Source organism: Blautia pseudococcoides (assembly GCF_001689125.2).
Classification (GTDB): Bacteria; Bacillota; Clostridia; order Lachnospirales; family Lachnospiraceae; genus Blautia; species Blautia pseudococcoides.
In genome coordinates this window covers 2,911,713-2,969,383 of record NZ_CP015405.2, presented here as the reverse complement: position 1 = coordinate 2,969,383, position 57,671 = coordinate 2,911,713, and the positions used below count along the sequence as shown (strand labels likewise).

General features: G+C 47.6%; 54 protein-coding genes and 1 pseudogene (2 of these 55 cut by a window edge). 40 read left to right on the top strand and 15 right to left on the bottom strand.

Going from position 1 to position 57,671, the window contains the following annotated elements:
* The 3 genes in view from A4V09_RS14165 to A4V09_RS14155 are tightly spaced (at most 21 nt apart) and all read right to left on the bottom strand, a layout consistent with a single transcriptional unit that may run on beyond the window.
* Nucleotides 1-107 carry the beginning of a nickel pincer cofactor-dependent isomerase, group 22 gene (locus tag A4V09_RS14165; protein ID WP_065542930.1) on the bottom strand. Its footprint begins 1,177 nt before the window's first position, so only the first 107 of its 1,284 coding nucleotides appear in the window; its start codon is at nt 105-107; its stop codon lies off the left edge, out of view.
* A 21-nt stretch (nt 108-128) separates the two neighbouring features.
* Complete coding sequence (locus A4V09_RS14160) at nt 129-1,493, bottom strand: GntP family permease (RefSeq protein WP_065542929.1); 1,365 nt, start codon at nt 1,491-1,493, stop codon at nt 129-131.
* Nucleotides 1,494-1,514: 21 nt separating this feature from the next.
* Entirely contained in the window at nt 1,515-2,534 is a 1,020-nt protein-coding gene (locus A4V09_RS14155; RefSeq protein ID WP_065542928.1) for a zinc-binding alcohol dehydrogenase family protein, read from the bottom strand.
* Nucleotides 2,535-2,905: 371 nt separating this feature from the next.
* Between A4V09_RS14155 and A4V09_RS14150 the strand changes: the two genes are divergently transcribed.
* The 3 genes from A4V09_RS14150 to A4V09_RS14140 all read left to right on the top strand — a co-directional run bounded on the left by A4V09_RS14150 (nt 2,906) and on the right by A4V09_RS14140 (nt 6,584).
* Nucleotides 2,906-3,562, top strand: coding sequence for a GntR family transcriptional regulator (locus A4V09_RS14150; RefSeq protein ID WP_065542927.1), 657 nt, complete (start codon nt 2,906-2,908; stop codon nt 3,560-3,562).
* Between the two features lie 189 nt (nt 3,563-3,751).
* Entirely contained in the window at nt 3,752-5,089 is a 1,338-nt protein-coding gene (locus A4V09_RS14145; protein ID WP_065542926.1) for a tagaturonate reductase, read from the top strand.
* A gap of 10 nt (nt 5,090-5,099) precedes the next feature.
* Nucleotides 5,100-6,584, top strand: coding sequence for a UxaA family hydrolase (locus A4V09_RS14140; RefSeq protein ID WP_065542925.1), 1,485 nt, complete (start codon nt 5,100-5,102; stop codon nt 6,582-6,584).
* Nucleotides 6,585-6,791: 207 nt separating this feature from the next.
* Here the strand turns inward: A4V09_RS14140 and A4V09_RS14135 are convergent, their stop codons facing one another.
* The gene (locus tag A4V09_RS14135) at nt 6,792-9,278 is read right to left on the bottom strand and encodes a vWA domain-containing protein (protein WP_065542924.1); all 2,487 of its coding nucleotides are present in this window, start codon (nt 9,276-9,278) and stop codon (nt 6,792-6,794) included.
* A 157-nt stretch (nt 9,279-9,435) separates the two neighbouring features.
* On the opposite strand from A4V09_RS14135, the gene A4V09_RS14130 reads away from it, so the two are divergent.
* The 3 genes from A4V09_RS14130 to A4V09_RS14120 all read left to right on the top strand — a co-directional run bounded on the left by A4V09_RS14130 (nt 9,436) and on the right by A4V09_RS14120 (nt 13,270).
* Nucleotides 9,436-11,706 carry an adenosylcobalamin-dependent ribonucleoside-diphosphate reductase gene (locus tag A4V09_RS14130; protein WP_065542923.1) on the top strand — a complete coding sequence of 757 codons (2,271 nt, stop codon included), beginning with the start codon at nt 9,436-9,438 and terminating at the stop codon, nt 11,704-11,706.
* 88 nt (nt 11,707-11,794) lie between these two features.
* On the top strand, nt 11,795-12,562 hold the full coding sequence (locus A4V09_RS14125; RefSeq protein WP_065542922.1) for an EFR1 family ferrodoxin: 768 nt from the start codon (nt 11,795-11,797) through the stop codon (nt 12,560-12,562).
* Nucleotides 12,563-12,601: 39 nt separating this feature from the next.
* Complete coding sequence (locus A4V09_RS14120) at nt 12,602-13,270, top strand: HAD family hydrolase (RefSeq protein ID WP_065542921.1); 669 nt, start codon at nt 12,602-12,604, stop codon at nt 13,268-13,270.
* A 24-nt stretch (nt 13,271-13,294) separates the two neighbouring features.
* Here the strand turns inward: A4V09_RS14120 and A4V09_RS14115 are convergent, their stop codons facing one another.
* A complete protein-coding gene (locus A4V09_RS14115; RefSeq protein ID WP_065542920.1) occupies nt 13,295-14,380 on the bottom strand; it encodes a CdaR family transcriptional regulator in 1,086 nt (361 codons plus the stop codon).
* A gap of 222 nt (nt 14,381-14,602) precedes the next feature.
* Between A4V09_RS14115 and A4V09_RS14110 the strand changes: the two genes are divergently transcribed.
* From A4V09_RS14110 to A4V09_RS25430, 3 genes and pseudogenes are all read left to right on the top strand, one after another.
* Nucleotides 14,603-15,763 carry a glycerate kinase family protein gene (locus A4V09_RS14110; protein ID WP_065542919.1) on the top strand — a complete coding sequence of 387 codons (1,161 nt, stop codon included), beginning with the start codon at nt 14,603-14,605 and terminating at the stop codon, nt 15,761-15,763.
* Nucleotides 15,764-15,853: 90 nt separating this feature from the next.
* Nucleotides 15,854-15,976, top strand: a complete 123-nt coding sequence (locus A4V09_RS25775) for a hypothetical protein (protein WP_274537173.1) — start codon at nt 15,854-15,856, stop codon at nt 15,974-15,976.
* Nucleotides 15,977-15,988: 12 nt separating this feature from the next.
* Nucleotides 15,989-16,890 (top strand): annotated as a pseudogene (locus A4V09_RS25430) (FadR/GntR family transcriptional regulator); the annotation flags it as partial.
* A gap of 67 nt (nt 16,891-16,957) precedes the next feature.
* On the opposite strand, the gene A4V09_RS14100 reads toward A4V09_RS25430, so the two are convergent.
* Nucleotides 16,958-17,557: a DUF1062 domain-containing protein gene (locus A4V09_RS14100; RefSeq protein ID WP_065542917.1), complete on the bottom strand. Its 600-nt coding sequence runs from the start codon at nt 17,555-17,557 to the stop codon at nt 16,958-16,960.
* Nucleotides 17,558-17,752: 195 nt separating this feature from the next.
* Between A4V09_RS14100 and A4V09_RS14095 the strand changes: the two genes are divergently transcribed.
* Nucleotides 17,753-17,983, top strand: coding sequence for a hypothetical protein (locus tag A4V09_RS14095; protein ID WP_157766956.1), 231 nt, complete (start codon nt 17,753-17,755; stop codon nt 17,981-17,983).
* Nucleotides 17,984-18,059: 76 nt separating this feature from the next.
* Here A4V09_RS14095 and A4V09_RS14090 read toward each other — a convergent pair whose 3' ends face one another.
* Nucleotides 18,060-18,332 (bottom strand): CD3324 family protein, encoded by a 273-nt coding sequence (locus A4V09_RS14090; protein WP_065542915.1) that lies wholly within the window; start codon nt 18,330-18,332, stop codon nt 18,060-18,062.
* A 297-nt stretch (nt 18,333-18,629) separates the two neighbouring features.
* Between A4V09_RS14090 and A4V09_RS14085 the strand changes: the two genes are divergently transcribed.
* From A4V09_RS14085 to A4V09_RS14020, 14 genes are all read left to right on the top strand, one after another.
* Entirely contained in the window at nt 18,630-18,899 is a 270-nt protein-coding gene (locus tag A4V09_RS14085) for a hypothetical protein (RefSeq protein ID WP_065542914.1), read from the top strand.
* Nucleotides 18,900-19,101: 202 nt separating this feature from the next.
* Nucleotides 19,102-19,776, top strand: a complete 675-nt coding sequence (gene hypB, locus A4V09_RS14080; RefSeq protein ID WP_065542913.1) for a hydrogenase nickel incorporation protein HypB — start codon at nt 19,102-19,104, stop codon at nt 19,774-19,776.
* Between the two features lie 55 nt (nt 19,777-19,831).
* Complete coding sequence (locus tag A4V09_RS14075; protein ID WP_065542912.1) at nt 19,832-22,519, top strand: FAD-dependent oxidoreductase; 2,688 nt, start codon at nt 19,832-19,834, stop codon at nt 22,517-22,519.
* Between the two features lie 4 nt (nt 22,520-22,523).
* A complete protein-coding gene (locus tag A4V09_RS14070; RefSeq protein WP_065542911.1) occupies nt 22,524-22,865 on the top strand; it encodes a hydrogenase maturation nickel metallochaperone HypA in 342 nt (113 codons plus the stop codon).
* Between the two features lie 11 nt (nt 22,866-22,876).
* Nucleotides 22,877-23,932, top strand: coding sequence for a DUF5692 family protein (locus A4V09_RS14065; protein WP_065542910.1), 1,056 nt, complete (start codon nt 22,877-22,879; stop codon nt 23,930-23,932).
* A gap of 280 nt (nt 23,933-24,212) precedes the next feature.
* On the top strand, nt 24,213-24,923 hold the full coding sequence (locus A4V09_RS14060) for an SGNH/GDSL hydrolase family protein (RefSeq protein WP_065542909.1): 711 nt from the start codon (nt 24,213-24,215) through the stop codon (nt 24,921-24,923).
* Nucleotides 24,924-24,958: 35 nt separating this feature from the next.
* Nucleotides 24,959-25,411: a NanQ anomerase/TabA/YiaL family protein gene (locus tag A4V09_RS14055; protein WP_065542908.1), complete on the top strand. Its 453-nt coding sequence runs from the start codon at nt 24,959-24,961 to the stop codon at nt 25,409-25,411.
* Nucleotides 25,412-25,581: 170 nt separating this feature from the next.
* Nucleotides 25,582-26,439: an AraC family transcriptional regulator gene (locus A4V09_RS14050; protein ID WP_065542907.1), complete on the top strand. Its 858-nt coding sequence runs from the start codon at nt 25,582-25,584 to the stop codon at nt 26,437-26,439.
* 137 nt (nt 26,440-26,576) lie between these two features.
* Nucleotides 26,577-27,917 carry an ABC transporter substrate-binding protein gene (locus A4V09_RS14045; RefSeq protein ID WP_065542906.1) on the top strand — a complete coding sequence of 447 codons (1,341 nt, stop codon included), beginning with the start codon at nt 26,577-26,579 and terminating at the stop codon, nt 27,915-27,917.
* Between the two features lie 84 nt (nt 27,918-28,001).
* Nucleotides 28,002-28,889 (top strand): carbohydrate ABC transporter permease, encoded by an 888-nt coding sequence (locus tag A4V09_RS14040; protein ID WP_065542905.1) that lies wholly within the window; start codon nt 28,002-28,004, stop codon nt 28,887-28,889.
* Nucleotides 28,889-29,722 (top strand): carbohydrate ABC transporter permease, encoded by an 834-nt coding sequence (locus tag A4V09_RS14035; protein ID WP_065542904.1) that lies wholly within the window; start codon nt 28,889-28,891, stop codon nt 29,720-29,722. The genes A4V09_RS14040 and A4V09_RS14035 overlap by 1 nt, the downstream gene beginning before the upstream one ends.
* A gap of 25 nt (nt 29,723-29,747) precedes the next feature.
* Complete coding sequence (locus A4V09_RS14030) at nt 29,748-30,860, top strand: Gfo/Idh/MocA family protein (RefSeq protein WP_065542903.1); 1,113 nt, start codon at nt 29,748-29,750, stop codon at nt 30,858-30,860.
* Nucleotides 30,861-30,864: 4 nt separating this feature from the next.
* Nucleotides 30,865-33,183 (top strand): sialidase family protein, encoded by a 2,319-nt coding sequence (locus A4V09_RS14025; protein ID WP_242963839.1) that lies wholly within the window; start codon nt 30,865-30,867, stop codon nt 33,181-33,183.
* 259 nt (nt 33,184-33,442) lie between these two features.
* Nucleotides 33,443-34,795, top strand: a complete 1,353-nt coding sequence (locus A4V09_RS14020) for an MATE family efflux transporter (RefSeq protein WP_065542902.1) — start codon at nt 33,443-33,445, stop codon at nt 34,793-34,795.
* 169 nt (nt 34,796-34,964) lie between these two features.
* Here A4V09_RS14020 and A4V09_RS14015 read toward each other — a convergent pair whose 3' ends face one another.
* A complete protein-coding gene (locus tag A4V09_RS14015) occupies nt 34,965-36,008 on the bottom strand; it encodes a LacI family DNA-binding transcriptional regulator (protein WP_242963838.1) in 1,044 nt (347 codons plus the stop codon).
* Between the two features lie 507 nt (nt 36,009-36,515).
* On the opposite strand from A4V09_RS14015, the gene iolG reads away from it, so the two are divergent.
* The 3 genes from iolG to A4V09_RS14000 are packed head-to-tail and all read left to right on the top strand — an operon-like array spanning nt 36,516 to nt 39,723.
* Nucleotides 36,516-37,526: an inositol 2-dehydrogenase gene (gene iolG / locus A4V09_RS14010; RefSeq protein WP_065542901.1), complete on the top strand. Its 1,011-nt coding sequence runs from the start codon at nt 36,516-36,518 to the stop codon at nt 37,524-37,526.
* Nucleotides 37,527-37,528: 2 nt separating this feature from the next.
* Entirely contained in the window at nt 37,529-38,317 is a 789-nt protein-coding gene (locus A4V09_RS14005) for a TIM barrel protein (protein WP_065542900.1), read from the top strand.
* A 47-nt stretch (nt 38,318-38,364) separates the two neighbouring features.
* Nucleotides 38,365-39,723 carry an MFS transporter gene (locus A4V09_RS14000; protein ID WP_065542899.1) on the top strand — a complete coding sequence of 453 codons (1,359 nt, stop codon included), beginning with the start codon at nt 38,365-38,367 and terminating at the stop codon, nt 39,721-39,723.
* A gap of 36 nt (nt 39,724-39,759) precedes the next feature.
* On the opposite strand, the gene A4V09_RS13995 is transcribed toward A4V09_RS14000, so the two are convergent.
* Nucleotides 39,760-40,182 carry a MerR family transcriptional regulator gene (locus A4V09_RS13995; RefSeq protein ID WP_065542898.1) on the bottom strand — a complete coding sequence of 141 codons (423 nt, stop codon included), beginning with the start codon at nt 40,180-40,182 and terminating at the stop codon, nt 39,760-39,762.
* Nucleotides 40,183-40,449: 267 nt separating this feature from the next.
* Between A4V09_RS13995 and A4V09_RS13990 the strand changes: the two genes are divergently transcribed.
* Nucleotides 40,450-41,169 (top strand): class I SAM-dependent methyltransferase, encoded by a 720-nt coding sequence (locus tag A4V09_RS13990; protein WP_084043597.1) that lies wholly within the window; start codon nt 40,450-40,452, stop codon nt 41,167-41,169.
* 72 nt (nt 41,170-41,241) lie between these two features.
* A complete protein-coding gene (locus A4V09_RS26840) occupies nt 41,242-41,439 on the top strand; it encodes a DUF6783 domain-containing protein (RefSeq protein ID WP_369858293.1) in 198 nt (65 codons plus the stop codon).
* Here A4V09_RS26840 and A4V09_RS13985 read toward each other — a convergent pair.
* Entirely contained in the window at nt 41,372-41,983 is a 612-nt protein-coding gene (locus tag A4V09_RS13985) for a TetR/AcrR family transcriptional regulator (protein WP_065542897.1), read from the bottom strand. The two genes, A4V09_RS26840 and A4V09_RS13985, sit on opposite strands and share 68 nt — an antisense overlap.
* A 147-nt stretch (nt 41,984-42,130) precedes the next feature.
* On the opposite strand from A4V09_RS13985, the gene A4V09_RS13980 reads away from it, so the two are divergent.
* The 5 genes from A4V09_RS13980 to A4V09_RS13960 all read left to right on the top strand — a co-directional run bounded on the left by A4V09_RS13980 (nt 42,131) and on the right by A4V09_RS13960 (nt 46,946).
* Nucleotides 42,131-42,655: an SCP2 sterol-binding domain-containing protein gene (locus A4V09_RS13980; RefSeq protein WP_065542896.1), complete on the top strand. Its 525-nt coding sequence runs from the start codon at nt 42,131-42,133 to the stop codon at nt 42,653-42,655.
* A 66-nt stretch (nt 42,656-42,721) separates the two neighbouring features.
* Nucleotides 42,722-43,747 (top strand): alpha/beta hydrolase, encoded by a 1,026-nt coding sequence (locus tag A4V09_RS13975; RefSeq protein ID WP_084043797.1) that lies wholly within the window; start codon nt 42,722-42,724, stop codon nt 43,745-43,747.
* A 20-nt stretch (nt 43,748-43,767) separates the two neighbouring features.
* A complete protein-coding gene (locus A4V09_RS13970; protein ID WP_065542894.1) occupies nt 43,768-45,168 on the top strand; it encodes a condensation domain-containing protein in 1,401 nt (466 codons plus the stop codon).
* A gap of 20 nt (nt 45,169-45,188) precedes the next feature.
* The gene (locus A4V09_RS13965) at nt 45,189-45,416 is read left to right on the top strand and encodes an acyl carrier protein (protein WP_065542893.1); all 228 of its coding nucleotides are present in this window, start codon (nt 45,189-45,191) and stop codon (nt 45,414-45,416) included.
* Nucleotides 45,417-45,431: 15 nt separating this feature from the next.
* On the top strand, nt 45,432-46,946 hold the full coding sequence (locus A4V09_RS13960) for an AMP-dependent synthetase/ligase (RefSeq protein WP_065542892.1): 1,515 nt from the start codon (nt 45,432-45,434) through the stop codon (nt 46,944-46,946).
* Here A4V09_RS13960 and A4V09_RS13955 read toward each other — a convergent pair.
* A complete protein-coding gene (locus A4V09_RS13955; protein WP_065542891.1) occupies nt 46,943-47,803 on the bottom strand; it encodes an AraC family transcriptional regulator in 861 nt (286 codons plus the stop codon). The genes A4V09_RS13960 and A4V09_RS13955 overlap by 4 nt on opposite strands.
* A 280-nt stretch (nt 47,804-48,083) precedes the next feature.
* On the opposite strand from A4V09_RS13955, the gene A4V09_RS13950 reads away from it, so the two are divergent.
* The 4 genes from A4V09_RS13950 (at nt 48,084) to A4V09_RS13935 (ending at nt 52,675) form a co-directional block, all read left to right on the top strand.
* Complete coding sequence (locus tag A4V09_RS13950; RefSeq protein ID WP_065542890.1) at nt 48,084-49,877, top strand: L-fucose isomerase; 1,794 nt, start codon at nt 48,084-48,086, stop codon at nt 49,875-49,877.
* Between the two features lie 91 nt (nt 49,878-49,968).
* Nucleotides 49,969-51,465: a rhamnulokinase gene (locus A4V09_RS13945; RefSeq protein ID WP_065542889.1), complete on the top strand. Its 1,497-nt coding sequence runs from the start codon at nt 49,969-49,971 to the stop codon at nt 51,463-51,465.
* Nucleotides 51,466-51,502: 37 nt separating this feature from the next.
* Complete coding sequence (locus A4V09_RS13940) at nt 51,503-52,186, top strand: class II aldolase/adducin family protein (RefSeq protein ID WP_065544783.1); 684 nt, start codon at nt 51,503-51,505, stop codon at nt 52,184-52,186.
* A gap of 54 nt (nt 52,187-52,240) precedes the next feature.
* On the top strand, nt 52,241-52,675 hold the full coding sequence (locus A4V09_RS13935) for an RbsD/FucU family protein (RefSeq protein WP_065542888.1): 435 nt from the start codon (nt 52,241-52,243) through the stop codon (nt 52,673-52,675).
* A 144-nt stretch (nt 52,676-52,819) separates the two neighbouring features.
* Here A4V09_RS13935 and A4V09_RS13930 read toward each other — a convergent pair whose 3' ends face one another.
* Genes A4V09_RS13930 through A4V09_RS13915 form a run of 4 tightly spaced genes read right to left on the bottom strand, consistent with a single transcriptional unit; the run spans nt 52,820 to nt 55,484 of the window.
* Nucleotides 52,820-53,296 carry an SAM-dependent methyltransferase gene (locus A4V09_RS13930; RefSeq protein ID WP_065542887.1) on the bottom strand — a complete coding sequence of 159 codons (477 nt, stop codon included), beginning with the start codon at nt 53,294-53,296 and terminating at the stop codon, nt 52,820-52,822.
* Nucleotides 53,297-53,322: 26 nt separating this feature from the next.
* Nucleotides 53,323-54,186, bottom strand: a complete 864-nt coding sequence (locus tag A4V09_RS13925) for a MerR family transcriptional regulator (RefSeq protein WP_065542886.1) — start codon at nt 54,184-54,186, stop codon at nt 53,323-53,325.
* A 15-nt stretch (nt 54,187-54,201) separates the two neighbouring features.
* Nucleotides 54,202-55,008 (bottom strand): MBL fold metallo-hydrolase, encoded by an 807-nt coding sequence (locus A4V09_RS13920; protein WP_065542885.1) that lies wholly within the window; start codon nt 55,006-55,008, stop codon nt 54,202-54,204.
* A 50-nt stretch (nt 55,009-55,058) separates the two neighbouring features.
* Nucleotides 55,059-55,484, bottom strand: coding sequence for an FtsX-like permease family protein (locus A4V09_RS13915; RefSeq protein WP_065542884.1), 426 nt, complete (start codon nt 55,482-55,484; stop codon nt 55,059-55,061).
* A 459-nt stretch (nt 55,485-55,943) separates the two neighbouring features.
* Here A4V09_RS13915 and A4V09_RS13905 point away from each other — a divergent pair, with 459 nt between their 5' ends.
* Complete coding sequence (locus A4V09_RS13905; RefSeq protein WP_065544782.1) at nt 55,944-56,738, top strand: EcsC family protein; 795 nt, start codon at nt 55,944-55,946, stop codon at nt 56,736-56,738.
* Between the two features lie 117 nt (nt 56,739-56,855).
* Nucleotides 56,856-57,671, top strand: the start of a protein-coding gene (locus tag A4V09_RS13900; RefSeq protein ID WP_065542883.1) for an EAL domain-containing protein. 1,887 nt of this gene lie beyond the right edge of the window; only the first 816 of its 2,703 coding nucleotides appear in the window; the start codon lies at nt 56,856-56,858; its stop codon lies beyond the right edge, outside the window.

Sequence of the window (57,671 nt, the reverse complement as noted above, 5' to 3'; positions counted from 1 at the left end):
ATTTCTTCCGGCTGGATTTTGGGCCGGGGAAATACCTGTTTTACTTTAAACATTTTAGGTATTGTTTGGTCACTGACCAGGTTTGCTACAAAGGGCCTTTCTCTCATGATTGGAACCTCCTGTTGTCATTAAAATATTATCATATATCCGCCGGCAGCGATCAATAGCAAAATAAGGAAGAAAACGGATTCTAACATTTCCGATACGGTATATGTCTTTATCCCCCCTTTGATAGACAGTCCGCTGATATTTGTTACGATCCAGAAACCGCTGTCGTTTACCGTTGCTCCGAAAAGGGTTCCGGATAAACAGGCCATTGCCACAAACACAGGCGGCAGTGCAATAGAGGCAGCTACGCCGGACATAATGGTCATACTGGTAAGGGCAGATACCGTGCCGGAACCGGTCACCTGTTTGATCAGCAGACCAACCAGATAGGACAAGATCAGAACAATAAATACATTATGTGCAAATCCGCTTACAATATCGGCAATGGCATCGCTGACACCTGTAATTGTAATAATGTTAGAGAAGGCACCGCCTGCACCTGTGATCAGGAATACAATTCCCGCAGAAGAAAGCGAGTCTGTGGCAGCCTTTTCCGCCTTTTCTTTGCCCATGCACTTTACACCGATCAGATAAGCGGCAATAGCGCCTGCTAACAGGGCAACTGTTTTATCGCCTAAGAAGAGAAAAATACTTGGCTGTGCGTCGCCCATGGCGCTGTTTGTAACCGTGTTTAAAAGAATCAAAATAATGGGTACAAAAATAGGCAGCAAAGCAAAGCCAAAAGACGGCGGTGTGATGGAACTGTCTTCCTGGGCGTCAATATGGACACCTGCGGAAGATTCATCGGTTTCAGGATTCCAGAAGGCGGTCTTTGTATCTAAAAATTTTGTATAGATAAATATAACAAGGAATACGCCGATCAATCCGAAAACCGTGCCAAATGCGATCATGATACCGGTATCAAATCCAAAAATTTCACCGGCAGCTAAAGGGGCTGGTGTAGGAGGCACCATGGTGTGGGCCGCAGCCGCCCCGATCGTGATAGCACCCACAATATGTGCAATGGATTTATTGATCTCTTTCATCAGGGCAATGCCAATGGGAATCAGAATCACAAATGTTACATCGAAATATACCGGTATGGCTAAAATAAAAGCAGCCAGACCAATGGCATATATGGCTTTTGTTTTTGGAAATGCTTTAACGATTTTAGATGCAATAATCTGAGCGCCGCCAGACCTGCTCACAAGCTCACCCAGAATAATGCCGAAACCGATAGGAAGTCCCATGCCTTTCAGCATATTGCCAAAGCCCACGTTTATACCGTCTATGGTCTCAACCAGGGAGATGCCGGATAAAGCGCCCATTAAAATACTTCCCAATACTAATGAAATGGCTGCGTTCAATTTAACCTTTAGAATTAAAAATAAAATAACGATCATGGAAATGATCAAAGACATAAATAACCATGCGGAATGTGACATAACAAATACCTCCGTTTGTTTTTAGAATTCAAAAATGACTTTTAACATAGAAGCCGCATGTTGATCAAAATCTGCAAAAGCAGCGGCTGCATCATCAAATTTGTATGTATTGGTAACAATTTTATCAAGGTCAACCCTTCCCTCTTTAACAAGGTCGATCAACTGTAAGAAATCTTTTTTCAGGGCATTTCTGGAACCCAAAATGTTAAGCTCTTTTTTCTGGATCAAAGTAAAGTTGAAATCCAGATTTTGTTTCCCCACACCGATCAAGACAACACGCCCGCCAAAGGCAGCGGCATCAATACAGTTCTGGAACGTAGATGGAAGACCAACCGCTTCAATTGCCACGTCAAATCCATTTCCATCTGTGGCTTCCCTGATCTTGTCCATAAAAGTATCCGGATCATCGTTTAATAAAATGTGGTCAATGCCGAAAGTCTCCTGTGCGTATGCGAGTTTTTTTGGGGCCACGTCACAGATGGTAACCTCAGCGCCCAGGGACTTTGCCGCCACGGCCGCCAGAACGCCGATCGTGCCGGCTCCGATAATGAGAACCTTATCGCCCGTTGCTGTATTTGCTCTCGTCACGCCATGGTAACTGATGCAGAAAGGTTCGATCAGCGCCAGTGTTTTAGGAGAAAGGCCTTTGCCATCATATATTCTTTCAATTGGCATTGTAATATATTCTGCGAAAGCACCTTCTCTCTGAACGCCCATAGTCTGGTTCGTGGTGCAGCAGTTCACCAGGCCTCTTTGACAGGAGTAGCATTGGGTACAGTTGAAATATGGGTTACAGGTTACTGTCATTCCCTTTTCCAGACCTCTGTCATTAGGCTCAATTTCTATGATCTCAGCAGAAAATTCGTGGCCTGGGGTTCTTGGGTAAGAAAAATAGGCAAATGTACCGCGGTAAGAACCTAAATCGCTGCCGCATATGCCTCCGTATAATACTTTTAACAGGGCTTCGCCCCTTTTGGGCACCGGCATAGGTAGTTCTTTAATAGAGACTTGTCCGGGGTTGTCAATAAACATTGCTTTCATAATTGTTGTTCCTCCAAAAATGTTATAGGAAATTGCTTGTTGTATACAAGAGATAATAGGGTAAGGCGGGAGAAATGTCAATAGAAAAAAGATAAAAATGCAGTATAAATCAATGAATTGTCAACTATATACAAATAAATATATGATAAAATGTGCAATATGTACAAAGCCGGATAGTGTTCTTGGATTAATGAAATTAATAATGTATACAACGATGAGAAAACTCAGAAGGGAGAGGCTTTTCAATCTCGCCCGAATGTGGTAAAATATGTTACAGGTTATGAATTGGGAGAGTGTAAAACCTGCAGCACTTAAGAAACCCATCCGCTGCAAAAGCGATCATACGGAAATAATATCAGAAAGGCGGCAATATGCAAAAAGAGAGTTTAAAACAACAGGCATATAATGCCATAAAAGCAAAAATATTAAATTGTGAATATGCACCGAATACTTTTATCAATGAAGAATTGCTGCGGGAGGAGGTGTCGGCCAGCAGGACGCCGGTGCGGGATGCCATCAGCAGACTGGAGCAGGAAGGCCTGGTGAAAATACTTCCCAAAAAAGGGATCATGGTTTCTGACTTGTCCCTGAGCCAGATCAATATGATATATGAGACAAGGCTTATGCTGGAGCCATATGCCATCTCCCACTATGGAAACCGGATAGAGCAGGATATCTATATGAATTATTATCAGGATTATCAGGCATATTTAAAAGGCAGGGATCTCCCTTATTCCTATGATGATATGGATGACCTTTTTCATCAGATGTTTATGGACGCTACCTCCAATGTTTATTTTTTGAAAACCTATGAGCTGATCAACAGCCAGATAAAACGAATGCGGATCATGAGCGGAGAATGTTCCGAAAAGCGCCGCGAAGAAACCATTCAGGAACATTTAAAGATCACAAAATGTGCGCTGAAACAGGATTGGGACGGCGCGGCTGACGCCATGAAAGAGCATCTGCATTATTCTAAGAATGCCATATTTGATTTATTGTTTAAAGGAAATGACTGGTCTTTATAAATAGGAAGACCGGTCATTTCCTTTTTATGAAATCCGCACAAAAAGAAAAAACATTTTTTATGGAAAGGCACGAAAGTAAAAAAATATAAAATATGTTGTATACAACACGGGATATATGAAGTATAATAGGGGAAACCGAAAAGGAATTTGTTTGTTGTAAATAAGATAAGACCGAAAGGGGATTCTGTTATGCGTACACAGAGGAAAGAAACAGTAATACAGTTTGGAGAAGGAGGATTTCTCCGGGGATTCGTAGATTATTTCTTTCAGAAATTAAAAGAAAAAGATATGTTTGACGGTTCCGTCGTGGTGGTACAGCCAATTGAAAAAGGTATGATTGAAGAATTGAAGAAACAAAACTGCAAGTATCATCTCTTTTTAAGAGGAATTGATAAGGGAAGAGTCGTGGATGAGCACACTCATATTGATATTATATCAAGATGTATCAACCCTTATACAGAACACCAGGCGTATGAGGCGTTGGCCCAAAACCCTGACTTCCGATTTATTGTATCGAATACAACGGAGGCAGGCATTGAGTTTGTCCCGGACAACAGACTGGATGACAAGCCGGCCAAATCTTTTCCGGGCAAGCTGACCCAGTTATTGTACAGACGTTTTTTACTGGGATTAAAAGGGTTTATCATTTTATCCTGTGAACTGATCGACCATAACGGGGAAGAATTAAAACAATGCTGTATGCAGTATGCGGATTTGTGGGGGCTTGGAGAAGATTTTAAGAACTGGATGGAGAAAGAGAATGATTTCTGTTCCACATTAGTTGACCGTATCGTGACAGGCTTTCCGAGGGAAGAGCATAAGGCTTTGTGTGAAAGGATCAAAGAGCAGGACAATATGATGGATACGGCGGAGATTTTTCATCTGTGGGTTATCCAGGGAAACCACGAGGACGAGCTGCCGCTGGTGAAGGCCGGTTATAATGTCATCTGGACAGACAATGTAGATCCCTATAAAAAGAGAAAGGTCAGAATTTTAAATGGTGCCCATACATCTATGGTGCTGGGAGCACATCTCTATGGTCTGGAGACAGTAGGGGAATGTCTAAAAGATGAAAAAGTATCTGCACTTCTCAAAAAATGTATTTTTGAAGAGATTATTCCTACTATCGGGGATTCACAGGACAACAGAAACTTCGGACAGGCAGTTTTAGAGCGTTTTGCAAATCCGTTTATCAGGCATCTGCTTTTATCCATTGCCTTAAATTCTGTGTCCAAGTTTAGGGCAAGAGTCCTGCCCACGATCCTGGAATATAAAGAGAAATACGGAACCTACCCCCAGGGGCTTACCTTTTCATTGGCTGCCCTCATAGCGTTTTACCACACAGATGCAGCAAACGACGGGGAAGAAATCCTGGCATTTATGAAAGAGGCTTCTGTTGCTGACGTTTTAAAGAAGGAAGAATATTGGGGACAGGATTTAAGTCCAATGCTGGATGTGGTTCAGAAATGGTATGACTGTATTGAGACAGAGGGAATGGAGAACGCTTACAGCGCTGTACTGGGGTAAAGGAGAGAGTATGCAGGATTTTATTAAGATCAACAGGGAAGACATGGCAGCAGTTGCCTTAAAGCCACTGGAGAAAGGAACATCCATAACAGTGGACAATAGGGAGATCACACTTCTTGAAGATATTCCCCAGGGGCATAAATTTGCCCTCTGTGATATTGTAAAGGGAACACCTGTGGTAAAATATGGCGCCACCATAGGTTACGCAAAAGAAGATATTTTGAAGGGGAATTGGATTCATGTCCACAATCTGAAAACTTCACTGGGTGAGGTGCTGGAGTACCGATACGAACCGGTTTCGTTCAAAGGGCTGGCGGGCAAAAAAGCTTCTTTTATGGGATACAGGCGGGCCGACGGCACCGTGGGGGTACGGAATGAACTTTGGATCCTTCCTACAGTGGGATGTGTCTCGTCTGTGGCAAAGGCCATAGAGCAGGAAGCCAAAAAGCGGTTCCCTCTTGGAAATGTGGAGGAAATTGTGGCGTTTGCCCATCCTTACGGCTGTTCCCAGATGGGGGATGATCAGGAAAATACAAGAAGAGTTCTGGCTGATATGATCCATCATCCAAATGCCGGAGGGGTTCTTGTACTGGGGCTTGGCTGTGAGAACTGTAACATTCCTGTCTTGAAAGAATATATCGGCGGGTATGATGAGGACCGGGTGAAATTTTTACAATGCCAGGATACGGAGGATGAGATAGAGGAAGCACTGGCTTTGCTTGGAGATCTCTACAAAAATGCAGATAAATGTGTCAGAGAAGAATGCGATGCAGGGGAATTGATCATCGGCATGAAATGCGGCGGTTCAGACGGCCTGTCAGGTATCACGGCAAATCCGGTGGTGGGAGCTTTTTCCGACCTTCTCATCTCAAAAGGGGGAACAACCATACTCACGGAGGTTCCGGAGATGTTCGGGGCGGAAACCATTCTTATGAACCGATGCGAAAACAGAGAAGTATTTGAAAAGACCGTTCATCTCATCAATGATTTCAAGGACTATTTCACAAGCCATAACCAGACGATCTATGAAAATCCATCCCCCGGAAATAAAAAAGGAGGAATTTCCACACTGGAAGACAAGTCTCTTGGCTGCACCCAGAAATCAGGTTCTGCACCTGTGACGGATGTGTTAAAATACACTGAGCGGGTCAGGAAAAAAGGGCTGAACCTTTTGTCGGCACCGGGAAATGATCTGGTTGCTTCCACCGCATTGGCGGTTTCCGGAGCGCAGATCGTATTGTTCACAACCGGAAGGGGAACACCGTTTGCATCTCTTGTTCCCACTGTAAAGATCTCTTCTAATTCCGGATTATCTTCTTACAAAACAAACTGGATTGATTTTAATGCGGGCAGGATGGTGGAGGATAAGACGAAAGAGGAACTGGCAGAAGAATTATTCCGTTATATTATCCGGGTGGCATCCGGGGAAAAAGTCAAGGCGGAAACAGCCGGGTATCATGACATTGCAATCTTCAAACAGGGTGTGACTCTGTAATAAGAATATCCATGTATGCAGAACAAAGATTCTTTGGTTATGAGGATCAATTACACAGATTAGAGTCCTGTTTTGACAAAGAGATACGGGATCAGCCTGAAAAATTACAGGGCATCCCCGTCCACCTTTCCAACGGCCAAGGATGACTGTGTAGAATAAGAAGACAAGACTGCGCATAAACAAACGTTTATGCGCAGTTCTTTTCGTCTATCTGTGTACATAGTATAGTTTCAAAACATGGTCACCTTTGCATAAATCAAGGCAGCAGGCAGAGGCGCCCACAAATCTCCAGCAGGGGATACGCCGGATGCACCGGCATACAGGGATTTTTGTACATGCACTGACATTTTCCACCAGTTTGTCAGGGCAGATGCGTCTGCCTGTACGGCGGTCCAGATACTGGATCACATAACTTGCAAAACCGTCTTGTACTTTAATGGAAGCATTGTCATAGAGAAGACCGCTTGGGGTTTCCAGAACGGCAAAATCAGGAATGATGTGGTCACAGCAGTCTGTTTTATACCGGAAAGTAAATTCCCGGACGCTGTTGGCTGGGACGGTCAGGTTTTCCGCCAGAATCCGCCGGTCTGTGCTGTGTATGGCTTCTTCCAAGGTGGCCGCACCTGACGCCTCGTAGAGCAGAGGGAAGGCGGCCTCAGAATCTGTGTGGTTTCCCACTGCAACGCGATAGAATGCTGTTTGGCAGGCAGGGATTTCCAGAGATTTATATTTGGTATTTTCCGGGGAAATGCCCACAAATTTTTCCACTGTATAGGCAGGGCGGCAGAACACTACAGGGGTCTGGAAATAGAGACTGCGGGGCGGACCGCTGTAGGTAAGGTCACTGTTGTCCGCTGTGGGATGGCTGGGCTCTGAATAGGAAGCATAGGTTTCCCTGTCATTGTCTGTATGCAGATGGGTTCCGTACGCGGAGCCTTTGCCTTTTATCTCATACATTAAGCGTACTTTCGCCTGGCTGTCAGAGGAGGCAATGGGGAAGGGCACTGCCCCCAGGTCAACAGTGATGACACCGCCTGCCACATTGCCATCACTGACATCCGGCAGAAGCGCCGGCTTTTCATAGACAGTGTAATCCGGGTCGGAGGGGTCTGTAATGTCAGGGGCACTTTTGGATTTCAGCTTTATGCCGTCCTGTGTGCCGCTGATGCGGAGCGTACCGGGTACATAGTCAAAAAGAGCGGTATTGATGGTATCTGTGATCGTGACCCGAAGACTTCCGGTCAGAACCAGAAGATTTTTTACAAGACGTTCCAGCTCCTCAATGATGGGATTCTCGGAACCGTTCTCCGCTGCCTCATGCAGATAGGAGCCTGTGGTGGCAATGGTGCGCATGATATCCAGAACGTTCTCCCTTGTATACGGACCGGGGGACTGTGCGCCTATTTCTATACCCAGTACGAATACGGATGCATTGCCGTCCTTTGGGTCCTTAAGTTTTTCTGATATCTGCCAGGCGCGCTGAAGGGCAAGTATCAATTCATCATAAGTGGCTGAACGGTTTCCAATCTCAGAGATCAGATTCGGCAATGTCTGCTGCAGATACATAAAGTATCTCCATGGGCTGCCGGGAATGTCCGGGAAAAAGTCGCTGTCCACGCTGTCAGGCTGTGCGTAGATCTGGGAATATGCAGGGTTTATGGAACGGTTGGCCTGGCCGTCCGTTATGAGGATCACAGCCCTTCTCAGAATATCCTCCGACCGGGCAAATCCTGGTGTCTTAAAAAAGCTGTAGGCCTCCCTGAGCCCTGCTTCCGTGTTGGTATCCTCGCCGTATGGGATTGCCCAGATCAGGTTATCCAGGATCGTATTGTTTTGGTACCCATTGTCATGCATGCTGTAGGGGAGCTGGGCCGGAGTCAGTTCTCTATTGTCTGCCACGGCTTCTATAAAATTCCCGGTATAAGCCTGAGGGTTCTGCGCATATACGGAGGCCAGATAATCCTCCAGAACGGTGTCAGGTTTTGGGCTGCCGTCAGCGTTATAAATATCAGAATACCGGATCTTATAATAATTGTAATAATTATAAAGGCTCAGTTCCGCACTGGCAGCGATCGGTTCGGAATTCTGCATGTAAGCCGGGATATCTGTGGCAGACACATAGCTGCCGTTCCGGTAGCCAAGAATCTGTCCTATCATGTTGCCGCCGGTAGTGGACCGCCTCCAGGTGAACAAGGTGCCCAGATAATTGTAGGAAAGGCCGCCCTCCGGTTGGGGAATGTAGGCATCCCGGGCGAAGGGGATGATAGTGATAACCGTTTCCCTGTTTTTTTGCCAGAGCATTTCTATGGTCTGTATCAGCGCTCTTTTGGCAAGTGCCATTTTCCGGCTCCCCCCTGACATCATGCTGGCTGTCACGTCCAGCACAAATATAATATCCAGGGAGTGGGGCGGATAGTAAGAATACATCAGCGGGTTTCCTTCTATATCAAGGGTGACCGTGCTGGTACAGCCGCCCACGGCACCTTTTGAGATGCGAAGCCGGTCAGAAAAGTGCAGATTTCCGCCGGAACCCATATTCTCACCTGCATCGTATACGACAGTTTCTCCGGAAGAGATCCAGTAATCGGATTCCTGGGGATTATCGGTAGGTCGGATCATGTCATATCCGCCTATAAATTCAGGGTTTTGTTGTCCCGGACCCTGGAAGGGACAGGGAATTTTGTTTTCAGACATAGCAATACCTCCAATCAATTTAGTATATTAGAGCAAAAGGAGTTATGTACCTAAATTTAAAGACAACCGTGTAAAACTTATGGTTCGAACCTTGATTTGCCCTATATATTGTGGTAATATAAAAATCGTTGACTAAATCTGGATAAGGAGCGATGTTATGACAATAGAAGAGTGGCTGGGTGAGGAGAACCAGCTCGGAATGGATATCTGGACAAAGAAATACTGCTGTGAAAACGAGGATTTCGAGGCTTGGCTTACAAGGATCAGCGGGGGAAATGAAGAGATTGGAGCGTATATCAGACAGAAAAAATTCCTGTTTGGCGGAAGGATTCTCTCAAACAGAGGTCTTCAAAAACAGAACAGAAAGGTGACATACTCCAACTGTTATGTGATTGCGCCCCCTGAGGATGAAATAGAAAGTATTTTTGACTGTGCAAAAAAACTGGCGCGCACCTATAGTTATGGCGGCGGATGCGGCATTGACATATCAAAATTAAGTCCCAGGGGAGCAAAAATCAACAATGCGGCCAAGGAGACCAGCGGGTCTGTGTCTTTTATGGAGCTGTATTCTTTAGTTACTTCTCTGATCGGGCAGAATGGAAGGCGCGGGGCGCTGATGATCTCCATTGACTGTTCCCATCCGGATGTGCAGGAGTTCATTGATCTGAAGACAGACCTGGACAAAGTGACAAAGGCAAATATCTCCATCCGTATCCATGAGGATTTTATGGAAGCGGTAAAGGAAAATAAGGATTATCTTCTGCGGTACACCAGGGAAGTGACAGGGGAAGTGATCGAGAAGACTGTCAATGCCAGGGAGCTGTTCAGAAGGATTGCGGAGACGAACTGGGATTATGCAGAGCCGGGTGCGCTGTTCTGGGACCGCATTACAGGCTGGAATCTGTTAAGTAATACGGAGGATTTTGTCTATGCCGGTGTAAATCCATGCGCCGAGGAACCGCTCCCGGCAGGGGGAAGCTGTCTGCTGGGAAGTGTGAATCTGGCAGAATTTGTTGAGAATGCGTTTACGGACACCGCCTTCTTTGATTTTGACAGCTTTAAGAATTGTGTCCAGGCATCTGTAAATGCGCTGAATGAGGTTCTGGAAGAAGGTCTGCCCCTGCATCCTTTGGACGAGCAGAGAAAAAGCGTGGAAAAATGGCGCCAGATTGGGCTCGGTATCATGGGGCTTGCAGATGCGCTTATTAAGCTGGGGATTACCTATGGGGAGGCCGAAGCTGTGGAGATGTGCGACAAGATTGGATTTGCCATGGCAGATGCAGCCATTGCTGCCTCCGCGAAGCTTGCCAGGGACAAGGGCGCTTTTCCGGCCTGCTGTGTGGACGAGATCATGGAGACGCCATATTTTACGGCAAATACCACAGAGAAGACAAGAGGCCTTGTGAGCAAATACGGCCTGCGTAATTCACAGCTTCTGACCATAGCCCCAACGGGAACCCTGTCCACCATGCTGGGGATTTCCGGGGGAATTGAACCTGTGTATGCCAATTTTTATGAGCGGAAAACAGAATCCCTGCATGGAACGGATGTCTATTACAAGGTGTACACTAAGATTGTGGAAAACTATATGAAACGGTTTGAAATAAAGGATGACAAATCCCTGCCGGAATACTTTGTCACAGCCATGACACTGGATTACCGTCAGAGGATTGATATGCAGTCTGTATGGCAGAAGCATATTGACGCGTCCATAAGCTCTACGGTGAATGTGCCGGGCAGCTTTACTGTGGAGGAGACGGAGAGCCTGTATCTTTACGCCTATGAGAGCGGGTTAAAAGGAATCACCATCTTCCGTGACGGCTGCAGGCGGACCGGGATCCTGAACACCAAGGAGACCAAGAAAGTGGCTGCGGGAGAAGGGCTGAAGAGGGGCGATATCATCCTGGTCACAGACGACGTGGTAGGCAAAAAGCGCAAACTCATTACCGGATGCGGAAGCCTTCACTGCATCGCGTTATTTGATCCCCATACAGGCGCGCTTTTGGAAACTTATCTGAGCAAAGGCTCCACAGGAGGCTGCAACAACTTTATGGTAGGACTATCCAGAATGATCTCCATCAGTGCCAGAGGGGGGATTGATATTGAAACCATTGTGGACCAGCTCAATTCCAGCGGTTCCTGCCCTTCCTACACAGCGCGCCGTGTGACCAGAAAGGATACCAGCAAAGGAGCGTGCTGTCCTATGGCGGTGGGAAATGCCTTGATGGATATGTATAATGAAATGCAGGCAGAACTTGCCCAGAGAAAAAAAGAGGAAGGCAGCCGTTCACACAAGAAGGCCCCAAAAGCCAAAGCTGTAACCGAAGCGGAGACAGAGAGAATGTACTGCCCGGAGTGCGGCGAACCCCTCGTCTTTGAGGAGGGCTGCAATATCTGTAAGAGCTGCGGATGGAGTAAATGCCATTAAGGATTTACGGGTTATGATCCAGAGGACAGCCGTACAGTTTGAAAACAGACTGTGCGGCGGTTTTTTAAGGTGAAGGTGAGGATAGAAGATGAAAATATATAATATTTATTTCAGCCCTACAGGGGGAACGGAAAAGGTGACGGATATTCTGAGCAGCGTCTGGGAAGAAGAAAAGCAGGAGATTGATCTGGCAGTCTTTGGAGCAGACTACAAGAAGTATACTTTTGAAAAAGAGGATATCTGCATTGTGGGAGTCCCCTCTTATGGGGGAAGAGTGCCGAAGGAAGCCCTGGACGCGCTTGGACGGATGAACGGCCGGGGGGCGCAGGCTGTTCTCGCTGCAGTATATGGAAACAGGGCTTATGATGACACACTGCTGGAGCTTAGGGAGGCACTTACAGGTGCCGGATTTCACTGCACAGCGGCAATAGCGGCTGTGGCGGAACATTCTGTTATGAGGCAGTTTGGTACAGGAAGGCCGGATGAAGCAGACAGGGCAGAGCTGCAGGGATTTGCAGGAAGTATAAAAAAGAAGCTTGAGAGACAGGATAGAGAAGGGGAAGTAAAGGTACCGGGAAATAAACCCTACAGAAGCTACAACGGAATCCCCTTAAAGCCCAAAGCTAATAAATCCTGTACAAAATGCGGAGTCTGTGCGGAAAAATGTCCGGTGGGGGCAATTGCCCGGCCGAACCCGTCAGAGACGGACAAGGAAACATGTATATCCTGCATGCGCTGTATTTCCGTCTGTCCGCAGAAGGCCAGAGGGGTAAACAACATTATGCTGAAGGCTGCCGCTGCAAAAATGAAAAAGACTTGTGCCGGCAGAAAAGAGAATGAAATTTTTCTGGCATAAAGGATATTTTATCCAACAGAAAAGACAAGGAGCAGAGAGATGATAAAAGCAGTATTCTTAGATTATACAGGCACCATCATTGAGGAGGGCGGCCCGGACGGCATGGAGATGCTGAGACGGTGTTACAAAAACAGCGACATTGAGAGTATGGAGGCAATGCTGGCCTACTGGTGGAAGCTGATAAAAACTTTTGAGGCTGTCAGTTATAAAGAAAACTATATTACAGAGGATGAGATTGTGGATAAAGCACTGGAGGAGTGTGCAGCAAAAATCCATCTGAAGGAAGATTTCCAGGACCTGCACCGGCTCTGCCAGCGTTTCTGGGCGTACGCCCCGGCATTTCCCGACACAAAGGAATTCTTTGAAAGATGCAGTGTTCCGATCTACGTTATCAGCAACAACGGTCTTTCTTACGTGGAGGAGGGCATGCGTGACAAGAACCTGCACCCCGCGGGAATAATCTGCGGAGACATGGTTAGGGCATATAAGCCCCACCGAGAGATCTTTTTGAAAGCGCTGGAGGTAAGCGGCCTATGCCCAGAGGAGGTCATCCATATCGGAGATTCCCTCACTTCAGATGTGGAAGGGGCTTCCAGAGCAGGGATCACCCCTGTGCTGCTGGACAGAAAAGGCGGTAAAACCTGCCATGGAATCACAGTGATACACTCACTGCCGGAGGCACTTCCTATCATAGAAAACCGGAAGTGACAGCCGCCATGGGACCGGAGGCTGTCAGGCCAGCTTCAATGCCAGATACAGAACCACTGCGTCACGAAATTTTCGGGGATTCAGTCCGCATTTTTTGTAAATACGGTCCAGCTTATATTGGAGTGTATTCTTATGCAGGAACAGCCTGCTGCTGGTATGTCCAAGAGACATATCCTCCTCAAAATATACAGAAAGCAGGGAAATATCTTCTGCATCCAGGGCATCCAGTGTTTTCCGAAGATATTCCGCTTTGCAGCCCTCCTCCACGGAGGAGAGTATGAGTTCCAGGGTGAGGTCATCAAAGACCGCATAATGCCGGTCGGTGGAGGAGGCAATACTTTTTTGTGCAGCAGTCCCCGTTTCATAAGACTCTGACAACTGAAAGACAGGGCAGCTTTTTCCCACAGAGATTTTCAGCCGTCCGTCCTGTTGGCAGGCGAACTCTGCGAGAACAGGCGAAATCAACGGAAATCTGCTGCTGTCCATAACAGCCAGATATTCACTGGGATAATGAAACGTGCAGAGCGTAATACCGGTTTTGGCAAACATCTGCTGTATGTTTTGTTCTGCTTCCGCAGTATTCATAGGTGTTCTGCCGGAGTGGATATGAATGAGAAGAATTCTGTAACTGCCATTTTTGTTCACATGAAATTGTTCCAGTGTATCCAGAAGATAAGCCTGAGACAGATTTTCCCGGTTGATAAGGGAATGGATCACATAATTCATTTTCTCTGCCTGGGTACGGCTGAAAGTATTCAGTTCCCTTTCCCGAATCAAAAGGCCGGTGATACGTTCAGCCAGATAAGCATATTTGCGCACCTGGTCCGGCGGTCCGCTGATACCGATGACAGCCACAAAAGAGCCATTATGAAAGACCGGCAGGTTGACACCCTTCTGCGTCCCGGCAAACAGGCTGTCTGTATCCACCTCCAGCATTTCCCCCTTCTCTGCAGCCTGCTTTCCAATTTCATGAAAACTACCAATTCTTCTTTCATCCGTACTGGCATAAATCATCCCTGTACGATCAATAAAATTCACATTCTGTCCGCATACATCCTTTACCGTGGCGACAATCTGCTGCGCCAGCTTTTTATCAAAAGAATTTTCCACTATATTCCCCCATAACTATTCACAACCACAGTTCCATCATACATTTCCACTAAAAGTCTACCCTGCAATACACATCAAAACTATTACTGATCACAGTATAACAATATTTAAGTACAAATACCATAAATACTTAAAAAATCCTCAAAAAAACATTACATATAACATTTCATAAACACCTAATTTTTGCTATATTAAAGAAAAAATACACGGGAGGAAATAAAAATGAGAGTAGTCACAGCCATAGATTCATTAAAAGGAAGCCTTTCATCCATGGAAGCAGGCAGAGCCGTCCGCGAAGGCATACTCCGTGCAGACCCAGAGGCAGAAGTGGAAGTCAGGCCACTGGCAGACGGTGGTGAGGGTACTGTGGAGGCCCTGGTTGGAGGAATGAACGGAAAGACTCAGCACGTCACCGTAACAGGCCCTCTCGGAAAACCCGTAACATGCCAATACGGAATCATTGAAGACACCGGGACAGCCATTATTGAGATGTCAGGAGCAGCGGGAATCACCCTTCTAACCCCCAAAGAGAGAAATCCCCTTCACACCACCACATTCGGTGTAGGCGAGGTAATAAAAGACGCCATAGAAAAAGGGTGCAGAAGATTCATTGTAGGCATAGGAGGCAGTGCTACCAACGACGGCGGGATTGGCATGCTGCAGGCATTAGGATACGGTTTCTTAAATACAGCGGGGGAACAAGTCCGGTACGGAGCAGAGGGACTTTCCGAACTTACAGCCATCACCACAGACCACGTCATCTCCGGGCTGGCCGAATGTGAATTCAAAATTGCCTGCGACGTGACCAATATACTATGCGGGGAGCAGGGCTGCAGCGCAGTATACGGCCCCCAAAAAGGAGCCACCCCCTCCATGATCATCCAAATGGACGAGTGGTTTGGCAAATACGCCTCACTGGCGCAGAAAAACTTCCCCAAAGCGGACCCAAAGCAGCCCGGAACAGGAGCAGCCGGAGGCCTTGGTTTCGCCTTCCTCACATTCACCGACGCAGTTTTAGAATCCGGCATCCGCATTGTCCTGGAAGAAACCAGACTAGAGGACCACATAAGACAAGCTGACCTGGTCATCACCGGAGAAGGCCGTCTGGACGGCCAGACCGCCATGGGAAAAGCCCCTGTAGGTGTAGCAGAGCTTGCAAAAAAACACGGAAAACCAGTCATCGCTTTTGCAGGAAGTGTAACAAAAGATGCCAAAACCTGCAACGAAAAAGGAATAGACGCCTTTTTCCCCATCCTGCGGGGCATCACCACACTGGAAGAAGCCATGACCCCCCAAAACGCCCAAGCCAACCTCACAGACACCACAGAACAAGTATTCCGCCTGCTAAAAACCGCCTCCACCCTTAAAAAAATAACCCCATAAAGTTTTTTAAAGCGCACCGTCCCACAGTTGCCCCCACACCCCAAACATGCTAAAATAAAACAAAAACCACAAACCAGGGAGAACAAAATAATGTCACAAAAAAGGCTGTCAGACAGAGTAGCAGACACGATCCTGTCCATGATCGTAGTAGATAAAAAATACAAACCAGGCGACAAACTTCCAAATGAAAACCAATTCTCCGAAATACTTTAAGTCAGCCGCACCACCCTGAGAGAAGCCTTCCGCATTCTGGCTGCAGGCCAGGTAGTGGAAATCAGGCGGGGAAGAGGTACATATGTCAGGGAGGACTTTGCAGACCCTTCCATGGAGGCCTTGTCGGATTTGACAGCGGCCAGGGTTGATGCAGGAGACCTGTACGAGATGCGGCTGATCTTCGAGCCGGAGGCCGCCTACTATGCGGCAAAACGTGCTACAGACAGAGAGCTGGAACGGATTTTAGAACTGGGGGAACAGGTAGAAGAGCGCATCAGGGAAGGCAGAGACAGAAAAGCCGTGGAGCAGGAGTTATGTGGCAATGCTCATGGCGGCTGTTATGGCCGGAATTGTGGCTGTGAGTTCCGGTTATGCCTGGGACGAACTGCAGGAGTGGCAGAGGTGGATAAACTGCTGAACAGGGGCGGTATGACCAGTATGGTGGAGATCATCTGCCTGATTCTTATCTCAATTTCCTTTGCAGGGATCGTGGAGAAAAGCGGCATGGTGAGCACTGTCATAGAGCGGGCGCTTAAGAACGCCAAGAAGGATTCCGCTGTCATAACGGCAACGCTTCTGTCCACGATCTTCACTAATTTTGCCACAGGTGTGCAGTATGTGGCACTGATCATACCGGGAAGAATGTTCAAAGACATATACAAAGAGCGGGGACTGCATCAAAGAACCTGTCAAGGGCTTTGGAGGATACCGGAACGCTGTGTGCTCCCTTTGTTCCGTGGGGGACAGATGCAGCATTCCTATCAGGAGTCCTTGGGGTGACAACAGGCATTTACGCACCGTTTTGTTTCCTGAATTTTATCAATCCCATTGTGTCCCTGATATGTGCCCAGACGGGATGGACCATAGAGAAAATACAGAAGGACACTGTGCCTGCGGCAGAAAATGCAGGATAATAAAGGTACGGATAACGGCAGGGAAAGCACAGTAAAATGGCTTTCCCTGCCGTTTTTCGGCACTCGCTCAGGCAACGGTTTTAAGAAGGATGAGCAGACTGTTGGCGAGATGGATTTTTTCCAGATTCTCCTTCTTACTCCCCTGTAACAACCCGTCCGCTATCAGATGTTTTACTTTTGACCGGGAGATGGAAAGCTGCTCTGCCAGGAACTTGTCGGCCCTGATCTTCAGGTCATTGGGGTTTTGGATGCAGATGATACGGCAGTTTCCCTCCAAAGCTTGTAAAGAAACTGGTATTTCTGTATCCTCTTTGGTTACAATGTATGAGATGGATTCTTCCTTCACAACAGCTCTGTTTTTCTCGAATATTTCTTTGGCTGTTCCGATTTCCAGGGCAAGGCCACTGTTGTTTTCCTGGAATTTTTTATATAATTCTCCCGGCAGCTTTTTGGGGCTGACGCGCTCAAAGACTGTGAGATTATAGGTGGATCTGCAATTTTCACACTGGTAGATAAGCCAGATATCTACACATTTTTTGTTGGCATTGATGCGGAAATTCCCGGTACTTTGAAAGAGGGATTTTGTGCCGCATTTTGGACAGTTTCTTATGATTTTATACGAAGAGACAGGGGTAAGAGTCCAAGTCTCTCCTTTTAAATAGCTCATATGCATATTCCTTTCGGTCTTTTATCGGTTCAGGATATGCAAAGGCTATTTCACTATAGAATTGTTATAATGCAATAGCCTCTGCTATGCATTTCTCTTGGGTTTGGACATGAATGGCTCCTCCTTTTTTCAGTATAGGGATAGTATATCAGGGGGAGAATAGGGTTTCTACCTTAACTTTTTTTCTAAAAGACAATGAGGAAAAAGGTAGGTGGAGAGACAGGCGTGTGCGCGGATACGGGAACACTGCTGGGACTTCAATATCCTGATTTTGCCCCTGAGACCATGGATAAGCTGAAAGCGCTCCTGCCGGACTATGCCACACCGGCCAACCCTCTGGATATGTCAGCATCCCTTGCCCATGACGGAGAAAAATATACTGCCGTGATTCAGGCTATTATAGATAAAAGAGAAGTGTCAGCATAACCCATTCATGCAGGTTATGCTGACACTGTTTATATTTGCTGCTGTTTTGGTAACTGTGATCATAATGAGCAGTTACCTATTTTCTTCTTTCCTGTAATAAGATTCTCTGTACACTCTTCAAAGACAGGCAGTATTTGTCTGCCAGCCGGTGGGGGTCTGTGCCATCCTGGTAATCACGGTACAGCATGGAATTGCGCGCTGCGATTTCCTGCCGGATGCCGGTACCGTCTCCCCAGGAACGTCTGTGTTCTGTCCTTCTGGGAATATAGATGCTTTCGCCCTCCACGTACTGCTGTATCATTTCCAGCAATTCTTTTGGAAGAATCTTATCAGCCTTTTTGTAGCTCATCCTGTCCTCCTCGGTTATTTTAGTTCCAGGATTCGCAAAGGCTATTCAATATTCGATCATAATCCGCAATAGCCTCTGCTACGCGGTCATAACATATCGTTTCATAAAAAATGCCTCCTTTTACAGTTTAAACATGATTTTGCTTTCCGGTATGATTATACTGTATGTAGGAAGGTTTGTATAGGAAAATCAGGAATGTTTTCCTCCCATGTATAAAAAATATATCTGATTTAAGGATTTTTTCACAATTGACACGTTATAATCAATTCAGAAAACAGGAAAGGGAAGGATAGCCAAATGCTTTACAGAATATTAAAGAAGGATTTGCTGAGGAGAAAAGGAGTCAATGTGATACGGTTTCTGTTTATCACCATTGCCACCATTTTCCTGGCCAGCAGTGTGAATAAAATCCTGGTTGTGAGTTCAGCCATTGATTATTACACAAGCTATTCAAAAATCCCCGGTGTGAACTTCATTATGCGGGGAGAAACAGAGAGTGAAAAAGCGGAAGATTGGCTGGACAGCAGGGGAGCGGGCTGGGGCTTTATATATGCAGGGAGATCATGAGGAAGATGGATGGAAGAGGTGTTTGCGGAGAGGGAAAAGGATGGGATGGGGATTGTGATGGTGTTTCGTGGCTTTCTTACCGGGCTTTGAACCGGAAGTTTATCAAAAATTTTTGACAAATTGCCGGTTTTGTCTATAGTAAAAACAGTTCCGGCATAGTATGATGATAGTATAAAACAGTGGGAAAAGGAGGGATGCGGGTATGGGAGGATTCCGTACCATTGAAGTAAAACGAAGCATTTTTGATAATAATGACAGGCAGGCTTTGGAACTCCGCAGAGAATTGAAGAAGGAGAAAGTGTTTCTTTTAAATCTCATGTCTTCCCCAGGCTCAGGCAAGACTACAACTTTGCAGCGGACCATTGAGGTATTGAGGGCGGAAATGAGAATCGGTGTTATGGAGGCAGATATCGACTCGGATGTGGATGCCCGCACCATAGAAAATCTGGGAGTGAAGGTAATACAGCTCCACACAGGCGGCATGTGCCATCTGGACGCGGACATGACCAGGCAGGGACTTGCAGCTATGGGGACTGAGAACGTGGAACTGGCTGTGCTGGAGAATGTGGGAAATCTGGTCTGCCCGGCAGAGTTCGACACAGGGGCTGTGAAGAATGCCATGATCCTGTCTGTTCCGGAGGGAGATGACAAACCGCTGAAATATCCGCTGATGTTCTCTGTATGTGATGTGGTGTTGATCAACAAGGTGGATGTGATGTCTTACTTTGATTTTGATCTGGATAAGTGCAGGGAGAACATCAGGCTCCGCAATCCTAATGCAAAAGTGATCCCCCTCAGTGCCAAGACAGGGGAAGGTGTGGATGTCTGGGCAGATTGGCTGAGAGCAGAAGTAAAAACCTGGAGAGAAGAAGCGTAGACTGTGAACAGAAACAGGGTAACTGCAGAATGGTATAGAAAGGGTGGGTTGGTATATGGCAAATTTAAGACCGAAAATAGTGAAACTGGCAAAGATGGTGGGCGGTGTTGCAGGGGCCATGAACCGGATTGATGAGAAGGCCCCGGAATATTATGCACTGAATGCTGTGGTGACGGATGATATGGCAGATGTTGCCCTGGTGATGGGGCTTCGCCAGCCGCGTACCTTTGAGTATATTGTGGAAAAATGCGGAAAGAGCAGGGAGGAGACTAAAAAGCTTCTGGACCGGCTTACCTACACAGGTGTGGTAAAGGTCTGGACCGACAAGAAGGATAAACGGGACAGGTATTTTATCAACATTTTTGCGCCGGGTATGCTGGAAATGATGGTAAATAACCGGGAACAGTTAGCCGCGCACCCTGAGATCGGTAAGGCTTTTGAGGAGTATACCAGAAAAAGGATCGCGCCTATGGCCCCTCTTTTTCCGGAAGGTATGGCCATGATGCGTGTGACTCCTGTGGAGAGCGCCATAAAGGATCTGCCCGGGGTTCAGCCATGGGAAAAGCTGTCTTATTATCTGCGGAAATATGATACATTCAGTGTATCGGACTGCTCCTGCCGCCAGTCCAGAAAAGTGCTGGGCGAGGGCTGCGGTCATCTGGAAAAGGACATCTGCATCCAGATGGGAACCGGAGCGGAGTATTATATCAGGACGGGGAGAGGCCGCCAGGTAAGCAGGGAGGAAGTGCTGGAAATCCTCAAATTTGCGGAGGACAATGGCCTGATGCATGAGATGCCTGCCACAGACGGACTGGGAGAATCAGCGGCAATCTGCAACTGCTGCAGTTGTTCCTGCTTTTCCATGCGTATTGCCGCCTTATTCCGCACTCCGGATGCCATCCGCTCCAACTTTACCGCTGAAGTGGACCCGGAGGAGTGTGTGGCCTGCGGCCAGTGTGTGGAAAACTGTCCCACAAATGCCCTGAAGCTGGGACAGAGACTCTGTGCCAAAAATCCGGTTCCAAAGAAAGAGGAACCCACAGCCAGAGACCATGTGTGGAGCAAAAAGAACTGGAATATGGATTACCGTGAGAACCGGCAGGATGTGGCGGAAGAGGGGACTTCCCCCTGTAAGACAGCCTGTCCGGCCCACATTGCGGTGCAGGGATATATCAAGCTGGCTGCCAGAGGAAAATATAAAGAAGCCCTGGAGCTGATCAAAAAGGAAAATCCCTTCCCAGCTGTCTGCGGACGTATCTGTCCACACAGCTGTGAGGATGAATGTACCCGCGGGGATATTGATGAGCCCATCGCCATTGATGAGATCAAGAAGTTTATTGCAGATAAAGAGCTGGACAGTGATGTGCGCTATGTTCCGCCAAAAAGGTATCATCTGGGCAATAAAATAGCAGTTATCGGCGGCGGTCCTGCTGGACTTTCCTGCGCGTATTACCTTGCCATCGATGATTATCAGGTGACTGTCTTTGAAAAACAGGAGAAGCCGGGCGGTATGCTGGCCCTTGGAATTCCCTCCTTCCGTCTGGAAAAAGAGGTGCTGAATGCAGAGATCGACGTGCTGAGAGAGATGGGCGTGGAGTTTAAGACCGGCGTGGAAGTGGGAAAAGATGTGACACTGGATGAGCTGAGAAAACAGGGCTACGAGGCATTTTACATAGCAGTGGGTGCTCAGGGCGGGCGCAGGCTGAATGTGGAAGGTGAGGACGCTTTGGGGGTGGTATCCGGTGTGGAATTTCTGCGTGAAGTGAATCTGGGCCGAGGCCGGACGCTTTCCGGAAATGTAGTAGTAGTAGGCGGCGGCAACGTGGCGATAGATGTGGCACGTACGGCAACAAGGCAGGGGGCTGACACCGTTGACATGTACTGTCTGGAGAGCCGTGAGGAGATGCCTGCCCTGGATGAGGAGATCGAGGAGGCAGAAGCTGACCAGGTGGAATTCCAGAACGGGTGGGGACCAAAACGTATTTTGACAGAGGACGGAAAAGTGACAGGCGTGGAATTTATGCGCTGCGTATCCGTGTTTGACGAGATGCACCGTTTTGCTCCAAAATATGATGAGGAGGATACCGTTACGGTTCCTGCAGACACGGTCCTTCTATCCATCGGACAGTCCATTGAGTGGGGCGGCCTTCTGGAGGGCAGCAAGGTGAAACTCGGACGGGGAAACACGGCACAGGCAGACAGCCTGACTTATCAGACCAAGGAACCGGATGTGTTTGTGGGAGGTGACTGCTGTACCGGGCCTAAATTCGCCATTCATGCTATCGCAGCCGGAAAAGAAGGCGCAATATCCATTCACCGGTATGTACAGCCGGGGCAGACCTTGACTTTGGGACGTGACAGAAGAGAATACCACGCGTTTGATAAAAATAATGTGACTGTGGACCTGAAGAGCTTTGACAATACACCAAGGCAGCGCCCGGCTCACGCACAGGAGAAGAAGGGGACCTTCCAGGACGACAGGATGACATTCACGGAGGAACAGCTTAAAAAAGAGACAGAGAGATGCCTGGGCTGCGGGGCCGTACAGGTGGATTCCTATATGTGTGTGGGATGCGGCATGTGCACCACAAAGTGTAAATTTGACGCTGTCCATCTGAAACGTACCGGTCATTCCAAACCGGATCTATATGAGAAGCTTCCTGTGAAGATCGCGGCAAACGCGGTGAAGAGAACCGGAAAGATCGCCGCCGCCTCCGCAAAAGCTACACGGAGAAAGGACTGATCCTATGCACGAACTGGGAATCCTGGATGCCATGATCCACACCATTGAGGATGTGGTGCGTGAGGAAGGGGCAGAAGAGGTGGAACGGATTGTTCTGGATGTGGGGGAGCTCTCCGGAGTTGTGCCCAGATATCTGGAAGAGTGCTGGCCTGCCGCCAGATATAAAACTTCCATGGAGGAGACGGAACTGGAGGTCTGCGTCGTGCCCGGCATGGTAAAGTGCCGGGACTGCGGCAGGGTCTTCAATGCCATGGAGTATGATATGCGCTGCCCCGGCTGTGAGGGGCAGCAAATGGAAATCCTATCGGGAAATGACCTGATGATCAAAGAAATATTATGTAAGTAGGGGGAATGGGTATGTTTGCATTTTATGAGGGTGTTCCCACAGCGCTGGTACTGCTTGTGTGGCTGTGCGTGTTTGTAAGTCTCTTTGCGCTCAATGAGGTGACCAGAAGATTTAAGTGGGTGGGCTTTTCCGCCTTTGTGATTCTTCCGGTAGTGCTGACGGTTCTGTGGCTCACCGCCTTTAAGGATACTGCGTATATGGACTGGTTCCATTTGGCAAAGGTGTACTCCTCCACTGCGGGCTGTATTGGTTTCTGGTGCATCCGGCATGTGAAGAAACTGTCATCCAATCGGATCGCTCTGTGCTTTCCGCCTCTGATCCTGGCAGTCAATATCTGTGAGGCTGTGCTTCGCGACTTTGAGATTGGAAGATATGTAACTCCGGTCATGGAGTATACCAACAACCAGACACAGTATTATATCGGCGGTGCCTGGAATTACATGAACGGCATTGCGGGGATCCTGAATATCATCACCATTACGGGATGGTTTGGCATCTGCATCCGGGCAGTCACGAAAAAGGATGGAAGCAAAGATATGCTCTGGCCGGATATGATGTGGTTCTGGATAGTAGCCTACGATCTGTGGAACTTTGCGTACACGTACAACTGCCTGCCGACACATGCCTGGTACTGCGGATTTGCGCTGCTTCTGGCGCCTACCGTATGTGCATTTACAGTGGGAAAAGGAGCCTGGCTGCAGCACAGGGCCCACACGCTGGCACTGTGGTGTATGTTTGCCCAGACTGTGCCTGCTTTCCAGGACGCCAGCCGGTGGATGGTACACTCCACATCCAGTAAAGCCATTGCAGATGCCGCGGTTTCGCAGGGGTATGTGGCGGCGGATGGTTATACCGCTCTGGTGGAGCCGGGTATTTACCGGCTTGCGTCAGCAAATCCCAGCACAACGGCACTGTTTCTTGTGAGTCTTCTTGCACTGCTTGCAAATATAGGGGTATTCGTCTATATGATCCTGCATATCCGCAAGACAAAACGGAATCCGTATAAGACAGACCTGTACTCAGACCTGCCGTCATATAAGAAGATCAAGGCACTGGCGAAATCCTGACTTTTACAGGAGAAAAAATAGACAGCAGAATTAAAATCTGCTATAATAAAGTATCTGAATAACAGGTGTGCCCAGCAATTGGAAGACTGCCAGAAAAGGTTCTTTGTAAGGACCCTTTTGGCAGCCTTTTTTTGCGGGGAATTTACAGTGCTCCAGTGTTGGAAATGAGCATATTGTGCTATTTTTGAGTGTATACTCCATATCAAGATCGGAAACATTTTGCTATAATTTTTAAGAAAAGCAGGTGACTTCGTGCAAAGGAGAGAAGGAGGGATGGCACATGATTGCAACGAACGAGGGATATGCCAGGCTGGAGTATTTTTCCAGAACGGCAGCAGCGGACAGCAGAAGGAAAGAATTTGACATTAAAAATCACTCTCTTATTTATACGGACCAGAAGCCGGACTTCCTGTTCATTGGGGATTCCATCACCCATTACTGGGAGTTAAATGCATATTTTAATCTGCCGGGACAGCTGATCGTGAACAGGGGAATCGGCGGAGACACTACAGAATATCTGAAAAGGCGGTTTTATGCAGATGCATTGCAGTTAAAACCCAGGTACTGCATAATGGGCATTGGCATTAATGATTCCATTGAGCTGGAAGGGGACTATTGGAGAAGGCTGGAACCGACACCCTATGAGGAGGTTCTTACAGCCGCCCAGAGAAATATAAGTGATATTATACGCCAGACAGAAAATACGGATACCACTTTGATCCTCACCTCCCTGCTGCCCATACACATTCCAATATCGTTAAATGAGGCGGTCCGAAAAAGATATGTCAAAGAGATGAATGCATGGCTGGCGCTGACAGCCAGAAGGAAAAAGCTTATATATGTAAATTATTATCTTACCACCACCTTTCCGGGAACGGACAAGCTGCTGGGAGGCATTACTTATGACGGTCTGCATCCCAACGCAAGAGGGTATGAAATTATGGCAGCAGTTTTGAAGAATACGCTGCATCAATATAAGATCAATCTGTAATATCACACAGGGAAGAATATCAGGAGGAAAGTACCATGATTTTTGATTCTATCAGGAATAAGGAAAACTACAGGGAGTATGAAACACTCTATACGGTACTGTGCTATTTGGAGGGCCTGCACCAGGGGGAGCTCCCTCAGCCCAATACCGTGATCGCTGAAAATAAAATTTTCTGCAATCCTGTTTCCTTTACATCAAAACCAGAGGAGGCATGTATTTATGAAGCACATAAAAAGTACATAGATTTACATTACATTGTGTCAGGAAAAGAGAGGATCGCCACAGCGGATGTCAGATCACTGGATGAGACGGTGCCCTATGACGCGGATAAGGACATCGGGTTTTATAAAGGCCGTGCGTCCGGACACAGTCTGCTGAAACCAGGTGATTTTATGGTTTGTTATCCCAGTGATGCCCATATGGTGGCAATGATGGAGGATAAGCCGGAGAAAATAGAAAAAGTGGTGGTTAAGATAAGCGTGCAGTGAACGCGGCCATAGGTCCGTGACTGGGAAGATACGGAATAAACGGGCAATTAACAGAGTAAGAGAAGGGACGGGCAGCTATAAAGTGCAGATAGATAAAAGTATCTTCACTGATAGCTGTCTTATTTATTGCAGAAAGCGGATGCATAAAAGGATACAAGGGGGATTACGGCATGTCAGTGATTGACAATATACGTTTTACGTTTCTTTACATTGATCTGTACTCCATGGGAAGAACATGGGTATACCCGGAATCAGTGATTCCGTATAATATTTTCCGTTATATTGTGAAAGGGAAGGCAGAGTTCTGCATTGATAATGAAGAGATCCTGGTGGAAGAGGACCAGATCGTTTACATACCCAGCGGGTGCAGTATGTCCTGCCATGCACTCAGCGATACATTTGAATTTTTCAGTATCCGTTTTACCACCTCTGTTTTTTATGAGGGAGAGGATGTTTTAAAAGAGTATTACGGAATACCAAGAGTTACGGAAAATATGGGCGAGGACAGTTTTTTCAGAGAGATTTACAGATGGGTGAAAACAGAACACACTGCCAAAAAATGTTTTGTGCGTGGATATCTGGATTTGCTCATAGGCTCCCTTTCCGTCAGAGGAGAGAAAATAGACAGAGACAAAGGGGAGATCAAAAGCGCGGAGTATGATTTGGAAAAAATTAAAAAAAGAGCCATGAAAACCAAGAAACAGATTGATTCAAGGGTTCAGGTAGTGGCAGATTATATAGTCCTACACCCGAAAGAAAAATACACTCCCGAACGAATGGCAAACATGGCGGAACTGAGCAAACAGAGGTTCAGCAGTCTTTTTAAAGAAAATATGGGGAAAACACCCATGGAATATGTGAGGGAGATCCGTCTTACAACGGCGGCAAGAGCACTTTTGGTGAGCAATGATAATATCAATGACATTGCCTATGAGGTGGGGTATGAGGATGCCAATTATTTTATCAGGGAATTTAAGTCAGCGTTTGGGTTTACGCCCAATCAATACAGGAGGGTGGCAAGAGAATAAGATAAGTGTCCAGTGCTATTATTGAGCGTTTGGTTAGTAGATGTACACAAAAAAAATAGGTAAAATATACCTATCATTTACATATTGATACGGCCGATATCAAAAACAGAATCAAAGTGAGCAGAAAGGAGAGCTTTATGAAAAGAAATTTGGCAATATTGTTAGTGGGGACAATGATAGTTTCCACCATGCTCGCAGGATGCGGACAGAACGGCAGTACAGAAAGTGAGCAGACAACAGCAAAAACAGGGGAACTGAAAGGAGACATTACCTTTTGGCATTCTTTTACACAGGGACCCCGTTTGGAGGTTATACAGGAGACGGCAGACCAGTTTATGAAGGATAATCCGGATGTGAATATCACCATCGAGACTTTTTCCTGGGGTGATTTTTATACGAAGTGGACCACAGGCCTGGCTTCAGGGAATGTGCCGGATATGAGTACAGCGCTTCCCGGACATGTTGTGGAGATGATGGACGCAGAGGCCCTGGTTCCCCTGGATGATCTGATTGACGATATAGGAAGAGATAAATTTTCAAAGACCGCTCTGTCAGAGGGGGAAAAGGATGGTACCTGTTATTCCCTGCCCCTGTATTCCCACGCGCAGGTTATGTGGTACAGAAAAGATTTGCTGGAGGCAGCAGGTCTTCAGATCCCTGTAACCTGGGATGAATTTGCGGAGGCAGCCAAAACACTTACAAAAGACGGCGTCTATGGCTGTTCTTTCCCCTGCGGTTCCAATGATCTTATGGGAACCCGGTTCCTGAACTTCTATGTGAGAAGCGGCGGCGGGAGCCTGCTTACAGAAGACCTGAAAGCAGACTTGACCAGTGACCTGGCTATTGATGGCATTAACTACTGGCTGGATATTTATAACAATTGTTCCCCAAAGGATTCTGTAAACTATGCGGTATTAGACCAGGCAACCCTGTTTTACCAGGGAAAGACAGCCTTTGATTTTAACTCCGGTTTCCAGATTGGCGGTGTTGAGACCAACTCTCCTGATTTAGTGGACCAGATCGACTGTGCGCCTCTTCCAAAGATAAATGCAGATGATCCGGACTATGGCGCGGAAACTTCCAATATTCCTATGGTGGTGTGGCAAAACTCAGAGCATCCGGAAATATGTAAGGAATTTATTAAAAAGTTATACGAAAAAGATACTTACATCAAATTCCTGGAAGCAACCCCGGTGGGAATGCTGCCATCCATTACAGGGATTTCCGATACGGCGGAATATAAAGAAAATGAGACAGTACAGAAATTCTCAAATGCTGTAGAGGTTATCACAAAAGCTATGGATATGGGAACAGCCATAGGGTTTGAACAGGGACCCAGCGTTCAGGCGGGCCTTCTCACTTCCCAGGGAATCATAGAGAGCATGTTCCAGGATATTATCACAAACGGAACAGAGGTGAAAGAAGCTGCACAGGCAGCGGAAGACAAACTGAATGAGGTATTCAGCACTGTACAGTGATTTTGAATACATAGCATGTTACCAGGGACTGCCCCACCCACCACATAAGCGGGCAGTCCCATCCCTAAGAAAGGCGGCATTTTGGTGAATAGAAAAGTAAAATTTGATTATGCCCGCTGGATTTTCGTACTTCCTGCATTGCTGGTTGTGGGGATACTGCTCATATATCCTATTTTTTCCAGTTTATATTACAGTATGACTACCAAGCATCTGATTAAAGCTACATATGATTTTAAAGGATTAGAAAATTATAAAGCGGTTTTATCGGACTCTAATTTTTATAAGGCATTTTTTACATCCATACTCTGGACCTTGGGTTCCCTTCTGGGCCAGTTGTTTATAGGATTTACGGCGGCATTGGCGATCAACCGGGTAAAGATCGGAAAAGGTGTTTACAGAACCCTGATGATCATTCCCTGGGCGTTTCCGTCTATTGTGATCGCACTTTCCTGGAAGTGGATACTGAACGGTGTTTCAGGGTTCCTTCCCAATATTCTTGTCCAGGTGGGCATCTGCAGTGAACTCCCGCAGTTTTTAAGTGACAGCAGCCTGGTGTTTTTGACATTGATCCTGATCAATGTCTGGTTTGGTGCACCTATGATCATGGTAAATGTGCTGTCCGCACTGCAGACGATCCCTCAGGACCAGTATGAGGCGGCTCAGATTGACGGAGCTTCCAAATTCCGGCAGTTCTGGCATATTACAGTGCCCCATATTAAGATCGTGGTCGGCCTGCTGGTGGTTCTTCGTACCATCTGGGTATTCAACAACTTTGATATCATCTATCTTCTCACAGGAGGAGGCCCGGCAAATGCCACCACCACAGTACCTATTTATGCCTACAATATGGGCTGGGGAACGAAACTTCTGGGCAGGTCATCGGCAGTTACCATGCTCCTGCTGGCCTTCCTGCTGCTGGTTTGTGTGATCTACTTTACAATTATCGGAAAATGGGAAAAGGAGGACAAGTGATGACAAATCGAAAAGAAAAGATCGGCAATGGGCTTTGCCATGTATACCTGATCCTTTTGTCCTTTATTGCCTTTTTCCCCTTAGTGTGGGTTTTGCTGTGTTCCGTAAAATCCTCAGGAGAACTGACGGCAAATCCCACCCGCTTTCTGCCGAAAGAATTTACCCTTGAAAACTTTGTCCATGTGATCAAGGATTTGGGCTTCGCGGGAAATATCAGCAACAGTTTAATTATTGCGGTGTCCACCACTTGTATCGCCATTGTGATCTCATCCATGGCGGCCTATGGCATCGTGAGATTCTTTCCGAAGCTGGGCTCTGTTATGTCAAAGGTTCTGGTGGCAACGTATATGTTTCCGCCGATCCTGCTGGCGATCCCATACTCCATGGTTATGGCAAAGCTGGGATTTGTCAACACCAGAATGGGCCTTGTCATTGTGTATCTCTCCTTCAGTGTGCCGTATGCGGTGTGGATGCTGGTAGGCTTTTTCAAAACCGTGCCCCTGGGCATCGAGGAGGCGGCAAGAGTGGACGGGGCCAATAAGGTCCAGACTTTTGTGAGGATCGTACTTCCCCTGGTCATGCCGGGAATCGTGGCAACCGCCATCTATACTTTTATTAACGCATGGAATGAATTTTTGTATTCTTTGATTCTTATTAACAGCACAGATAAAATGACTGTGTCCGTAGCCCTGAAATCCCTTCAGGGTTCTGAGATCCTTAACTGGGGAGATATGATGGCAGCATCCGCCCTGGTGGTAGTTCCGTCTGTTATTTTCTTTATGTTCATCCAGAATAAGATTGCGGGCGGCATGACGGATGGAGCGGTAAAATAATTTAGAATATATGGAGGTAATGGATATGAAAACAATAGGATACGCAATTGTGGGAACCGGTTATTTCGGTGCAGAGCTGGGGCGTATTATGAAGGAACAGGAAGGCGCTAAAATCGTGGCGGTCCTTGACCCGGAAAATGCGCAGCCTGTGGCAGAAGAACTGGGATGTGACGTGGAAACAGATTTGGATACCCTGTACAGCCGCCAGGATGTGGACGCAGTGATCGTGGCAACGCCCAATTATCTGCATAAAGAGCCGGTCGTAAAAGCGGCGGAACACGGAGTAAATGTTTTCTGTGAGAAACCTATTGCACTGAGCTATAAAGACTGCCATGAGATGGTAAAAGCATGCCAGCAGCATGGGGTCACATTTATGGCAGGACATGTTATGAATTTCTTCCGGGGTGTGCGTTACGCGAAAAAACTGATCAATGAGGGCGTGATCGGAAAAGTTCTGTACTGCCATTCTGCCAGAAACGGCTGGGAAGAACCGCAGCCAACCATTTCCTGGAAGAAAATCAGGGAAAAATCAGGAGGGCATCTGTATCACCATATTCACGAGCTGGACTGTGTGCAGTTCCTGATGGGCGGGATGCCGGAAACGGTCACCATGACAGGGGGAAATGTTGCCCATCAAGGGGATGAATTTGGCGATGAGGACGACATGCTGTTTGTAAATATGGAGTTTCCTGACAACCGTTACGCAGTATTGGAATGGGGTTCAGCCTTCCACTGGCCGGAACATTATGTACTGGTCCAGGGTACAAAGGGGGCTATCCGTATTGATATGTGCGACTGCGGAGGGACCTTGAAAGTGGACGGAAAAGAGGAGCATTTCCTGGTGCATGAATCCCGGGAAGAGGATGATGACCGCACCAGGATATACCACGGAACCGAGATGGACGGGGCCATTATGTACGGAAAACCGGGTAAAAAGCCGCCTATGTGGCTGCACAGTATTATGAAAAATGAGATGAAATATTTAAATGGGATCATGCATGGAGCAACAGCCGATGATGAGTTCAGACCCCTGCTGACAGGTGAGGCAGCAAGAGCCGCCATCGCAACAGCGGACGCATGTACCATGTCCAGATATGAGAACCGTAAAGTGCAGTTAAGTGAAATAATAGGAGAATAAAGCTATGTATAAATTCAAGAAAAGAATCGTTGTATTTGCAGTCGCATCGGCAGTTTGTGCTGCTTCCTTCAATGTTTATGCAGCAGTGGACAGTCGGAATTTATCAGAAACAGAAATAGAGACAGAGCAGGAACAGGAAAATACTGCCCTTCAAGAAGCAGAGACAGAGCAGGAACAGGAAAATACTGACCTGCAAGAAGCAGAGACAGCGGAGGAACAGGAAAATACTGACCTGCAAGAAGCAGAGACAGAGCAGGAAGCCGGGAACACAGAGCTTGTGGAAACGGCAATGGGAACGCCTGTTTTAGAAGCGGATAATATAGAGATCCAGGAAGGACAGGGATATAGTCTGGATGAAGAGCAGGGAGCTGAATCTGTAAAAGCGTTAACCCAGGGTACTATTGTTATTTCTTATAAATCCACAAGCCAAAATGCCATTCAGACTTTGTTCAGTGTGGGAAACAGCACGGCAGGGAACCAGAACAGACATTTCCATATCTATGTGACAAGTTCAGGTGGTGTGGGTATGGAGCTGAGAAATACGGATGGGGTGTTTAAATATACCCTTGACAGACCGGCGGCAGTCCGCGGCCTCTATAAAGGGGAAAGAGTGTTTAATACGGTTGCGTTCAAGGCGGATTCGGAAAATAAACAGTATAAGCTGTTCGCCAACGGAGAATTGCTGGCGGTATTGGACGAGGATGATTTTAAATTTATCAGTGATATTACCGGAGTGGATAACGTCACTTTGGGAGGAACCATGCGTCAGGGCAGTGTGGCTTATCCTTTTGGAGGGACTATAGGAAACATGAAAATATACAGTGATGTTCTCTCTGATGAGGAATTGATCGGGACAACAGGAGAGACGGCTTACGCAGAAAATATTTTCTACGCGGGGGACGCTACACAATCCAATTATTTTAGGATACCCTCCCTGCTGACTTTGGATTCCGGGACTGTTTTGGCTGCAGCAGACGCCAGATATGGAGGAACCCATGATTCCAAAAGTAAAATTAATATTGCGTTTGCCAAGAGCACAGACGGGGGAAATACATGGGGAGAGCCTATACTGCCGTTAAAATTTGAGGATTACGTGGCAAAAAATATAGACTGGCCAAGGGACTCTGTAGGTAAGAATGTACAGATCCAGGGAAGCGCTTCTTATATTGACCCTGTATTGCTGGAGGATAAGGAAACGAAAAGAGTATTTCTTTTTGCGGATCTGATGCCCGCAGGAATTGGCAGCTCCAATGCCTCTGTAGGGTCTGGTTTTAAAGAGATAGACGGCAAAAAATATCTGAAACTCAGATGGCATGAAGATGGAGCGGGTGCTTACAATTATTCTGTCCGTGAAAACGGTGTTATTTATAACGATACCACAGGTGAGCCAACCGAATATACGGTAGACGGGGAATATGATCTTTACCAGAACGGAAATAATCTGACCTGCAGACAGTATGATTATAATTTTGAAGGTTCGACTCTTTTGGAGACACAGACGGATGTAGATGTAAATATGAACATATTTTATAAAGATTCTGTTTTTAAGGCGTTTCCAACAAATTATCTTGCCATGAGATATTCGGATGATGAGGGAGAGACATGGTCTGACCTGAATATTGTCAGTACCTTTAAGCCTGAGGAGTCTAAATTTTTAGTGGTGGGTCCCGGCGTCGGCAAGCAGATAACAACAGGTGAATACGCGGGAAGGCTGCTGGTTCCCCTGTACTCCAAATCTTCGGCAGAACTTGGCTTTATGTACAGTGATGACCATGGGGATAACTGGACTTATGTGGAAGCGGATGACCGGACAGGCGGCGCCACAGCGGAAGCACAGATCGTTGAGATGCCGGACGGCTCCTTGAAAACATATCTGCGCACAGGCTCCGGTTATATCGCGGAAGTCACAAGCGTTGACGGAGGAGAGACTTGGAGCGACAGAGTTCCATTGACAGGAATCAGTACAACTTCTTACGGCACACAGTTGTCCGTTATCAATTACTCTGAACCTGTTGACGGAAAACCGGCCATAATCCTGTCTTCACCAAACGCCACAGAGGGCCGGAAGAACGGTAAGATCTGGGTTGGACTGATACATGATACGGGGGAAACCGGGGTCAATAAATATTCTGTGGAATGGAAGTATTGCTATGCTATTGACGATCCGCAGATGGGATATTCCTATTCCTGTCTGACAGAGCTGCCAAGCGGCGAGATTGGCCTGCTGTATGAAAAATATGATTCATGGTCAAGAAATGAACTGCATTTAAAGAACATACTGAAATATGAGAGATTCACAATAGATGAATTGATCGGGCAGTAAAATTGATCAAAATCCTGTATCGGGGGCCTTCGCCGGTCATTAAAATTGGATGACTTATGAATCTTGACAAATAAAAAGTCATGTTATATAATGACAGCGTTCATCGGAGGTGAACCATTCGTAAAGAAATGGTAACCGGATAAGATGCTGGCTGAGATGCCTGCTTCTTATCCGGTTTTTTTCCGGTAAAAATGAAAATTTTGTACAGCGTTGTGTTGGTCTTGCGAGGCTGTACCAGATACAGGAGAGGAAAGATATCATGAGTGAAGGACAGAATTTTACAAAAGGAAAAATCCTGATGCCCCTGGTTAAATTTGCTTTGCCGGTACTTGCAGCTATATTTTTGCAGACCATGTACGGGGCAGTGGATATGCTGGTCGTGGGGCAGTTTGCGCAGGCGGCAGATGTATCGGCAGTCTCCACAGGAAGCTGGCTGATGCAGCTTATCACGGCTTTTGTGGTGGGGATCGCCATGGGTACCACCATTCTTCTGGGAAGAAAAATCGGTGAGGGGAGAGCAGAGGAAGGGGGAAAGATCATTGGTGCCAGTATCATGCTTTTTATTGTCATCGGTGTGGTGATAACTGTTATTATGGAAGTATTTGCCGTGCCTATTGCCAGGATCATGCAGACCCCCCCTGAGGCATTTGAAGCCACAGTTTCTTATGTGAGGATCTGTTCCGCGGGGGCTGTTTTTATTGTGGCGTATAATGTGATCGGCAGTATTTTCAGGGGGCTTGGGGATTCCAAGATGCCGCTTGTTACAGTGGCGATCGCCTGTGTGTTTAATATTGCGGGGGATTTGCTGCTGGTGGGAGTCTTTGGGCTTGCCGCCGCGGGGGCGGCTATTGCTACTGTGCTTGCGCAGGTGCTGAGTGTGGTGATCTCCCTGCTGATCATTAGGAGGAGGCAGTTTCCCTTTGTTTTTCATAAAAAGGATATTGTCTTTGACAAAAAGCGAATGGGGGAAGTGTTCCGGCTGGGATTTCCGATCGCGTTTCAGGATGTTCTGGTGGGGATTTCATTTTTGGCGATCACGGCGATTGTCAATTCCCTTGGGGGGATCCCGTCTGCCGGAGTGGGTGTGGCGGAAAAGCTGTGTGGGTTTATTATGCTGGTGCCCTCAGCGTTTAATCAATCTATGGCGGCATTTGTATCCCAGAATATGGGGGCCGGAGAGACAAAGAGAGCCAAGAAGGCGCTGCTGTGTGGAATTGGGATGTCTTTGGCGGTGGGAGTTTTGATGGCTTATGGGGCATATTTCCATGGGGATATTTTGTCTGGTATTTTTGCCAGGGACGGGGAGGTTATCGCGGCTTCAGCGGAGTATCTGAAGGCGTATGCCATTGACTGTCTGCTGGTTTCGGTGATGTTTTGTATGATTGGGTATTTTAATGGGTGCGGAAAGACTTTGTTTGTGATGGTACAGGGAATCGTGGGCGCTTTTGGGGTGAGGATTCCGGTGTCGTTTCTTATGAGCCGGATGGTGCCGGTTTCACTGTTTGGGGTGGGGCTGGCGACGCCTTGTTCTTCGGCGGTGCAGATTGTTTTGTGTGTGGGGTATTTCTTTTGGGGGTATAGGAGGGGGGATCACGGACGTCACTATAGATAGGAGGCCACGGACCGACCAGCCCTCCGGCCTCCTATCTATAGTGACTGGTTGTGGGAACGGGAGGTTGGGGGCGTTCGTTTGGCATGTTACGTCGGTATGGTCATGAAGCGGTGTGGTCACTAAGTGGTGAGGGTGTTATAGGGCGGAGTTACTGGGGGGACAGGCCGTTTTAGAGGTTTTGGGAGCAGAGGATGGAGATGTTGGCGGCGGTGTCCTGGGTGGGAGGGAGTTTTTGTTTGTGGAGGTAGTCTCTTAGGTATATCAGGGGGAGGTAGCCCTGGCGGTGGAGGTCCTGGGAGATGGAGAAGTCTATGGTTCCATCAGTGAGGAGAGATTTCGTGTGTTCTGACATGTCATGGCAGATGATACGGAGCTCTCCTTTTTTCTGTGCGGTTTCCACGGCTTTGGTACAGCCGGCTACGCTTCGGTTGGCCATGTAGATGGCTTTTATTGTGTTGTCCTGCTGGAGGGCGGTGAGGACTTTTTTGTAGGTGAGCTGGTAGTTGTTGTAGGTTTCTATGACCTGGATACGGTCGTGGGGGAAACCAATCTCAGCCATGCGGGTTCGGAAACCGTCCAGCCGCGCCCGGTGACCGTCAAACTCTAAATTGCCAGCAGCCGCCAGGATCTTGCCGGAGGCAGGGATGCATTTGCTGATGAGTTCGGCGGCGATCCGGCCGCTTTTGTTGTAGTCCTGCCCGATGAAGCAGAGCCGGTCTGTGCCGGGGAGGTCGCTGTTGAAGGTGATGACCGGAATGTCATTTTCGGTGAGGGATTGGATCTTTTGTTCAATGGCGGGATCGTTCATGGTGCAGACCGCAGCGCCCTGAATGCCTTCTTTTAGCAGAGTGTCCAGTTTTTCAATGCTTTCCTCCGGTATGTCGGTTTCACATTCTTCTACCAGGATTTTTACATGGAAGTCTGTAAGTTCTGCCTGGGCAGCTTCTATGCCGCGCATGATTTCCCAGCGGAAATGACCGGTCCAGTTGGGTAAAAGCACACCCAGTTTGATCGGCGGGAAACCCTGGCCGAACAGGGTTTTTTGATAAGTGCTTCGGGGTGTGAGGTAGCCTGTCTCCTGAATGGCCGCCATGACTCTGTCGTATACATCAGGACTTACGTGGGAACGGTTGTTGAGAACACGGTCAACCGTTCCCCGGGATACACCTGCTTTGTCGGCAACCATCTGTATGGTTGGTTTTTTATTTATCATGTTTCCTCCTGTTTCTTTATGTCTATGTGTACGTGCTATTGCACGGAGTGATATTTTCGGTGTGTGATGTTTTATAAATGAATTTTATCATATGGGGAAGTGGGTTGTAAATAGGGGAATTAGTTAAGTTTAACAATGGGGGAAGGGAGGAGGGCTGATAAAATGGCATGTTCAAAAGCACATAATTGTGAAATGTTGCTAAAAATAAAAAAAAGAGAGACATAATGTTGACAAAACGCTGTGGTTTTCATATAATTGTAAGTGCAAAAGCACATAAGGTGCAAAGGCACAAGGTATATACCAAAATAGAAAAAGTAATCAAAAAAGAAGCAATGCAATCTGGGAAGTAAAGCAAATTTAAGCAGCAATGAAAATTTAAGCAGCAATGTAAATGGAAGCCGGCTCAGCACCAAGAGATGTGTGCGGAAGGCCGGCTCTGTGAAAGAGTTACAGTGGGTGGGAAAACAAAATAAATAACAAAATAATGGAGAGTAAAGGAGTATTGAGATGAAAGCAGGAATTATTGGAGCAGGCAGAATCGGAAAGGTACATGCGAAGAATATTTCTATGTTTGTACCGGAGGTGGAGATCAAGACCGTGGCAGACCCTTTTATGAACGGGGAGACAGAGAAGTATCTGAGAAAATGCGGGGTACAGAATGTGACAAAGAATGCGGAGGATATTCTGCAGGATGAGGAGATTGAAGCGGTATTGATCTGTTCCTCCACAGATACCCATTCCAGGTATATTATGGAGGCGGCAAAGGCAGGAAAGCATATTTTTTGTGAAAAACCAATAGATTATGACCTGGGAAAAGTCAGGGAAGCGATCCGGACGGCTGAGGACGCCGGGGTGAAGCTGCAGATTGGATTCTGCCGCAGATTTGACCATAATCACAGAGGGGTCTACCATATGGTACAGGATGGAAGGATCGGGAAAGTACAGATGATCAAAATCAGCTCCAGGGACCCGGAGCCGCCAGCCATTGAATATGTGAAAGTGTCCGGCGGAATTTTTTATGATATGATGATCCACGATTTCGATATGGCCCGTTTTCTGGCTGGGGGCGCTGAGGTGACGGAGGTTGTGGCGGCAGGCTCTGTGCTGATTGACCCGGCTATCGGGGAAGCGGGTGATGTGGATACGGCTGTCGTAATGCTGAAGTTTGACAATGGAATTATTGCGACTATAGACAACAGCAGAAAAGCTGTCTATGGCTATGACCAGAGGGTGGAAGTGTTTGGCTCCCAGGGATGTGTGCGGAATGAAAATGATGTGCCCAATACCGTGGTGCTTTCAGATGCCGTAAGTACCACCTGTGAGAATACATATAAGGTCATGTGGGACCGTTACACAGGTGCGTTTGTATCAGAGATCCAGGCATTTGTGGAGGCCGTGGAGAAGGATAAGGAGACACCTGTTACCGGAATGGACGGGCTGTATCCTGTTCTGATGGCAGCCGCAGCCACAAAATCCCTGAAAGAGGGAAGACCTGTAAAAATTGAGGAGGTAGAGTGAAAATGAGTCTGAGAAAATGCGCCTGTATTGACACCTTGTATACAGAACTGCCCTGGGAGGAAAGATTCCTGGCAGCAAAGAAAGATGGTTTTGACGCTGTGGAATTTTGGGACTGGAGGATCCGGAATCTGGAGGATACCAGAAAAGCAGCGAAAGCAGCGGGGATTGCCATCAGCGGATTTAACGGGGATGCGGATTATTCCCTGGTTGATCCAAAACACAGGGAAAAGTATGTGGAATACCTGAAGGAATCTGTAAAGGCGGCAAAGACTGTAGGGGCAGCCAGTGTGACGATCCATTCCAATGCCCTGGGCGATGGGGGGATTGTGGTAAATCACTATGATGATCTTTCTCATACAGTAAAGCTCTGCTCCATGTACCGCACACTTCTGGACTGTGTGGAAGTGGCGGAAAAAGAAGGAATCTATCTGAATCTGGAGGCTCTGAATATTACCACTGACCATGTGGGGAATTTTTTGGAAACGACGCAGATGGGGGCAGAAATCTGCCGTCTGATTGGGTCGCCCAGGCTGAAACTGCTATATGACGTGTATCATATGCAGATTAATGAAGGCTGTATCTGTGATACTGTTTCCAGGTATATAGACCAGTTTGGGCACATCCATGTGGCGGATGCCCCGGGGCGCCATGAACCGGGCACAGGTGAAATTAATTATAAAAAAGTTCTGCGCCATCTGGAGGCGTGCGGTTACACGGGGTATGTGGGGTATGAACTGTTTCCGCTGGATGATACAGCGGCGGCTGTGAAGGCTATTATGGAAGAATGCTGAAAAGATAATATAAAAAACATTGAAGATCATGTGGCGGGGAGGTCATTATGAAGAAGAATATAACCTTTGGGACAAGGGTAGCTTATGGATGCGGGGATACGGCCTGCAATATTGTGTACGGTATGATATCCACGCTGCTGACATTGTTTTACACAGATTATGTGGGGATTTCACCGGTGACTATCGGTATTGTCATGCTGGTGTCAAGAGTATTTGACGGCAGTTCTGATTTGATCATGGGATTTCTGGTGGACAGGACCAAATCCAGATGGGGGAAATCAAGACCCTGGATCCTGTGGATGACGGTTCCCTATGCCATAGCCGCGATCCTTATGTTTACAGTGCCCCACACCACGGATTTTTTGAAGGGGATATACATATTCGTCACCTATAATCTGACCACTACGGTTATTTATACAGCCATCAATGTGCCCTACGGTTCGCTGTCCACCATGATGACCAGGGATTCTTATCAGCAGGATCTGCTTTCTATTTTCCGCATGATCTTGTCACCGGTGGGGCGTATAATTTCCGTGACTTTTACCATGCCTCTTGTGAAAGTATTTGGAAATGACCAGTCCGCATGGATCAAGACCATGTGCATCTGGGTTGTTATCGCTGTAGTGCTGCTGTTGTTCTGCTTCTTCCGGTGCGAGGAGACAGTGGCGGCAGAGGCAAAAAAAGAGGAGAAGCGTTCCGTGGGGGTGAATATAAAGGCTCTTGTGACAAACAAGTATTTCTGGTGTGTGCTGGGGCTGTGGTCGATCCAGGTTATCCATATGACAATTGTGGGAACAGACCTGCCCTATTACTGTAAATATATTTTCGGAAATGATACGTGGATGTACAGCACCCTGTATTTCCTGGAAACCGTGTGCATGATCGGCGGCGCTGTAGCCTGCCCGTTTTTGATCAAAAGATGGGGGAAGAGGAATGTCACACTGGCGGGCTGTCTGATCGCGGTGGGCTCCCAGATACTGGTACTGGTCAATCCTTATAATTTTCAATGGCTGTTTTTCGTGACGCTTATCCGTTCCGTAGGGGCATCTCAGCTCTCAGCCACAATCTTTGGTATGCTGGGGGATGTGGTGGAATACGGCTATTGGAAAAATGGGTTTCGCCAGGAAAGCCTGGTGTTTGGCGGCGCAAGTCTGGGCTTCAAAGTGGGAACTGGTATCACAAGTGCCATCATGACAGGCCTTATGACCGTGAGTGGCTATATCAGCTCTACAGGCACACAGGTGATGCAGCCGGACTCTGCTGTAAGGACGATAGGAAATATTTATAAGTTTGGTCCCATTATTGTATGGGGGGCAGCGGTTGTGATCCTGCTGATGTACAAGCTGGATAAAATGTATCCGCAGATTGAACGTGACCTGCTGGAGCGGGAAATGAAAAAAGAATAGGAAAATGCGGCAGGGCAATAAAGCTCTGCCGCATTTTTATGCTGTTTTGCCGTCCCCGTCCTGTGCGTTTTTTTCTTCGTGTAGTCTCTGCAGGTTTCGTTCGGCGGCCATCATGCTCTGCTCGTAACGCTCGATTTTGTAGTTCAGCCGGTCCAGGGAGGCCTGCATGTCTTTCATGCGCTCCGCCAGTTGGTTTCTCTGGTCAATGAGAAGGTTTTTTCTTGCGTCAAGTGTGGCGTCCCCTTCCTGGAACAGGGAGACATATTGAATGAGCGCCTCAATTTGTACTCCCGACTTCCGCATGCATTTCATTAGCTCGATCCATTGACAGGATTCCTCGTCGTAATCCCGGATCCCGCTTTTATTTCTGGGAACAGAGGGGATCAGGCCAATGCGCTCGTAGTAACGAAGCGTATCGGCGGTTAACCCGTATTTTTTGCTTACTTCCGTGATGGTCATGAATGATACCTCCATAGCGATTCAATAGGTCTGCGCTTTTACTGTTACTTTGAGTATAACGCCGGAGGGAACATCAGGTCAACGAAAAACAGGGGTTTTCATGATTATATGGAGTCTGCGGCGCGGATGCAGATGTGATCGTGGCGGATTTGAAGGAGAGAAGAGAGAGGATCAACTTTAAATAGAAGGATGTATGAGGTGGATTTTCAAAGAGCCGTCCTGTAAAGTAAAGGGGAATAGAAATTCATATACGGGGAGGAAGGCTGAATGTCTGTTGTTATAAGAGAGGACCGGGGGCAGTATATGCAGAATCTGCGGGACTGGCTGGAGCAGGAAAAAGATGTGCCCCTTGAGGAGATGTCCGGATTTTTTAAGCGGCGTATCGGGTCGTATGAGGAACAGATGCAGACCTGGAAGGAGGCTTATGTAAGGATTGCTGACTGGATAGGCAGTGATACAAAAAGTATACTGGATCTGGGCTGCGGAACAGGGTTGGAACTGGAATCTATTTTCCGGAAGTATCCCCATATCTGTGTGACAGGGATTGATATGTGCAGTACCATGCTGGAACAGTTGGAGCGCAAATACGGGAAAAAGGATATAAAGCTCATCTGCGGCGATTACTTTCAGGAGCCTTTTGAAGCGGCCGGTTATGATATGGTGATTTCTTTTGAATCCCTGCATCATTTCCTGCCTGAAGAAAAGAGAGGGCTGTTTGAAAAAATCCGGGCAGCGCTGAGGCCGGGAGGAAAATTTCTGGAGGGGGATTATATTGCCTGCTGTGAGGAGGAGGAAGTGCTTCTTCGCAGGGAATGCGGCAGAAAACGGAAGGCAGGGGGGATTTTGGAAGGGCAGTTTGTACATTTTGACATTCCCCTTACTTTGGAGCATGAGACAGAGCTTCTTCGGCAGGCAGGATTTTCCCAGGTAAATGTGCTGGACTGTATAGAAGGGGCAACATTTATAGAAGCAGTCAAACATTCGTAAGTGAAAAAAAGGGTATGCGGACAGAATCGTGATCTGGCCTGCATACTCTTTTTTGGGATCCGGCCCTAGAGTGTGTTTGAAAACGGTCAACGCAGCCCGCTGCGCCTCCCTCATCGGAGTCAAATCTCACATCATATTGAGCAGAGCTCAATAAGCATAAAGTGTGACGCACAGCTTGCCGAAAGCAATTTTCAAACACACTCTAGTCTTCCCACAGATAGGCTAGTTTTCCTTTTTCAATATGAAAGCTGGTTTCCAGCATATAAGTAAAGACATCCAGTGTCTTTTTGGTGTGTTCCCGGCTGTCCCGTGTGAGATGGTTGTCCAGCTTGATGGTGAGAGTGATCAGAACAATCTCAGAGACTTCTTCCGGGGATTTGCAGTGCATGGATCCCTCCCGGTTGCCCTGGCGGATAATGTCTGCCAGAATAGGGCGCAGGTTTCTCACCATAATGCGTATGTACTGCTGGTGCAGCAGGGCACTTTGCTGCAGCTCGAAGAAATTGTTTGTCTCCTGACGCAGAAGTTCCATGGAAGACTCCCGGCAGGTGCGGAAAATGACTTCCATTTTGGTCAGGGCGTCCATATCCGTGGCATCCAGCAGGTCTTTGGCTTTCTCTATGGCTGAGGAATAGGAGCGTTCAATGACAGCCTCCAGTATTTCTTCCTTGGATTTGAAATAATAGTAGATACTTCCCTTTCCGATGCCGGCTTCTTTGGCAACATCGCTGACAGATATGGACCGGGCGCTGGTTTGGTTCATCAATCGCTGCATTGCGTCCAGGATCATATCCTTTTTTCTATTGTTTTGCATAAACACCGTTCTCCATTTTTTTTAATAGTAACATGATAGCATAAAATTGTAAACTTGACTACCAGTCGAAAAAGTGGTATTTTGTTTACAAGGCAAATTCGACCAGTGGTCGGAAAATGGCGAAAAATGTATGGAGGTAAAAAATACATGACTTATCAGGAATTAGTGAGTGAGATCAGAGACATTTTTATGCAGGCGGATGTGAGCGGGATCAAAGAGCACATAGCCTATCAGTTCGATATCCGGGGAGAGGCGGAAGGTGCCTTTTACGCGGAAGTTTCAGAGGGGAAGCTGTACATAGAGCCCTACGAATATTATGACAGGGATGTGCTGTTTATAACCACAGCGGATACCCTTTTGAACATTGCAGAGGGCAGCATGGATGCCATTGCAGCATTTACACAGGGAAAACTGCAGGTGGAGGGCAGCTTTGACAAGGCACTGCTGCTTCAGAACTTCTCAAAACAGGCCAACAGAGAAAAGAAAAAGCAGAAAAAGGCAGAGGAGAAAAACCTGAAGACTGAGATAAAGCAGGCTAAAGTAGAAAAAGCTGCAGAAAAGAAAGCCGCGGCCAGACCGGTCACCCCGGTGTCTGTGAAGAGGGATGATATCATACAGCCGAAGGGAAATACAGTCAAAAAACCGGTCAAAAGACTGCTGAAAAACAAATAAACAAATGGCAGATAACCAGGGGCGGGGGGCAACGCGGATGTGTGGACAGACGTGAAGACAGGAGGAATATCTATGAATGGATGGAGTTTGTTACTGGGAGCAGGAGCGGCGGCCGCTGCAGGGGAATATGGGATTGCATCTTACTTTTTCAGACGGACCATGCTTCGGCAGAAAGCCACAACCAAGAGAACTATGGATATGGCAGGCACCAACTGGGACCGCTACATGCCGAAGCTTAAAAAGATGAAAGAGTGGATGCTGAAACAGGAACGGGAGGATGTGTACATTACATCCGGTGACGGGCTGAAACTCCACGGAACGTATTTTCCGGGGCAGGGGGGCAAAAAGCTTGTGCTCTGTTTTCACGGCTATACCAGCAAAGGCATGAGTGACTACATAGGGCTGTCCAACTATTATCTGCCCGGAGGATATCAGATGCTTCTGGTGGACGAGAGGGCCCATGGGGACAGCGAAGGGACTTACATCGGATTCGGGTGCCTGGACAGGGAGGATGCATTTCTCTGGATCAAATATGTGGAGGAGCGCTTTGGCAGTGACTGTGAGATTTGGCTTCACGGCACTTCCATGGGGGCATCCACAGTGCTTATGACAAGCGGTTTGAAGCTTCCTCTGCAGGTAAAAGGGATAGTTTCCGACTGTGCGTTTACCACCGCCTGGGATGTTTTTGAGCATGTGCTGAAAGACCAGTACCATTTACCGGCTTATCCTATCCTGAAGATTTCCGACAGCATGTGCAGGAAAAAGGCGGGGTACGGACTGCGGCAGTTAAGCGCGTCCGAGGAGGTGAAGAAAGCAAAGGTTCCCATACTTTTTATCCACGGGGATGCGGATACCTTTGTTCCGTGCAGGATGTGTTATGAAATCTATAAAAACTGCGCATCAAAAAAGAACATGCTGATCGTACACGGGGCTGGCCACGTGGAAGCTTTCTATAAAGAACAGGCACTATATGAACAGAAGCTGACAGAGTTTCTGGAGACAGCAGGGGAGGCTGAGGTGCCTGCGGGAAAAAGCTTTTATGTATCGGATGTAACCGGAGAGGGAAGTACCGGGGACGCGGTTCCCGTGTAAATAAGAGAGGAGTTTGACATATGAAAGAGAAGTTTGGCAAACCACTGTATCCGTTGACCGCAGCACAGAAGCTGCACTTTTTCTACCAGAAATACTGCCCGAAAAAGCAGGTATTGAATATCGGCACCAGCCTAACCATTCAGCAGAGTCTGGACTTTGGCGCGCTGAAGGAAGCCGTTTACCAGGCGTATGCCAGATGCGAGTCCATGCGGCTGCGTTTTACACAGGATGAGGACGGCAAGGTGTATCAGTACATTGCCGACAGGGAAGAGAGAGATATTGCATTCTTTGATTTCACCGGTTGGCAGGAGTGCCATGCAATGGATAAGATGAAAGAGTGGACTTCCGTTCCCTTTGAACGGTTTGATTCCCCGCTGAACCGGGTGGTCATGATCATCACACCGGATGGTTTCCAGGGGATTTATCTTCTGGTGGATCACATGACCATGGATGCCCAATCCCTGATCTTGTTTTTAAAAGATGTGATAGAAATTTATGCCAACATGAAATATGAGGGCATGGAATATCCAAAGGAGATGAAATCTTACATAGAGCAGTTGAAAAAAGACCTGGAATACGAGATGGATTCAAAGGCAAAGAAACGTGATACCGAGTTCTTTGAGAAGATGATCTCCTCCTCGGAACCTATTTTCAACAGCATTTTCGGTCCGGGCAAACTGGAGGCAGAGCGGGAAACGGAAAAGAACCCGGATTTAAGGGCAGTAACCAATGTTTCCGACAATGTGGATGCCAACATTATCACATTCCAACTGGAATCAGACCCCTCAGAACGGCTGATGCGGTTCTGTGAGGAGCACCATATTTCAATGGTGTGCCTGCTGATGATGGGGCTGCGCACATATCTGCAGAAGGTGAACGGCAATGATGATGTTTCCATCAACACCACAGTGGCAAGGAGGGCTACCTTGTCTGAAAAGAAATGCGGAGGCACCAGGATTCACTGCTTCCCGTTCCGCACTGTGGTGGAAAAGAATGACACGTTTATGGAGGGCCTGAAAAAAATCAGGGACGGACAGAACCAGATATTCCGCCATGCCAACTTCGACCCAACCGCTTTTTACGCGTACAGAAACAAGTATTATAAATTAAAATCAGGACAGACCTACGAACCGCTGAGCCTGACCTACCAGCCTTTGACCCTGAAGGGAAAGGGACTGGAACGCTTGGAGAATATCCGGTACAAATCCGCCTGGTACAGCAACGGCGCCGCGGCACATGCCCTTTACCTGACAGTTATGCACAGGGCTGAGGACAATGGCATGAACTTTAATTTTGAACACCAGACGGGTGTGGTACATTTTGAGGATTTGCAGTATCTCTATTACTACCTGTGCCGGATCATTTTCAAAGGTGTGGAAAATCCGGAGATGACAGTGGGAGAGATCATAGAGTCTGTTTGATATGAGAGGGAGGATAAGAGATGTTTGAAAAACTGAGAGATATGATTTGTGAATATGTGGAAATAGATAAAAACGCGGTTACGGAAAATTCCAGATTCGTGGAGGATCTGGGGTTCACCTCTTATGATTTCATGAGCATGATAGGCGAACTGGAGGATACCTTTGATATTGAGGTGGAGGAGCGTGAGGTTGCGGAGATCAGAACCGTGGGCGAGGCTATGCGCTATATCGAGAGTCTTCAGGACTAGAACAGGAGGGGAATTATGAGCGGTCAGATCAACACCATGAAGGATATTATCGGCTATGCGGCGGAAACTTACGGGGAAAATCCTGCCATCCGTTATAAAGTCAGAAAAGAAGTCATTACAAAGACATATAAGGATATAAAAAAGGACAGCGAGGCATTTTCCAGGGCTTTGGACCACATGGGAATGCTGGGAAAGCATGTGGCTGTCATCGGGCCCACCACTTATGAGTGGATCATCACTTATTTTGGAGCCGCAAACAGCGGATGTGTCATTGTCCCTCTGGATGCGCAGCTTCCGGCGGCGGATGTTTGTGAGCTTTTGAACCGGGCGGATATCAGCGTTCTGGTCTATGATGAACTCCGCAGGGATGTGGGGGAGATGGCAGGAGAGAAGTGTCCGGGTATTCAGCGCATGATTTCCATGCAGGCAAAAGAGAGCACAGAGAAGGTCATGTCCCTGCAGAGGCTCCTGAAAATTCATGCAGGCAGCTTTTCCTGTAGTCTGGAGCCGGATAAACTGTGCGCCATTTTGTTCACCTCAGGTACAACGGGCAAGAGCAAAGGGGTTATGCTCACACACCGTAATCTGACCGATAATGCCGCCTGTCTGGATATGAAGATTCCGGCGGGAACTGTATCCATGACCCTTCTTCCCATCCATCACGCTTACTGCTTTACCATGGATATACTGAAAGGAATCTATATCGGCATGGTTATCTGTATCAATGATTCTATCATGCATGTGTCAAAAAACATGAAGCTGTTCAAGCCTGAGATCGTGCTTCTGGTTCCCATGGTGATTGAATCCATTTATAAAAAGCTGAAGGAATCTACAGGGATCCTGCCAAAGAAAATGGTGGCAAAAGCTGCTTTTGGCGGCAATTTAAAAACTATTTGCAGCGGCGGAGCCTATCTTCCCCCGGAGATGGTGGGGGCATTTGCCGAGTACGGTATTACCGTTTTACAGGGGTACGGTATGACGGAATGTTCCCCTGTCATCAGCACCAACCTGGAAGGGGACGCAAAAGAAGGGTCTGTGGGAAAACTCCTCCCCAACTGTGAGGCAAAGGTGGTGGACGAGGAGATCTGGGTGCGGGGCTCCAGCGTTATGATGGGATATTACAAGATGCCAAAAGAGACAGAGGAGACCCTGGAGGACGGCTGGCTCAAAACCGGAGATTTAGGGTATGTGGACAAGGATCATTTTGTGTTCATCACAGGAAGAAAGAAAAACCTGATCATCCTGAAAAACGGGGAAAATGTCTCACCTGAGGAGCTGGAGAACGAGATCAGCAGATCCCCTTTCGTAAAGGAGATTGTTGTCAGGGAGACAGAATCAGTCATAGAGGCCGAGATTTTTCCGGACTATGAATACGCCGCCAAAAAAAGAGTCAAAGATATCAGAGGAAAACTGCAGGAAGTGATCGACAACTTCAATAAAGGCCTTCCTCCCTATAAAAAGATCCACGGACTGAAAATCAGGGAGGAAGAGTTTGAGAAGACACCTTCCAAGAAAATAAAAAGATATTAGCCGGATTTTCCCAAACGCTGCATATACTGCCTGGGTGTCATGTTCCTGTATTTTTTAAAAGCCCGGACAAAGTAGCCGCTGTCATTGAACCCACAATGGTAGGCAGCTTCCGTGACGGAAATGCCTTCCGCGGCCATGAGATAGCAGGCCCGTTCAACGCGGTAATAGTTCAGGTAATCTATGGGTGTCCTGTGGATCACCGCACGGAAAAAACGGCAGAAATATTTGGATGACATGCCGGCCAGCCTGGAGAGGTCATCCAGAGTGATCGGGTTTTGATAATTCAGTTCAATATATTCCAGCACGGGCTTTAGCTGCTGGAGCCTGCCTTCTGCATTGTCCCTGGAGGCACAGGGGGTGTAATATTCCCCGGCAAATACAATTCCATAGAGTTCAAAAAGCGCTCCGAGGGAAGTCATTTCCCATCCGGAGCTTTTTTTGCGCAGGGAACTATACAGGGTTTCTGCACAGGAAAGGATTTCAGGCTGTTTTTTGGTGAAACGCATAAGGATCTGAATCTGGCGGCGCTGAATCTGATAAAGATAACGGCGCACAGCGTGTGTGTGCATGAGCAGAGGCTGAGGGTCAAAAACCGCACACTCATAGATGCAGTTCTCCGGTTCCCCGCCGTGGATTACGCCCTCCCCAATATAAATTAATTCCCCTGCGCTTACCATATACTCCCTGTCATCCAGACTGAGGCGGAGCTGTCCCTCCAGAACGCGGAGCAGCTCGGTCTCCTTGTGCCAGTGAAAGGGCATGTGATAGCGGGGATGGTGTTCATCCACGTAGTAATAGGCCAGAGGGAGATCTGCTGTTCCGTGAGCCTGTTTTTCATTATAGTCCAGATAATGCATAGGTGCCTCCTGTGGATCACCCCATGGTTGAGCATGATCTTGCATAAGTTTTTTTTCGTAACGGTGAAGGTGGTGAAGAGTCATGGAAAATGTGAAAATTGTCCTGTTTTTTGCCATTATATCACAGGAAATATATTGAAAACAAGGTTAGGATGAGAATATAAGGAAACTATGGAGCAGTTCAGTTACTGTTCACGTTATAACCGATTCAGACTCCCCTGTCCGAAAAGCGGAGGCTCATAGGGGAGCGGACTATTATCAGTATGGAGGTACAGAAAAAATGGCAGAGAGCAGATTGATCGGAGCATATCCCGTAATTGGAATCAGACCAACAATTGACGGAAGAAGAGGATACCTGAAAGTGCGGGAATCCCTTGAAGAACAGACTATGAATATGGCAAGATCCGCAGCCCGGCTTATTGAGGAGAACTTGAAATATTCCAACGGCCAGCCGGTAAAAGTAGTGATCGCGGACACTACCATAGGGCGTGTGGCAGAGGCTGCCGCCTGTGCGGACAAATTCAGAAGAGAAGGGGTGGATATTACCCTGACAGTGACCCCGTGCTGGTGTTATGGAGCGGAGACTATGGACATGGACCCACAGACCATAAAAGCAGTCTGGGGATTTAATGGGACAGAGCGTCCGGGTGCCGTATATCTGGCAAGCGTGCTGGCGACCCATGCGCAGAAAGGGCTTCCTGCTTTTGGAATCTACGGCCATGATGTGCAGGCTGCAGATGCCACGGATATACCGGATGATGTGAGGGAAAAACTGCTGCGGTTCGGCTGTGCGGCTGTTGCGGCAGCATCCATGAGAGGAAAATCTTACCTGCAGATCGGTTCTGTGACTATGGGAATCGGCGGTTCCATCATTGACCCGGATTTTATTGAATCGTATCTGGGAATGCGTGTGGAATCTGTGGATGAAGTGGAACTGATCCGCCGCATGACAGAAGGAATCTACGATGAGGAAGAATTCAAAGAAGCCCTGGCCTGGACAAAGGAACACTGTATTGAGGGCTTTGACAAGAACCCGGAGGCAGTGCAGAAGACCAGGGAGCAGAAAGATGCAGACTGGGAATTTGTTGTGAAGATGATGTGCATCATCAAGGATTTGATGAATGGAAATGAAAATCTTCCGGAGGGATGCGAGGAGGAAAAGGTGGGACACAATGCCCTGGCAGCCGGTTTCCAGGGGCAGAGACAGTGGACGGACTTTTATCCCAACGCGGATTTTGCGGAGGCCATGTTGAATACATCCTTTGATTGGAATGGAGCCAGAGAGCCTTATATTCTGGCAACAGAGAACGATGTGCTCAACGGGCTGGGCATGATGTTTATGAAACTGCTCACCAACAGAGCCCAGATTTTTGCGGATGTGCGTACATACTGGAGCCCGGAGGCTGTGAAGGAGGCAACAGGTTATACATTAGAAGGCAAAGCGGCAGAGGCAGGCGGTTTCATCCATCTGATCAACTCCGGCGCGGCCTGCCTGGATGCCTGCGGGGAAGCAAAGGATGAAAATGGGAACAGTCTGATCAAACCTTGGTTTGATGTGACAAAAGAGGATCAGGATGCCATCATGCAGGCAACTACCTGGAACGCGGCGGATTTCGGATATTTCCGCGGGGGCGGTTATTCCTCCAGATTTTTGACAGACGCGGAGATGCCTGTGACAATGATCCGCCTGAACCTGATAAAAGGCTTGGGGCCTGTGCTGCAGATCGCAGAAGGCTGGACCATTAAACTCCCGGCTGAAGTGTCTGACACGATCTGGAAACGTACGGATTATACATGGCCTTGTACCTGGTTTGCGCCCAGAGTGAGTGGTGAGGGTGCGTTTAAGACAGCATATGACGTGATGAACAATTGGGGAGCTAACCATGGCGCCATCAGCTACGGACATATCGGAGCAGATTTGATCACCATGTGCTCCATGCTGAGAATTCCCGTGGCTATGCACAATGTACCCGAGGAAAAAATCTTCCGTCCTGCCGCATGGAACGCATTTGGTATGGACAAAGAGGGACAGGATTACCGGGCCTGTGCGGCTTACGGTCCCCTTTATAAATAAGAGTGACTGTTCAGTACCCTTGCAGAATCGCTTTTGGCGAATAGGGAACAGAACCGTTACCGGAAAAAGTATGAATTGGAGGAAGATGAAGATGCTGGGAAAACAAATGCTGGCAGCAGATTACGGAGCCTCCGGCGGCAGGGTGATGCTGGGCAGTTTCGATGGGGAAAGGATCTCTCTGCATGAAATTCACCGCTTTGCCAATGAACCTGTGATTTTAAACGGAAAAAGCAGCAGTATCATGTACTGGGACTTTCTGCGGCTTTTCCACGAACTGAAGACAGGCATTACAAAAGCGGGGATCATGCAGGGCAGGTCAGGTGCGGATATCAGCAGTATTGGTGTGGATACCTGGGGTGTGGACTATGGATTGCTGGGAAAAGACGGTATGCTCTTGTCAAATCCGGTCCATTATCGGGATGCCAGAACAGAGGGGATGCTGAAAAAGGCCTTTTCCCGCATGGACAGGGAAAGACTCTATGAGATCACCGGCAGCCAGTTCATGGAAATCAATACAGCATTTCAGCTTATGGCAGAGCAGGAATACAGAAAAGAGCTGTTGGCCCGGGCAGAGCATATGCTTTTAATGCCGGATCTGTTCTCCTATTTCCTGTCAGGGGAAATGGCAAGTGAATACACCATTGCCTCAACCACGCAGATGCTGGATGCGGGAAAGAAGGACTGGTCCGGGGAGGTGCTGGAAGGCTTGGGTCTTCCTTCCCGGATATTGGAGCCGGTGCTTTTGCCGGGAACAAGGCTTGGCAGCCTTAGAAATGAGATCAGGGAAGAGTTGGGGGCTGGCCCCATGGATGTCATAGCTGTGGCAGGACATGACACGCAGAGTGCCATGGCTGCCGTTCCGTCAGAGACAGATGATTTTCTGTTTTTGAGCTGCGGTACCTGGTCATTGTTTGGAACAGAACTGGATGTGCCCCAAATAGACAGCAAATCTTTTGCCTGCAATATGACCAATGAGGGGGGATGCGGCGGCAAAACCTCTTTTTTGAAAAATATCATAGGGCTCTGGCTGATTCAGGAGAGCCGGAGACAGTGGATGCGGGAAGGATGCCAATACAGTTTCGGACATTTGGAATCCATGGCAGGGGATGCGGAACCCTTCGCCGCTTTTGTGGACCCGGATGCGCCGGAGTTTTTACCCGCCGGAAATGTACCGCAGCGGATCCGGGAATTCTGCAGACAAACCGGGCAGAAAGTCCCGGATCGCGTGGGCGGGGTGGTGCGCTGCATTGACGAAAGCCTTGCTCTTAAATATAGGATGGTACTGGACGAAATCTGTGCATGTACAGGCAGAACGTATCAGGCAGTCCATCTGGTGGGAGGCGGTGCCCAGAGTGCCCTTCTGTGTCAGATGACGGCCAACGCATGCGGCATTCCCGTGATCGCCGGGCCTGTGGAAGCCACTGTGTACGGCAATCTAGCCATGCAGCTTGTGGCAGCAGGGGAAGTAAAGAATTTGAAAGAAGTTCGGAGGATCATCCGGAATTCTGAGAATATGAAAGTGTATGAGCCGCAGGATTCAGAGCAGTGGCAGGAGGCTTACGGACAGTATAGAAAGTTTGTTTCGTGAGAGGAATGGGTGCAAGACAAAAAATGGAGGAAATGAAATGGAATTAAGTTATATGGAGCTTAGGGAACAGATTTGCGATGTGTGCCATAAAATGTGGCAGAAAGGCTGGGTGGCTGCAAACGACGGGAATGTATCCGTAAAATTAGAGGATGGGACATTTCTGGCAACACCTACGGGGATGAGCAAAAGTTTTATTACCCCGGAAAAGCTGGTGCATATTGACATGGAAGGAAATATTCTGGAAGCGGAGGAAGGGTGCCGTCCTTCCTCAGAGATTAAGATGCATCTGCGCTGTTACCAGGAGCGGGAGGACGTGGGCGCTGTCTTACATGCGCATCCCCCGGTGGCTACAGGGTTTGCTGTGGCTAATAAGCCTCTGGATGAATATTCCATGATTGAGACCGTGATCGCTCTTGGCTCTGTGCCGGTGACACCATATGGAACGCCCTCCACATATGAGGTGCCTGAGGCCATTGCTCCTTATCTGGGTGAACATGACGCAGTGCTTTTGCAGAATCACGGTGCGCTGACAGTTGGAGCGGATGTCATTACCTCTTATTACCGGATGGAGACCCTGGAACTTTTTGCACAGATCAGCCTGAACGCTCATATGCTTGGCGGAGCAAAGGAAATCTCACGGGAAAATATTGACCGGCTCATATCCATGCGGAAAGGATATGGTGTGACCGGAAGGCATCCGGGATATAAGAAGTATTCATGAGACGCTGCCTGTTTTGGCAGGAGTAAATTTTGTTAAGGATAAAAGGTGAATGTGATGTTAAAAGGGATTCCGAAAATTATTCCACCTCAGCTTCTAAAAGTGCTGGCAGAGATGGGACATAGTGACAGGATCGTGATCGCGGATGGAAATTTCCCTGCCAAGAGTATGGGGAAGGATTGTATTGTTGTGCGGATGGATGGGCATGGAGTGCCTGAGGTGCTGGATGCAGTGCTTCGTCTGATCCCACTGGACGGATATGTGGAACATCCTATGAGTCTTATGGAGGTTATGCCCGGGGATGATGTTAAGACACCAATCTGGGATACTTATAGGGAAATTGTGAAAAAGTATGAGGACCGCGGGGACAGCGTGATCCAGAATGTGGAGCGGTTTGCTTTTTATGAGGAGGCAAAGAAGGCTTATGCTATTGTGGCTACGGGGGAAGAGGCGGTTTATGCTAATGTGATGCTGCAGAAAGGGGTTATTTAGTAAAAAAAGGGACGGGAAACTCCGGCCTGTCCCTCCCCGCCGGAGTTTCCCTGATTTTGGAAGCGGAGGATGTGGGCACTGTCCTGCAGCACACTCCCCGGTGGCTGTGAAATAAAGTACCCACAAAGCAACACATCATTTTTGTTAGAAGTTAAATTCATTTTCCCATGGGAATTCTGCCGATTCCTCCAGGCTTTTAGGCCAGTGGATGCACCAGTCGGGAACCGTTGGGGATTCTATGCGGTCCATGCTGGGCGTGTAGGGCTTGATGTCCAGGACCGGAGTGTTGTCGTTTGCGTCAATGTAGGCTATGTGGATGACGCCGTTTTCGTGATCAATGTATGTGACCGGGGCTGTGGTGAGGGCTATGGGGTTGGGACGGACAGGGGAACGGGTGGCAAAGATGCCCATTACGGGAGGGCATTTTTTGTAGGGCTGTTCCGCTTCCAGTACGGCGCGGGCTTCCTCTGTGTCAAAGTCGCTGAACCACCAGAGCACCTGGATGTGGCTGAAGCCGTCTAATGCCTTAAGAGCCGGGATGTATTCCGGATCCAGGGTTATAAACATTTCTTCACCGTTATTGTGGATAGTTCCAATGGAATGTAATTTGAATGTTGTCATTGTGTATTCCTCCATATATGATTTATTTATGAGTTCAATGTAGACCCTGACATGGTGTGAGAGTCAAGAGGAATATTTTTGACTATAAGAGGTATCTGTATCTCTGTCAGATAGTTTTTGGGGGTGTCTTCATTCCAGGGGCCCCGGTGGACGATCTGCCTGCTTGGGGCAGTCATCTGGTAACGTTCGTTTTTTTGCAGCCAATCTGCAAAGGAAAGGTAGGCTCCGGCTATATTGGAGAAGTGGCCGTATACCATGGTGCAGGCCATGACTGGGACGGGTTCAATAAATCGGAAGCTAAAATCCCCGGTATCTTTTCCGGATCTTATAACGGGTGCACATATCTCTACATCCACCTGTGTTTCCTTATACTCCTGGTCATGGTAAAGGGAGAAGGTGTCAGGGGAAATCTGTATTCTGTTTGCCTCTGCAAAATCCGACATCTCTTTCCAGAGAAGCCCCTCACTGTAGTAATCCGGAAGAATCCTCCTGAGGGAGAGCACCTGAATGCCGGGAATGGATTTAATGGTCACATTGTACGGCATTCCATTTTGTTCATGCAGAATATCTTTTTTGACGAGTTGGATTTTCTGAAGCCGTTCCTGTTCAGTCTTGATGTTTTCCTGAATCTCCCTGTATTTTTTATCCAGTTGTTCTATCAGGGACATTTCATTTTCAGCGGCCAGGGCAGCGGCAATTTCCGACACCTGAAAACCGCTGTCACGCAGATAAATGATTTTGTTCAGGGTGGGGATCTGTTCGGCAGAATACAGGCGGTAACCCGTCCAGGCATCTGTCTTGGCCGGGTTCAGAAGGCCGGCTTCATCGTAATACCGCAGCATCCGGATGGATACCTGTGTCAGTTTTGAAAATTCACCTATTTTAAACATACTTTCACCTGCTGTCTATATTTGTATGGTCAAACCAACACCGACTTCCTCAATATCCATGCACTTCAGCATTTCGGCTTTGGCTTTCAGGGAAACACAGTGACAGGGATACAGAGTATCTGCGGACAGGGCTTCCAGAAAGTGGATGGTTTCTGGAAGCTGTGCATTTTTGTCAAACAAATGGAATCCGCCAATGATACCTGTAACGCGCTGTTCCCGGCAGACTCTGCGTGCATATTCTGTGATGCTGCAGATGCCGCTGTGGGAACAGCCGGTGATAATGAAAAGTCCTTTGTCTGTCCTGCATACCAGTGCGGAGTCGTCCGGGCAAAAGTCCTCCCTTTCTGTGCCGTCTATTATGGATGTACCGATGGCCTTTCGCTTTTCAAAGCTGTAAAGCTCTGGGATCTGCCCCAGGAAAAGACAATCTTCAGAGAGAGAAACAGGCGCTTGGGCAGGCTGGTAACAAAACAGCCTGGTGATATCTTCCGGGGAATAGGGGGCGCCTATGTATTCATTCTCATAGTATTTTGGCTGGAAACACAGGGGATGTGCCACAAGCCGGGCGTTTGGAAGGGCATATTGTTCACGCAGGTATTTTAGGCCTCTGCTGTGGTCATTATGGCCGTGGGAGAGCACAATATGCGTGACGGAATTTAAGTCTATGCCCATGGATCCTGCATTTTGAATGCAAATATGGGAGTAGCCGGTATCAAAGAGTATTTTCATATCATCAATCTCAATGTAATAGCTGACTGCCGGTTCCCCTAAATAATATTGGTCAATATATGTGTTATTATCCACCAGAACGGTTAATTTCATTTGAGAATCTCCTGATCTTATTTTTGGGCATTTCCCAAGGAAAGGCGCGGTCACTCCAGCATGATTTCCTTTAAAGAAATGTTCTTTATTCTAACAGAATAACACAGCATAATACATTCATAAACCAAAATATAAGAAAACAGAACAATAAAAAACGCCTGCCAGTTAAATGTGTAATCAGGAACATTGGGGATATCCTTATAGATGATCTTAACCATACTTTTTATCAGTGCGTACTGATAAAGGCTCCCCACAGCAAATCCTCCATAAGCCACAGGCCGGTATCCGTCAAGAATGGCCTTCCGGCAGTCCTTCTGGGAATATCCGAACACCCGCATCATAGCGATCGTCTTTGTGTTGGCATCCACCACGGTAATCACAGACAGAAAAAGCGTCGTAAGTGAAAGCACGATCCCAATAATAAAAATGATCACAGTAAACATGGGACTTGCCAGTTCATCCATGCCAAAAGTCATAATGCGTATAAATCCACAAATGCCGATACAAAGCCCAGGCGTTCTCCTCACTCAGCCCATACTGTGCCTGAATTGAATGCATGATCTCTTCATGGTTATCATCAATTGCAAAAAGCACATCCTTCACTCCGGGGATCTCTGCCCTCTTCCTCATAAACAAAAGCCGGAAAAGCTGAGGTTCCCTTCCGGCGAATCCAATAGCCTCCTTTCATCCATCCCGTCCGCATTCCGCCAACAGGAAAGAGCAGCGGCCGCTGTTATTTTCCGTCCGTGAGCCATGCAATCCACATGAGCCACATAACCCCATTGCATCTTTCCGCCAAAAATGCTAAACTAAGAACAAATGTTCCTCAACCACAAAAAAACAACAGGTGTCCCCACATGCAAATAAAAAAGCATTCAGTGAACTGGAATATATATAGAAGCAGCGGACAGAAATTTTTTTGGAAAGGCGGAAAAATGATCAAGAGAAGAAAAAAATCTACGCGGACAGTGGAGATGGAAGCAGTTCTAAAAAAAGAGCAGGCATTTCTAAAACGAAATGAGGAGAAGAATGCGTCTTTTCTTGACCGGACTTTGGAAGCAAAGGTTCCGGCAAGACTGCAGGAGACTCTGGATAAGGCATTTGAGAAAGCATTCGGCCTCATATTTGAGAAGGGGACGGATGTGATAGAGAAGACATATTCCAGGGAGAAGATAGAGCACACGTATAAAGTAGATGCCTACGCTGCCGGATTGCTGGAAAATAAAAAAACACTCCGCACATTTACGAAAAAAGCGCAGGCAGCAGGCAGCAGGAACCTTCTTCTGGCAGGGGTGGAAGGGGTAGGCCTTGGGATCCTTGGCATTGGCCTTCCCGACATTCCTCTTTTTACAGGCATGATCCTGAAAAGTATTTATGAAACCGCGCTTCATTATGGATATTCGTATGATACTGAGGAGGAGAAGTATTTCATACTGCTGCTCATACAGGGAGCCTTGTCCTATGGAGACACTCTGAGGCAGATCAATGAGCAGACAGACCGATATATCATGGAGCAGACAGTACCCGGGGGATACGACAGCGGCGATCAGATCAGAAAAACCTCCTCTGTCCTCTCAAAAGAACTGCTGTATATGAAGTTCCTGCAGGGGATTCCGGTGGCAGGGGTAATTGGCGGAGTCTATGATTCGGTTTATCTCAAAAGAATACTGGACTATGGGAAAATAAAGTATAGAAAAAGGTTTTTAATGGACAAAGACAAAGCGCATTGACTTGCAGTAAAATACATTCTATACTTAGAAGAAAGAAGAAATACCGTTTACTGATGCGCTGCCGTTTCCCTAAAGACGGCAAGGCCGTCTGTGAGAAAGGTATGAGGGCAAGTGCATATGCAAAAGAAGATGAGAAACATTTTTCTGCTGGTCGCTCTGGTATTATCCGGGCTTCTGTCCTTATATTCCATGAGGAGCCTCCAGGGAAATGCAAGAGTCATCAACTATACCGGGGTTGTGCGCGGAGCAACCCAAAGGCTGGTGAAAGAGGAACTGGAAGGAACCCAGGATGATGCCCTGATAGATAAGCTGGACGGCATCATAGAAGAGTTGCGCACGGGAAAAGGGGAAAATCATCTGGCCAGGCTCAATGACGCGGAATATCAGGAAATGATGGCCCTTATGCAGGAACGCTGGGAAGAGATAAAGCAGGAGATCCTGAAGGTGAGACAGGGGGCAGACAGTAGTGCACTTTACCGTTTGAGCGAAGAATATTTTGAGCTGGCTGATAAGAGTGTAGGAGTTGCGGAGCAGTATGCGGAGGGTTACGTGCGTATGGCACAGATTTGTTTTGCTGCGCTGACCCTTATATGTACGGCTGCGGCAATCTTTCTGGCATTTTATATGAAGCAGCAGGAGAAAAGGCGTAAGGCAGTTGCACTGATGGAGAATGCCAATCTGGAAAAGAGCCGTAAACTTTCCAGAATGACAGAGGATATTCAGGCGCCCATGAATGAAATCTCTGAACTTCTGTATGTCTCTGAGGTTGACACATATGAATTGTTATTCATAAATGAAGCGGGAAAGCGCAGTTTTCATATAGATGATGTGAAGGGGAAGCTCTGCTATCAGGTACTACAGGGAAGAGATACCCCCTGTCCGTTCTGCACCACCAAATATCTGAAAAGCGGAGAGAATTATACCTGGGAAAAT

Excerpts from the sequence above, each read along its gene's own strand:
- A4V09_RS14160 (WP_065542929.1), bottom strand. The coding sequence starts at position 1,493 with ATGTCACATTCCGCATGGTTATTTATGTCTTTGATCATTTCCATGATC.
- A4V09_RS14155 (WP_065542928.1), bottom strand. The coding sequence starts at position 2,534 with ATGAAAGCAATGTTTATTGACAACCCCGGACAAGTCTCTATTAAAGAA.
- A4V09_RS14150 (WP_065542927.1), top strand. The coding sequence starts at position 2,906 with ATGCAAAAAGAGAGTTTAAAACAACAGGCATATAATGCCATAAAAGCA.
- A4V09_RS14145 (WP_065542926.1), top strand. The coding sequence starts at position 3,752 with ATGCGTACACAGAGGAAAGAAACAGTAATACAGTTTGGAGAAGGAGGA.
- A4V09_RS14140 (WP_065542925.1), top strand. The coding sequence starts at position 5,100 with ATGCAGGATTTTATTAAGATCAACAGGGAAGACATGGCAGCAGTTGCC.
- A4V09_RS14135 (WP_065542924.1), bottom strand. The coding sequence starts at position 9,278 with ATGTCTGAAAACAAAATTCCCTGTCCCTTCCAGGGTCCGGGACAACAA.
- A4V09_RS14130 (WP_065542923.1), top strand. The coding sequence starts at position 9,436 with ATGACAATAGAAGAGTGGCTGGGTGAGGAGAACCAGCTCGGAATGGAT.
- A4V09_RS14125 (WP_065542922.1), top strand. The coding sequence starts at position 11,795 with ATGAAAATATATAATATTTATTTCAGCCCTACAGGGGGAACGGAAAAG.
- A4V09_RS14120 (WP_065542921.1), top strand. The coding sequence starts at position 12,602 with ATGATAAAAGCAGTATTCTTAGATTATACAGGCACCATCATTGAGGAG.
- A4V09_RS14110 (WP_065542919.1), top strand. The coding sequence starts at position 14,603 with ATGAGAGTAGTCACAGCCATAGATTCATTAAAAGGAAGCCTTTCATCC.
- A4V09_RS25775 (WP_274537173.1), top strand. The coding sequence starts at position 15,854 with ATGTCACAAAAAAGGCTGTCAGACAGAGTAGCAGACACGATCCTGTCC.
- A4V09_RS14100 (WP_065542917.1), bottom strand. The coding sequence starts at position 17,557 with ATGAGCTATTTAAAAGGAGAGACTTGGACTCTTACCCCTGTCTCTTCG.
- A4V09_RS14095 (WP_157766956.1), top strand. The coding sequence starts at position 17,753 with ATGAGGAAAAAGGTAGGTGGAGAGACAGGCGTGTGCGCGGATACGGGA.
- A4V09_RS14090 (WP_065542915.1), bottom strand. The coding sequence starts at position 18,332 with ATGAGCTACAAAAAGGCTGATAAGATTCTTCCAAAAGAATTGCTGGAA.
- A4V09_RS14085 (WP_065542914.1), top strand. The coding sequence starts at position 18,630 with ATGCTTTACAGAATATTAAAGAAGGATTTGCTGAGGAGAAAAGGAGTC.
- hypB (WP_065542913.1), top strand. The coding sequence starts at position 19,102 with ATGGGAGGATTCCGTACCATTGAAGTAAAACGAAGCATTTTTGATAAT.
- A4V09_RS14075 (WP_065542912.1), top strand. The coding sequence starts at position 19,832 with ATGGCAAATTTAAGACCGAAAATAGTGAAACTGGCAAAGATGGTGGGC.
- A4V09_RS14070 (WP_065542911.1), top strand. The coding sequence starts at position 22,524 with ATGCACGAACTGGGAATCCTGGATGCCATGATCCACACCATTGAGGAT.
- A4V09_RS14065 (WP_065542910.1), top strand. The coding sequence starts at position 22,877 with ATGTTTGCATTTTATGAGGGTGTTCCCACAGCGCTGGTACTGCTTGTG.
- A4V09_RS14060 (WP_065542909.1), top strand. The coding sequence starts at position 24,213 with ATGATTGCAACGAACGAGGGATATGCCAGGCTGGAGTATTTTTCCAGA.
- A4V09_RS14055 (WP_065542908.1), top strand. The coding sequence starts at position 24,959 with ATGATTTTTGATTCTATCAGGAATAAGGAAAACTACAGGGAGTATGAA.
- A4V09_RS14050 (WP_065542907.1), top strand. The coding sequence starts at position 25,582 with ATGTCAGTGATTGACAATATACGTTTTACGTTTCTTTACATTGATCTG.
- A4V09_RS14045 (WP_065542906.1), top strand. The coding sequence starts at position 26,577 with ATGAAAAGAAATTTGGCAATATTGTTAGTGGGGACAATGATAGTTTCC.
- A4V09_RS14035 (WP_065542904.1), top strand. The coding sequence starts at position 28,889 with ATGACAAATCGAAAAGAAAAGATCGGCAATGGGCTTTGCCATGTATAC.
- A4V09_RS14030 (WP_065542903.1), top strand. The coding sequence starts at position 29,748 with ATGAAAACAATAGGATACGCAATTGTGGGAACCGGTTATTTCGGTGCA.
- A4V09_RS14025 (WP_242963839.1), top strand. The coding sequence starts at position 30,865 with ATGTATAAATTCAAGAAAAGAATCGTTGTATTTGCAGTCGCATCGGCA.
- A4V09_RS14020 (WP_065542902.1), top strand. The coding sequence starts at position 33,443 with ATGAGTGAAGGACAGAATTTTACAAAAGGAAAAATCCTGATGCCCCTG.
- A4V09_RS14015 (WP_242963838.1), bottom strand. The coding sequence starts at position 36,008 with ATGATAAATAAAAAACCAACCATACAGATGGTTGCCGACAAAGCAGGT.
- iolG (WP_065542901.1), top strand. The coding sequence starts at position 36,516 with ATGAAAGCAGGAATTATTGGAGCAGGCAGAATCGGAAAGGTACATGCG.
- A4V09_RS14005 (WP_065542900.1), top strand. The coding sequence starts at position 37,529 with ATGAGTCTGAGAAAATGCGCCTGTATTGACACCTTGTATACAGAACTG.
- A4V09_RS14000 (WP_065542899.1), top strand. The coding sequence starts at position 38,365 with ATGAAGAAGAATATAACCTTTGGGACAAGGGTAGCTTATGGATGCGGG.
- A4V09_RS13995 (WP_065542898.1), bottom strand. The coding sequence starts at position 40,182 with ATGACCATCACGGAAGTAAGCAAAAAATACGGGTTAACCGCCGATACG.
- A4V09_RS13990 (WP_084043597.1), top strand. The coding sequence starts at position 40,450 with ATGTCTGTTGTTATAAGAGAGGACCGGGGGCAGTATATGCAGAATCTG.
- A4V09_RS13985 (WP_065542897.1), bottom strand. The coding sequence starts at position 41,983 with ATGCAAAACAATAGAAAAAAGGATATGATCCTGGACGCAATGCAGCGA.
- A4V09_RS13980 (WP_065542896.1), top strand. The coding sequence starts at position 42,131 with ATGACTTATCAGGAATTAGTGAGTGAGATCAGAGACATTTTTATGCAG.
- A4V09_RS13970 (WP_065542894.1), top strand. The coding sequence starts at position 43,768 with ATGAAAGAGAAGTTTGGCAAACCACTGTATCCGTTGACCGCAGCACAG.
- A4V09_RS13965 (WP_065542893.1), top strand. The coding sequence starts at position 45,189 with ATGTTTGAAAAACTGAGAGATATGATTTGTGAATATGTGGAAATAGAT.
- A4V09_RS13960 (WP_065542892.1), top strand. The coding sequence starts at position 45,432 with ATGAGCGGTCAGATCAACACCATGAAGGATATTATCGGCTATGCGGCG.
- A4V09_RS13955 (WP_065542891.1), bottom strand. The coding sequence starts at position 47,803 with ATGCATTATCTGGACTATAATGAAAAACAGGCTCACGGAACAGCAGAT.
- A4V09_RS13950 (WP_065542890.1), top strand. The coding sequence starts at position 48,084 with ATGGCAGAGAGCAGATTGATCGGAGCATATCCCGTAATTGGAATCAGA.
- A4V09_RS13945 (WP_065542889.1), top strand. The coding sequence starts at position 49,969 with ATGCTGGGAAAACAAATGCTGGCAGCAGATTACGGAGCCTCCGGCGGC.
- A4V09_RS13940 (WP_065544783.1), top strand. The coding sequence starts at position 51,503 with ATGGAATTAAGTTATATGGAGCTTAGGGAACAGATTTGCGATGTGTGC.
- A4V09_RS13935 (WP_065542888.1), top strand. The coding sequence starts at position 52,241 with ATGTTAAAAGGGATTCCGAAAATTATTCCACCTCAGCTTCTAAAAGTG.
- A4V09_RS13930 (WP_065542887.1), bottom strand. The coding sequence starts at position 53,296 with ATGACAACATTCAAATTACATTCCATTGGAACTATCCACAATAACGGT.
- A4V09_RS13925 (WP_065542886.1), bottom strand. The coding sequence starts at position 54,186 with ATGTTTAAAATAGGTGAATTTTCAAAACTGACACAGGTATCCATCCGG.
- A4V09_RS13920 (WP_065542885.1), bottom strand. The coding sequence starts at position 55,008 with ATGAAATTAACCGTTCTGGTGGATAATAACACATATATTGACCAATAT.
- A4V09_RS13915 (WP_065542884.1), bottom strand. The coding sequence starts at position 55,484 with ATGACTTTTGGCATGGATGAACTGGCAAGTCCCATGTTTACTGTGATC.
- A4V09_RS13905 (WP_065544782.1), top strand. The coding sequence starts at position 55,944 with ATGATCAAGAGAAGAAAAAAATCTACGCGGACAGTGGAGATGGAAGCA.